The 57,671-nt window shown below is 48.6% G+C and carries 52 protein-coding genes and 1 riboswitch (1 of these 53 running past the window's edge); of the genes, 23 read left to right on the forward strand and 29 right to left on the reverse strand.

Features of this window, described 5'->3' with window-relative positions; genetic code table 11:
• The first annotated feature begins 471 nt into the window (after window positions 1–471).
• The 8 genes from purR (at window position 472) to RN22_RS14500 (ending at window position 10,065) form a co-directional block, all read left to right on the forward strand.
• Window positions 472–1,482, forward strand: a complete 1,011-nt coding sequence (gene purR, locus RN22_RS14465; protein WP_046305410.1) for an HTH-type transcriptional repressor PurR — start codon at window positions 472–474, stop codon at window positions 1,480–1,482.
• Between the two features lie 306 nt (window positions 1,483–1,788).
• Window positions 1,789–1,887, forward strand: a riboswitch (cyclic di-GMP riboswitch).
• 114 nt (window positions 1,888–2,001) lie between these two features.
• On the forward strand, window positions 2,002–2,595 hold the full coding sequence (locus RN22_RS14470; RefSeq protein ID WP_002535127.1) for a TfoX/Sxy family DNA transformation protein: 594 nt from the start codon (window positions 2,002–2,004) through the stop codon (window positions 2,593–2,595).
• Window positions 2,596–2,961: 366 nt separating this feature from the next.
• Window positions 2,962–3,303, forward strand: a complete 342-nt coding sequence (locus RN22_RS14475) for a hypothetical protein (RefSeq protein WP_046305413.1) — start codon at window positions 2,962–2,964, stop codon at window positions 3,301–3,303.
• Between the two features lie 414 nt (window positions 3,304–3,717).
• Window positions 3,718–5,895 carry a dihydrolipoyl dehydrogenase gene (lpdA, locus tag RN22_RS14480; protein WP_046305416.1) on the forward strand — a complete coding sequence of 726 codons (2,178 nt, stop codon included), beginning with the start codon at window positions 3,718–3,720 and terminating at the stop codon, window positions 5,893–5,895.
• Window positions 5,896–5,900: 5 nt separating this feature from the next.
• On the forward strand, window positions 5,901–7,034 hold the full coding sequence (locus RN22_RS14485; protein ID WP_046305418.1) for an ABC transporter substrate-binding protein: 1,134 nt from the start codon (window positions 5,901–5,903) through the stop codon (window positions 7,032–7,034).
• Between the two features lie 50 nt (window positions 7,035–7,084).
• The gene (locus RN22_RS14490; protein WP_046305420.1) at window positions 7,085–8,791 is read left to right on the forward strand and encodes an ABC transporter permease; all 1,707 of its coding nucleotides are present in this window, start codon (window positions 7,085–7,087) and stop codon (window positions 8,789–8,791) included.
• Complete coding sequence (locus tag RN22_RS14495) at window positions 8,754–9,440, forward strand: ATP-binding cassette domain-containing protein (protein WP_046305421.1); 687 nt, start codon at window positions 8,754–8,756, stop codon at window positions 9,438–9,440. Before RN22_RS14490 ends, RN22_RS14495 begins: the two co-directional genes overlap by 38 nt.
• Window positions 9,433–10,065 carry a CDP-alcohol phosphatidyltransferase family protein gene (locus RN22_RS14500; protein ID WP_046305423.1) on the forward strand — a complete coding sequence of 211 codons (633 nt, stop codon included), beginning with the start codon at window positions 9,433–9,435 and terminating at the stop codon, window positions 10,063–10,065. The genes RN22_RS14495 and RN22_RS14500 overlap by 8 nt, the downstream gene beginning before the upstream one ends.
• Here RN22_RS14500 and RN22_RS14505 read toward each other — a convergent pair whose 3' ends face one another.
• The 6 genes from RN22_RS14505 to bfr (RN22_RS14530) form a co-directional block, all read right to left on the reverse strand.
• Entirely contained in the window at window positions 10,066–10,698 is a 633-nt protein-coding gene (locus tag RN22_RS14505) for a DsbA family protein (RefSeq protein ID WP_046305425.1), read from the reverse strand. It abuts the gene before it with no gap.
• Between the two features lie 29 nt (window positions 10,699–10,727).
• Complete coding sequence (locus RN22_RS14510; RefSeq protein ID WP_046305427.1) at window positions 10,728–12,101, reverse strand: tetratricopeptide repeat protein; 1,374 nt, start codon at window positions 12,099–12,101, stop codon at window positions 10,728–10,730.
• A 168-nt stretch (window positions 12,102–12,269) separates the two neighbouring features.
• Complete coding sequence (locus tag RN22_RS14515; RefSeq protein WP_046305429.1) at window positions 12,270–16,832, reverse strand: calcium-binding protein; 4,563 nt, start codon at window positions 16,830–16,832, stop codon at window positions 12,270–12,272.
• 306 nt (window positions 16,833–17,138) lie between these two features.
• Window positions 17,139–17,738, reverse strand: a complete 600-nt coding sequence (locus RN22_RS14520; protein ID WP_052737546.1) for a DJ-1/PfpI family protein — start codon at window positions 17,736–17,738, stop codon at window positions 17,139–17,141.
• A 157-nt stretch (window positions 17,739–17,895) separates the two neighbouring features.
• A complete protein-coding gene (bfr, locus tag RN22_RS14525) occupies window positions 17,896–18,369 on the reverse strand; it encodes a bacterioferritin (RefSeq protein WP_046305431.1) in 474 nt (157 codons plus the stop codon).
• Window positions 18,370–18,371: 2 nt separating this feature from the next.
• Window positions 18,372–18,842 (reverse strand): bacterioferritin, encoded by a 471-nt coding sequence (bfr, locus tag RN22_RS14530; protein ID WP_002535112.1) that lies wholly within the window; start codon window positions 18,840–18,842, stop codon window positions 18,372–18,374.
• 305 nt (window positions 18,843–19,147) lie between these two features.
• Here bfr (RN22_RS14530) and RN22_RS14535 point away from each other — a divergent pair, with 305 nt between their 5' ends.
• Together RN22_RS14535 and RN22_RS14540 are read left to right on the forward strand one after the other, a co-directional pair.
• Window positions 19,148–19,846, forward strand: a complete 699-nt coding sequence (locus RN22_RS14535) for a class I SAM-dependent methyltransferase (RefSeq protein ID WP_231590903.1) — start codon at window positions 19,148–19,150, stop codon at window positions 19,844–19,846.
• 283 nt (window positions 19,847–20,129) lie between these two features.
• Window positions 20,130–20,867 carry a hypothetical protein gene (locus tag RN22_RS14540; protein ID WP_046305433.1) on the forward strand — a complete coding sequence of 246 codons (738 nt, stop codon included), beginning with the start codon at window positions 20,130–20,132 and terminating at the stop codon, window positions 20,865–20,867.
• A 54-nt stretch (window positions 20,868–20,921) separates the two neighbouring features.
• Here RN22_RS14540 and RN22_RS14545 read toward each other — a convergent pair whose 3' ends face one another.
• Window positions 20,922–21,515: a TetR/AcrR family transcriptional regulator gene (locus RN22_RS14545; RefSeq protein ID WP_046305435.1), complete on the reverse strand. Its 594-nt coding sequence runs from the start codon at window positions 21,513–21,515 to the stop codon at window positions 20,922–20,924.
• A gap of 187 nt (window positions 21,516–21,702) precedes the next feature.
• Here RN22_RS14545 and RN22_RS14550 point away from each other — a divergent pair, with 187 nt between their 5' ends.
• The gene (locus RN22_RS14550; protein WP_046305437.1) at window positions 21,703–22,797 is read left to right on the forward strand and encodes an efflux RND transporter periplasmic adaptor subunit; all 1,095 of its coding nucleotides are present in this window, start codon (window positions 21,703–21,705) and stop codon (window positions 22,795–22,797) included.
• Between the two features lie 2 nt (window positions 22,798–22,799).
• Window positions 22,800–25,850: an efflux RND transporter permease subunit gene (locus tag RN22_RS14555; protein ID WP_046305439.1), complete on the forward strand. Its 3,051-nt coding sequence runs from the start codon at window positions 22,800–22,802 to the stop codon at window positions 25,848–25,850.
• A 69-nt stretch (window positions 25,851–25,919) separates the two neighbouring features.
• Here the strand turns inward: RN22_RS14555 and RN22_RS14560 are convergent, their stop codons facing one another.
• The 6 genes from RN22_RS14560 to RN22_RS14585 all read right to left on the reverse strand — a co-directional run bounded on the left by RN22_RS14560 (window position 25,920) and on the right by RN22_RS14585 (window position 28,672).
• Entirely contained in the window at window positions 25,920–26,339 is a 420-nt protein-coding gene (locus RN22_RS14560) for a hypothetical protein (RefSeq protein WP_046305441.1), read from the reverse strand.
• 137 nt (window positions 26,340–26,476) lie between these two features.
• Window positions 26,477–27,097, reverse strand: coding sequence for a hypothetical protein (locus tag RN22_RS14565; RefSeq protein WP_046305444.1), 621 nt, complete (start codon window positions 27,095–27,097; stop codon window positions 26,477–26,479).
• 90 nt (window positions 27,098–27,187) lie between these two features.
• Window positions 27,188–27,463 (reverse strand): hypothetical protein, encoded by a 276-nt coding sequence (locus tag RN22_RS14570; RefSeq protein WP_046305446.1) that lies wholly within the window; start codon window positions 27,461–27,463, stop codon window positions 27,188–27,190.
• Between the two features lie 89 nt (window positions 27,464–27,552).
• Complete coding sequence (locus tag RN22_RS14575; RefSeq protein WP_052737547.1) at window positions 27,553–27,957, reverse strand: hypothetical protein; 405 nt, start codon at window positions 27,955–27,957, stop codon at window positions 27,553–27,555.
• A 158-nt stretch (window positions 27,958–28,115) separates the two neighbouring features.
• Window positions 28,116–28,370 (reverse strand): hypothetical protein, encoded by a 255-nt coding sequence (locus RN22_RS14580; RefSeq protein WP_156168211.1) that lies wholly within the window; start codon window positions 28,368–28,370, stop codon window positions 28,116–28,118.
• Between the two features lie 44 nt (window positions 28,371–28,414).
• Window positions 28,415–28,672, reverse strand: coding sequence for a hypothetical protein (locus RN22_RS14585; RefSeq protein WP_002535099.1), 258 nt, complete (start codon window positions 28,670–28,672; stop codon window positions 28,415–28,417).
• Window positions 28,673–29,059: 387 nt separating this feature from the next.
• On the opposite strand from RN22_RS14585, the gene RN22_RS14590 reads away from it, so the two are divergent.
• On the forward strand, window positions 29,060–29,635 hold the full coding sequence (locus RN22_RS14590; RefSeq protein ID WP_046305450.1) for a hypothetical protein: 576 nt from the start codon (window positions 29,060–29,062) through the stop codon (window positions 29,633–29,635).
• A gap of 127 nt (window positions 29,636–29,762) precedes the next feature.
• On the opposite strand, the gene RN22_RS14595 is transcribed toward RN22_RS14590, so the two are convergent.
• Window positions 29,763–30,137, reverse strand: a complete 375-nt coding sequence (locus tag RN22_RS14595; RefSeq protein WP_046305529.1) for a hypothetical protein — start codon at window positions 30,135–30,137, stop codon at window positions 29,763–29,765.
• A 90-nt stretch (window positions 30,138–30,227) separates the two neighbouring features.
• Here RN22_RS14595 and RN22_RS14600 point away from each other — a divergent pair, with 90 nt between their 5' ends.
• Window positions 30,228–30,614: a hypothetical protein gene (locus tag RN22_RS14600; protein WP_046305452.1), complete on the forward strand. Its 387-nt coding sequence runs from the start codon at window positions 30,228–30,230 to the stop codon at window positions 30,612–30,614.
• Window positions 30,615–30,674: 60 nt separating this feature from the next.
• On the opposite strand, the gene RN22_RS14605 is transcribed toward RN22_RS14600, so the two are convergent.
• The 6 genes from RN22_RS14605 to RN22_RS14630 all read right to left on the reverse strand — a co-directional run bounded on the left by RN22_RS14605 (window position 30,675) and on the right by RN22_RS14630 (window position 39,287).
• On the reverse strand, window positions 30,675–32,552 hold the full coding sequence (locus RN22_RS14605; RefSeq protein WP_046305455.1) for a propionyl-CoA synthetase: 1,878 nt from the start codon (window positions 32,550–32,552) through the stop codon (window positions 30,675–30,677).
• 32 nt (window positions 32,553–32,584) lie between these two features.
• Window positions 32,585–33,781, reverse strand: coding sequence for a 2-methylaconitate cis-trans isomerase PrpF (prpF, locus tag RN22_RS14610; protein ID WP_046305530.1), 1,197 nt, complete (start codon window positions 33,779–33,781; stop codon window positions 32,585–32,587).
• A 9-nt stretch (window positions 33,782–33,790) separates the two neighbouring features.
• Window positions 33,791–36,385 carry a Fe/S-dependent 2-methylisocitrate dehydratase AcnD gene (gene acnD, locus RN22_RS14615; protein ID WP_082111415.1) on the reverse strand — a complete coding sequence of 865 codons (2,595 nt, stop codon included), beginning with the start codon at window positions 36,383–36,385 and terminating at the stop codon, window positions 33,791–33,793.
• A 23-nt stretch (window positions 36,386–36,408) separates the two neighbouring features.
• Window positions 36,409–37,536 (reverse strand): 2-methylcitrate synthase, encoded by a 1,128-nt coding sequence (prpC, locus tag RN22_RS14620; RefSeq protein WP_046305459.1) that lies wholly within the window; start codon window positions 37,534–37,536, stop codon window positions 36,409–36,411.
• Between the two features lie 134 nt (window positions 37,537–37,670).
• Window positions 37,671–38,570 (reverse strand): methylisocitrate lyase, encoded by a 900-nt coding sequence (gene prpB, locus RN22_RS14625; RefSeq protein WP_046305461.1) that lies wholly within the window; start codon window positions 38,568–38,570, stop codon window positions 37,671–37,673.
• 12 nt (window positions 38,571–38,582) lie between these two features.
• On the reverse strand, window positions 38,583–39,287 hold the full coding sequence (locus RN22_RS14630) for a GntR family transcriptional regulator (protein ID WP_046305463.1): 705 nt from the start codon (window positions 39,285–39,287) through the stop codon (window positions 38,583–38,585).
• A gap of 350 nt (window positions 39,288–39,637) precedes the next feature.
• Between RN22_RS14630 and RN22_RS14635 the strand changes: the two genes are divergently transcribed.
• Together RN22_RS14635 and RN22_RS24525 are read left to right on the forward strand one after the other, a co-directional pair.
• The gene (locus RN22_RS14635) at window positions 39,638–40,594 is read left to right on the forward strand and encodes an AEC family transporter (protein ID WP_046305466.1); all 957 of its coding nucleotides are present in this window, start codon (window positions 39,638–39,640) and stop codon (window positions 40,592–40,594) included.
• A gap of 132 nt (window positions 40,595–40,726) precedes the next feature.
• Window positions 40,727–43,093, forward strand: coding sequence for a DUF4157 domain-containing protein (locus RN22_RS24525; RefSeq protein ID WP_082111416.1), 2,367 nt, complete (start codon window positions 40,727–40,729; stop codon window positions 43,091–43,093).
• Window positions 43,094–43,229: 136 nt separating this feature from the next.
• Here the strand turns inward: RN22_RS24525 and RN22_RS14645 are convergent, their stop codons facing one another.
• A complete protein-coding gene (locus RN22_RS14645; protein WP_082111417.1) occupies window positions 43,230–44,513 on the reverse strand; it encodes a ferric reductase-like transmembrane domain-containing protein in 1,284 nt (427 codons plus the stop codon).
• A 220-nt stretch (window positions 44,514–44,733) separates the two neighbouring features.
• On the opposite strand from RN22_RS14645, the gene RN22_RS14650 reads away from it, so the two are divergent.
• Window positions 44,734–45,045, forward strand: coding sequence for a hypothetical protein (locus tag RN22_RS14650; protein WP_046305468.1), 312 nt, complete (start codon window positions 44,734–44,736; stop codon window positions 45,043–45,045).
• 45 nt (window positions 45,046–45,090) lie between these two features.
• Here RN22_RS14650 and RN22_RS14655 read toward each other — a convergent pair whose 3' ends face one another.
• Entirely contained in the window at window positions 45,091–45,996 is a 906-nt protein-coding gene (locus tag RN22_RS14655) for a LysR family transcriptional regulator (RefSeq protein ID WP_046305470.1), read from the reverse strand.
• A gap of 114 nt (window positions 45,997–46,110) precedes the next feature.
• On the opposite strand from RN22_RS14655, the gene RN22_RS14660 reads away from it, so the two are divergent.
• Both RN22_RS14660 and RN22_RS14665 read left to right on the forward strand, forming a co-directional pair.
• On the forward strand, window positions 46,111–47,088 hold the full coding sequence (locus RN22_RS14660) for an MBL fold metallo-hydrolase (protein ID WP_046305471.1): 978 nt from the start codon (window positions 46,111–46,113) through the stop codon (window positions 47,086–47,088).
• 167 nt (window positions 47,089–47,255) lie between these two features.
• Entirely contained in the window at window positions 47,256–47,798 is a 543-nt protein-coding gene (locus tag RN22_RS14665) for a hypothetical protein (RefSeq protein WP_046305473.1), read from the forward strand.
• Window positions 47,799–47,857: 59 nt separating this feature from the next.
• On the opposite strand, the gene RN22_RS14670 is transcribed toward RN22_RS14665, so the two are convergent.
• Window positions 47,858–48,475 (reverse strand): LysE family translocator, encoded by a 618-nt coding sequence (locus RN22_RS14670; RefSeq protein ID WP_046305474.1) that lies wholly within the window; start codon window positions 48,473–48,475, stop codon window positions 47,858–47,860.
• A 36-nt stretch (window positions 48,476–48,511) separates the two neighbouring features.
• Window positions 48,512–49,372 (reverse strand): LysR family transcriptional regulator, encoded by an 861-nt coding sequence (locus RN22_RS14675; RefSeq protein WP_046305477.1) that lies wholly within the window; start codon window positions 49,370–49,372, stop codon window positions 48,512–48,514.
• Between the two features lie 109 nt (window positions 49,373–49,481).
• Here RN22_RS14675 and glyA point away from each other — a divergent pair, with 109 nt between their 5' ends.
• Window positions 49,482–50,816: a serine hydroxymethyltransferase gene (glyA, locus tag RN22_RS14680; RefSeq protein WP_046305479.1), complete on the forward strand. Its 1,335-nt coding sequence runs from the start codon at window positions 49,482–49,484 to the stop codon at window positions 50,814–50,816.
• Window positions 50,817–50,898: 82 nt separating this feature from the next.
• On the opposite strand, the gene RN22_RS14685 is transcribed toward glyA, so the two are convergent.
• Complete coding sequence (locus RN22_RS14685; RefSeq protein WP_046305481.1) at window positions 50,899–51,207, reverse strand: DUF1272 domain-containing protein; 309 nt, start codon at window positions 51,205–51,207, stop codon at window positions 50,899–50,901.
• A gap of 296 nt (window positions 51,208–51,503) precedes the next feature.
• Between RN22_RS14685 and RN22_RS14690 the strand changes: the two genes are divergently transcribed.
• Window positions 51,504–52,721: a DUF418 domain-containing protein gene (locus RN22_RS14690; RefSeq protein WP_046305483.1), complete on the forward strand. Its 1,218-nt coding sequence runs from the start codon at window positions 51,504–51,506 to the stop codon at window positions 52,719–52,721.
• A 66-nt stretch (window positions 52,722–52,787) separates the two neighbouring features.
• Here RN22_RS14690 and punR read toward each other — a convergent pair whose 3' ends face one another.
• The gene (punR, locus tag RN22_RS14695) at window positions 52,788–53,690 is read right to left on the reverse strand and encodes a DNA-binding transcriptional activator PunR (protein WP_046305485.1); all 903 of its coding nucleotides are present in this window, start codon (window positions 53,688–53,690) and stop codon (window positions 52,788–52,790) included.
• Between the two features lie 100 nt (window positions 53,691–53,790).
• Here punR and punC point away from each other — a divergent pair, with 100 nt between their 5' ends.
• Complete coding sequence (gene punC / locus RN22_RS14700) at window positions 53,791–55,002, forward strand: purine nucleoside transporter PunC (protein WP_046305487.1); 1,212 nt, start codon at window positions 53,791–53,793, stop codon at window positions 55,000–55,002.
• Window positions 55,003–55,081: 79 nt separating this feature from the next.
• Here the strand turns inward: punC and RN22_RS14705 are convergent, their stop codons facing one another.
• Window positions 55,082–55,975: a LysR family transcriptional regulator gene (locus tag RN22_RS14705; RefSeq protein WP_046305491.1), complete on the reverse strand. Its 894-nt coding sequence runs from the start codon at window positions 55,973–55,975 to the stop codon at window positions 55,082–55,084.
• A 118-nt stretch (window positions 55,976–56,093) separates the two neighbouring features.
• Here RN22_RS14705 and RN22_RS14710 point away from each other — a divergent pair, with 118 nt between their 5' ends.
• The gene (locus RN22_RS14710) at window positions 56,094–56,765 is read left to right on the forward strand and encodes a type 1 glutamine amidotransferase domain-containing protein (protein WP_046305492.1); all 672 of its coding nucleotides are present in this window, start codon (window positions 56,094–56,096) and stop codon (window positions 56,763–56,765) included.
• A 122-nt stretch (window positions 56,766–56,887) separates the two neighbouring features.
• Here the strand turns inward: RN22_RS14710 and RN22_RS14715 are convergent, their stop codons facing one another.
• Window positions 56,888–57,460: a class I SAM-dependent methyltransferase gene (locus tag RN22_RS14715; protein WP_046305493.1), complete on the reverse strand. Its 573-nt coding sequence runs from the start codon at window positions 57,458–57,460 to the stop codon at window positions 56,888–56,890.
• Between the two features lie 180 nt (window positions 57,461–57,640).
• A protein-coding gene (locus tag RN22_RS14720) for a DUF1501 domain-containing protein (RefSeq protein WP_046305494.1) crosses the window boundary here: on the reverse strand, window positions 57,641–57,671 show its end. Its footprint extends 1,274 nt past the window's final position; only the last 31 of its 1,305 coding nucleotides appear in the window; the start codon falls outside the window, past its right edge; it ends in the stop codon at window positions 57,641–57,643.

A 57,671-nucleotide genomic window follows, 5' to 3' on the forward strand; every position in this document is an offset into this window, starting at 1 on the left:
CTTAACTGATCGGCATTAGGGCTTGTTCCCGGCTTTTTTTGTTTATAGCCATTCAAAATCACCAAGCTAGCGCTCAGTTAGTTGAAACTGAAAGTACGCACTGTGTGGTTAGCATGATGCGCATCAACCTTATGCACGTCTCTAAGACACAATAATTGCGGCGTAGGACCATTGACATTAAACTGTGAACGCAAGCGATTGGCATTGAGAATTTTCTGAAATTTTGCAACAAGCTCATGTAAGTGCCTCGCGCGTTTTTTCTCCTCTGCGTCGATAACAGTCAGACTGTTTGGGCATTGCGTTCGATTACGGACCAACAAGAGAAAAAAAGCACACACATAAATTGAACGAACCTAATACGCCGCTTATACCGTCGGATTGAATCGAAAATATTCTGATAGGTTGAGCGGCGTAAACTTGTGCAGTCCGATATGACAGAGGCTGCCAATAAAACGATAAGAAGATTACTGAATGGCAACAATTAAAGACGTCGCACGACTCGCCGGTGTCTCTACAACAACAGTTTCGCACGTGATCAACAAGACGCGTTTTGTTGCAGAGAACACGACCAAGAAAGTCTGGGCCGCTGTCGACGAACTGAACTATGCACCAAGCGCTGTGGCTAGAAGCTTGAAGTGCAACTCTACCCGCACCATTGGCATGCTGGTGACCAAATCAACCAACCCGTTTTTTGCTGAGGTTGTGCATGGTGTTGAAGAGTATTGCTACAAAGAGGGTTATACCCTGATCCTTTGCAATACAGAGGGTAATCTCTCCAAGCAGCGTGATTACCTGCGCATGCTGGCTGAAAAACGCGTGGATGGCCTGTTGGTGATGTGTTCTGATTTGAACGAAGAACTGCTCTCTCTGCTTGAGAAGAAGCAGGATCTGCCAATGGTGGTGATGGACTGGGGTACACAGCACATCAATACTGACTGTATCCAAGACAATGCAGAACTTGGCGGTTACATTGCGACTAAACACTTCATTGAAAACGGTCACACCAAAATCGGTTGTATCTCAGGTCAGATGGATAAGCTGACTTGTAGAGAGCGTCTGGACGGTTTCCGCAAAGCGCTGGAAGAAGCAGGATTAACTTACAACCCTGATTGGATTGTCGAAGCGGATTTCGAATGTGATTCTGCGGTAGAAGCCGCTAACAAACTCGTTGCGCTTGAAGACCGCCCTACTGCTGTTTTCTGCTTCAACGACATTATGGCATTGGCTGCGATCAGTACCTTCCGTCAGGCAGGTCTGGATGTCCCGAATGACATTTCCATCATTGGCTATGACAACATCGATTTAGCTGGTTTCTTCTCGCCACCGTTAACCACAATTCACCAGCCGAAAAACCGTTTGGGTAAAACGGCGATTAAGCTGCTGATGGAACGTCTGGCAAACAAAGAGAACCAGCAACAGATTTTTGAAATGCAGCCTGAATTGATTGTGCGACGCTCTGTAAAGAATTTAAAACAGTCATAGCCCAGAATCGCCTCAAATGTCACCAAAAAGCCTGAGCCTTACGCTCAGGCTTTTCTTTTACTGACAAGTTTTCCAAATAAATGCATCTTGTTATTGCGACGAACCTCAAAATCAATAAAATGCCCAGATTTCTAGTGCTACCCTTATTGCATACTGTAAAAGGGGTGCGATGGTCGAAATTTCTGCAATAACAAAGAGAACGGAATAATTACAAAGAAATCAATAGAGTTCATTCGGAACTAAGATCACACTTTGTTCGACCAGCAATAACGACAAAAAGACGCGATTCGGTTAAGCTAAATCTCGTCAAGAAAAAGGCAAACCAAGGCGAAAGCCTGGGACGCAAAGCTTCCGGCCTCACACCGTTGAAAATATTCATCAGGTGTTGGTAGCGGAGCTACCGATGACGTTAGCATTTCACATCCGGTTCGCCCGGTGCGTTGACAATTCTCTGAATTAGCATTGCTACGTTACTCCTTGACCATTCATCCAGGAACGTATTGATTGAGAATAAGTCACATGGATAAACCAACCCTAAAAAACACACTGAAGTTCTTCGAATGTCTGGGCAAAATGAAATCGCGCTCTATGTTTGGAGGTTTTGGTGTTTTCTGCGACGAGACAATGTTTGCACTTGTCGTGAATGATCAACTTCATCTTCGCGCTGGCCCAGCCAACGAAACAGAATTCAAAGCACTGAATATGGAACCCTACGTGTATAAGAAGCGTGGATTCCCAGTTGTCACTAAGTACTACGCCGTACCACAAGATTGGTGGGACCAGTCCGGTCTAATGATGGACCACGCCACCAAAGCCCTCGCTATTGCAAGGGAAGACCAGCAAGAAAAGAAGACTGCGGCGCCTTCACGTATCAAAGATCTTCCGAACCTTCGCCTTGCGACGGAACGTATGCTGAAAAAAGCAGGTATCGAATCCGTCGAAGAGCTTCAGCGTGCCGGCGCAGTAGGTGCTTATCAAGCACTACAAAAATCCCACAACGATACGCTAAGCCTCGAGTTACTATGGGCGCTGGAAGGTGCGATTGAAGGCAAGCATTGGTCGGTGATCACGCCCCAACGTAGAAACGAGTTGCTGGAAACCCTTCGACAGTAATTCACGATTACTTCGTTATAGAAACAGCCAGCGTGCCCTTCTCCGCCGCTGGCTGTTTTGCTTTCTGATATTCCGTACTGTAAATCCGAACTAATTTACAAAATTCCTGTCGATTTGATGCTGTTTTGGAGAGAGATAATGGAAAGTCCTGTCATGAACCATTGCTTATTTGATAAGGCTTTGTCAGAGAAAACTGATAAAAACCCGATGATTTTGACCGTCGTTCAATCAACCTTAATAAAGCACTCTTAAAATCCTTTTTGTGACATGTGTCACATATAAGACACACAAGAGCCTTGCCCGCTTACCAGTGCATGCAAATCTGAACTATGCCAAAAGAGAAGACAGACAAATGGCAACAGAAAAATGCACTACACAAAGCCGTTTCCAGACCAAATAGACAGAATTTTCCGCGACCATTTCAGAAAATGGCCGCGCAGATTCAAGTGGACGGTTTTTCTTTGCTTCTTTTTCCCTGCAGCCTCGTATGCGGCAAATACGCACGGCACTTTTGATCCCTCGTTTCTCACCATCATTGTTATCCTTTTTTTCGGTATCAATGCTCTGGTTGTGATTTGGGGCCTACGGTTGAACAGTTTTGCTCAACGCTGCTATTGGCACCGTAACTACCACATTGGCGGCGCAACGACGCTGGCACTCATCCCTCTCGGCATTTTGGTACTTCAATACACTAAATACTGTCTATGAATCCAACTTGTGATTCTTCATTGACACATCCAGACTCTATTCAATCTCGTATACTCCCACTTTTATCAGAAAGTTAACTCTCTCTCGGCAGCCTTTCATAGACATGTTTGAACATATAGCATCGAAAATCTTGAAGAAGTTTGTAATTTTTCCCAGTACCTATCGGTCATATCCCACAAGCAAAGAAAAGGAAAAGCGCGCAAATCCACGTATTGCTTTCGTCAAACTGAACCTCGTTTACTCCCAAGGTCACAGTTTTGGCAATAAACCTGTTTAACTCTTTGGTAATGAAGTGCATTTCGTCCAGACAAAAGGAAACTTTTGCCATAGTTAGAACTGTGCTTTAAGCAACGCTGTTATCCAAATTTCGATTGAACAGACTCGTGGAACAACGTCACTTATAAAGGATCAGAAATGAACACAAAGAAGTTAGCTGTTCTCATTGTCATTGCAGCCATATTTGTCACATGGTTTGCCTTCGACCTTGGCGCACTGTTTACGCTTGAAAACGCCAAAGCACAGCACGAAGCGTTGAAAGGCACCATTGCGAGTAATTTTGTTACCGCAAGCATCATCTATTTTGTTGTCTATATCGCTATGACCGCGCTCTCGCTGCCCGGTGCTGCCATTGCTACCCTGCTTGGCGCAGCGCTATTTGGATTTTGGTGGGCATTGCTTCTGGTTTCATTTGCCAGCTCCATTGGCGCAACGCTTGCCTTTTTAGTCAGCCGCTTCCTGCTCAAAGATTCTGTGCAAAGCAAATTTGGTGATCGCCTTGCCACGATTAACCAAGGTGTAGAGAAAGATGGTCCGTTTTACCTTCTGACACTGCGCCTAATCCCTGTATTTCCGTTCTTCCTGATTAACCTGCTGATGGGCCTAACGCCAATCCGCACCGCGACTTTCTACATTGTTAGCCAAATCGGCATGCTGCCGGGCACTGCGGTATACATCAATGCTGGTACCCAGTTAGCACAAATCGATTCGCTGAGCGGCATCGTTTCTCCAGGTGTATTGTTGTCACTGGTTCTGTTGGGTGTGTTCCCAATCATCGCCAAGATGATCATGAACGTGATTCAAAAGCGCCGTGTGTACGCCAAATGGCAAAAGCCAACCACGTTTGACCGTAACCTGATTGCGATTGGTGCGGGTGCCGGTGGTTTGGTGACTACCTACATTGGTGCAGCGGTAAAAGCCAAAGTAACCCTTATTGAAAAACACAAAATGGGTGGCGACTGTCTGAATACTGGCTGTGTGCCATCAAAAGCCTTGATTCGTGCAGGTCATGCCGTGCATGAAATCAAACGCTCGCAAGAGTTTGGTGTGAACGTTGGCGAACCTACCGTGGATTTCCAACAGGTAATGGGCCGCGTACACAAAGTCATTGCAGACATTGAGCCGCACGATTCTGTCGAGCGTTACACCAAGCTTGGCGTGGAATGTATCGAAGGCGAAGCGAAAATCCTCTCTCCTTGGGAAGTAGAAGTGAATGGTCAACGCCTGACTACTCGCAACATTGTTATCGCAACCGGTGCGCGTCCTTTAGTTCCTGGTATTCCAGGTCTACAGGAAGTCAGTTACCTGACCTCAGACAACGTCTGGGAGCTTCAGGAGCAGCCTAAGAAGCTCTTGGTACTGGGTGGTGGTCCTATCGGTAGCGAATTGGCACAAAGCTTCTCTCGTCTCGGCACAGACGTGACCTTGGTGGAAATGGCAGACCAACTGCTTATCCGTGAAGATGCCGACGCTGCCGAACTGGTCGTAAAAGGCCTGAAAGAAGATGGCGTGAACATTCTGCTTGGCCACAAAGCCACACGCTTTGAGAAAGATGGCGACGTTCAACGTGCTTACTTTGAGCACAATGGCGAAGAAGTTGTCATCGAGTTTGATTATGTGATGCTGGCGCTTGGTCGTGTCGCAAACACTAAAGGCTTTGGCCTTGAAGACATCGGCGTTGAGCTCACTGAGCGCGGCACTGTCAAAGTGAATGAATATCTGCAATCCAACTACCCAAATATCTTCGCAGTTGGTGACGTAGCGGGGCCATTCCAATTAACCCATGCAGCAGGCCATCAGGCTTGGTATGCCGCAGTGAATGCTCTGTTTGGTGACTTTAAAAAATTCAAAGCAGATTACTCTGTGATGCCCGCAGCGACTTATACGGCGCCGGAAGTTGCCCGTGTCGGGATCAACGAGAAAGAAGCGATTGCACAAGGTATCGAGTATGAAGTGGCTCACTATGGTATCGACGATTTAGACCGCGCGATTGCAGACGGTGAAGACCATGGCTTTATCAAAGTCATCACTCCGAAAGGCAAAGACAAAATTCTGGGTGCGACTATTGTGGGTTCACATGCTGGAGACCTACTCGCAGAATTTACCCTAGCGATGCGTCACGGCCTTGGATTAAACAAGATCCTCGGTACAGTGCATCCTTACCCAACCATGAGTGAAGCCACCAAATACACTGCCGGTGTTTGGAAGCAGAACAATGCTCCTCAAGGATTGTTGGCTTGGGTAGAGAAGTTCCACACCTGGATGCGTAACGAATCCAGTGCAAACAAATCTCAAACCATGATTAAGGAAGATTGATCACCATGAATTTGAAATCCATCGTCGCAGCTTGCGCCCTCGCCTTCACTTCAGCCGTGTCAGCGGCTGACCTCTCCAACTGGGAGAAAATTGAAGAAGGTGCTCAAGGCCAAACGGTTTACTTCAACGCCTGGGGCGGAAGTCAGGAAATCAATGCCTACTTACGTTGGGCTGGCGATGAACTAAAGGAACGTTACGGCGTCACGCTTCAACACGTTAAAGTGTCTGACATTGCAGAGACCGTCAACCGTCTGGTTGCTGAAAAAGCCGCAGGTAAGAACAAAGGCGGCAGTGTAGACATGGTTTGGATTAATGGTGAAAATTTCAAATCAATGAAATCAAACGGCCTGTTGTTTGGACCGTTTGTTGAAAGCCTGCCTAGCTGGTCGATTGTTGATAAATCCTTGCCAGTCAAAGAGGACTTTACCGAGCCAACAAATGGTTTGGAAGCACCTTGGGGTGTAGGCCAGTTAGTTTTCATCCACGATGAAAAGACGCTGGCAAACCCACCAGCCTCTTTCAACGAGATGCTGAGTCTGGCCAAAGCGTTTCCGGGAAAAATCACCTACCCGAAACCACCGGCTTTCCACGGTACCAGCTTCCTGAAAGCCGCATTGTTGGAACTGAGCATGGATACTGCCCCGCTCTACAAACCTGCAGATCAAGCTGATTTTAATGAAGTGACAGCGCCGCTTTGGAAGTATCTGGATGAATTACACGCCGTAGCTTGGCGTAAGGGGAAACAATTCCCGGCAGCCAGCGCGGAAACCATGCAGTTGTTGGATGATGGAGAGTTGCTGCTCGCCATCACATTTAACCCTAATGCCGCTGAAACGGCAGTGAAAAACGGTACACTTGCGCCTTCCGCTAAAGCCTTTGCTTTTGACAAGGGTGCGCTGTCCAACATTCACTTTATGGGTATCCCTTGGAACGCCAATGCGAAAGAAGGCGCTCTCGTCGCGGTCAACTTCCTGATGAGCGAAGAAGCGCAGGCTCGTAAAGCAAACAGTGATTACTGGGGTGACCCAGCGGTCGTGAAATTGTCTGACAGCAAGCCTCTTTTCAAGTCACAGCCTGAGCCACATCCAAGCTGGCAAGGTGCGCTCGAGCAAGAATGGCTCAAGCGCTATGGTCAATAATTAGAGTAAATTGTTGAAGCGATAAACGCTTCAAATGAAATGAGGTAAACATGTTACGCCTGCTGTATTTGATAACATTAGTCGTGTGCTGTTTACCTCTCCTTCCCGGACTTGGCGGCGTGTTACTCTCTGCCGTCAGCTATCTTCCCGTTCTTGGACTAAGTGAACCCAGCCTTGAAGGTTGGCGCTCAATGCAAGAGTGGCCCGGCACTCACAAAGCCATTCAGCTCACCCTGTTTACCGGTATTGCCGCCTCTTTCTTTGCCGTACTGTTTACGTTTCTTATCCTTCAATCCTGTTGGGGAACCCGTCTCTGGAAGCACATCGAACAGTGGCTTTCCCCTTTGCTGGCCATGCCTCACGTTGCCTTTGCGATTGGCTTTGCCCTTACCTTTGCCCCATCAGGCTGGTTATTCCGTTTTATCGCGCTGTTTACCGGACAAGAACAGCCCTACCACTGGTCGCTGGTTCAGGACAGTAGCGGTATTGGATTAATTCTGGCACTGGCTGTGAAGGAAACCCCTTTCCTTCTGCTGATGAGCCTTTCTGTACTTAAGCAAATGCAAGTAGACCGTTTGCTCGCGGCCTCACAAAGCCTCGGCTACAACCGCACCGCGGCTTGGTTGAAAGTGGTGTTTCCGCAATGGCTGCCGAAAATGCGCTTCCCGATTTATGCGGTGTTGGCTTACGGGTTATCCGTCGTTGATGTAGCGATGATTCTGGGCCCAACTTCGCCGACCACCTTTGCTGTATTGGTGTGGCAATGGTTTAACGACCCTGACTTGTCGATGTTGCCACGTGCAGCAGCGGGGGCGATTTCGTTATTCGTCCTCTGTTTCGGCACACTGCTTTTATATCGCCTGTTCGAATATGTACTGATTAACGTTTGGCAGAACTGGCAGTTCAGCGGCAGCAAAACCTACTCTCTGCCGGGGCGTCATCTATTTAAGTTCATCGCTCTTTTACCTTTTATGATGATTCCCCTGTTGCTGGTTTGGTCATTCGCCCTTCGCTGGCGCTTTCCAGATATCTGGCCGACACGTACGAGCACTCGGTTTTGGGAACAGGAATCTAGTCATCTGATTGAGCTGGCGACCAACAGCCTGATTCTTGGCCTGATATCCGCGACGGTTGCGTTGATATTTGCCGTTGGCTGTCTGGAGTATCGCGACAAGTACCATAAATCGCTGCCGCAGCTGGTGATTGCTGTGCCAATGCTGATCCCACAGTTATCGATTCTGTTCGGTATTCAGGTCGCGATATACATGTTACCGGGGCAATGGCACGTCCCTGCTACCATCTGGGCGCATATCCTGTTTGCCTTCCCTTATGTTTATCTCGCGTTGGATGGGCCTTGGAAATCGTTCGATCAGCGCCTAACACAAACCGCACGGAGCTTGGGACACAGTCCGTTTAAAGCCTGGTGGCAGGTGAAACTGCCTATTGTCATTCCTGCGATTTTACTGGCTTGGGCTGTTGGTCTCAGTGTCAGTTTCGCTCAGTATCTGCCCACCCAGCTTTTAGGAGCAGGACGTATCACCACATTAACCACCGAAGCGGTCAGTCTTGCCAGCGGTCAGGATAGACGTATCAGCGCCGTGTATGGTTTGATTCAAGCCTTTCTGCCGCTTGTTTTCTTTGCCCTTGCATTGGCTGCCAGCCGATTAGCTGACCCACGCCGCCGTCTGGCCCGACATGATGAATCCAGAGAGTCTGTGAATGAGTTTGTCCGTACAAAACCTGACTATAAAATCTAATCAAGCCACTTTGGTCACTGGCATGTCATTCCTCGTCGAAAATGGGGATGTACTATCTATCATGGGACCCAGTGGCTGTGGTAAATCCACCCTACTCAGCGCAGTTGCCGGACACCTTTCACCAGAGTTTGATTGCGAAGGCGATATTCTGGTCAATGGCCAAAACATCCAATTACTCCCTGCTGAAAAGCGGGCGGTAGGGATTCTGTTTCAAGATGACCTACTTTTCCCGCATCTCAATGTGTGGCAGAACCTTGCGTTTGGCTTGCCTGACACCATGAGCGCTGCCGAAAAAAAAGAACGTGCGCTGGCAACGTTACAAGAAATAGAACTCGCAGATATCGCTTTTAAAGCGCCAGACCAAATCTCCGGCGGTCAGCGTGCGCGCATCAGTTTAATGCGTACCCTGCTCTCTCACCCCAAAGTCATCTTGCTGGATGAGCCTTTTAGCAAGCTGGATAAGCCACTTCGAAAGTCATTCCGTGCATTTGTCTTTAAGCAAATCAAAAACCGCAACATCGCGGCTGTGATGGTGACGCATGATGAGGATGACGTCCCTGTGGAGAGTACCTTGCTGCATTGGCCAAATAAAGAAAGGGAAACGACCTCGAAAGTGGGTTTTATGAATTCGGAGCAGAACAATGCTTGATCGCTATTCCATCGCAGTTATCCGCTGGCCCTTAAAACAGGCCGCTAAGATCCCTGACAAAATCGGCCTCACTGCTAACCAAGTCACGGTGAGTGGCTTTCTGATTGGCTTGCTGGCGCTACCCGCGATCGCTTACGAGCATTATTGGCTTGGGTTACTGTTTATCGCCCTGAACCGCATTTTTGATGGATTGGACGGTGCCTTGGCTCGACGACAAGGGATTACTGATGCAGGTGGGTTTCTGGATATCACGCTGGATTTCCTGTTCTATTCGATGATCCCGTTTGCTTTTGCTTTGGCAAATCCCGAACAAAACGCAGTTGCTGCGACATTTCTGGTGTTTTCCTTTATGGGAACAGGCTCGAGCTTCCTCGCGTTTGCCATCATGGCGAGTAAACGAAATATCGAAAACCCGGTTTATCAAAGTAAATCTCTTTATTACATTGGCGGTTTAACAGAAGGAACTGAAACCATTGCGTGCTTTGTGCTGTTTTGCTTGTTCCCGGGTTACTTTGCAGAAATTGCCTGGACGTTCGGTGCTCTATGCTGGATAACCACAGCCACACGTATTTGGGCGGGATATCAAACACTGAAAGAGAATCCACCTCAGGATAACGCGGGATGATCACTCCCGCGCCAGATTATTAATGGCAAATGCCAGTACATCGATATCAACTTGACCGAAGAATCGATAACGACCAGAGTCAAAAACCCACGCAGGGCTGCCCGGGATTTTTTCTTCCTCGGCATGCTTGATGTCACCGTAGACATCTGCCAAGGCTTTCCCCGTCAAAAAGTGCTCCATGATGTCTGGCGTCGCAAGGTGACACTCCTCAAGCACATCTTTTAACACACCGTAGTGGCTGATATCCCTTGCATCGCGGAAAAACGCCTCACGGAGTGCATGTTCGAGTTCAACCGCAACCTCATTACCGGCAACAAACTGCACCGCTTTCAACGCTTGATGCGGCATCAATGAACTCGATGGACGGACTTTTCTCCATAAGTCAGGGTGAACGTCCAAGCCATCAAATTTCGCCATTAACCTTTCGGTGATTTCGGCATATTTCATGTACCCGCGTTCTCCTACACCAATAGAATTCATCCGTTCGGGGACATTGGCATACAAGGCCAAATAATGATGCTGCCACTGCACATGGGAGTTATCCCAAAGATGCATGATTTTGTCGTTGTAATGCTGGCCAACCCAACCCCAAAAACAAAGCAAATCACTGTAGAAGTTAACCTGTACTGTCATGGAAAACTGATCCTTGTCACTGTGAAATGTTAAAGAACGCGTCTAAGCAATTGATTCAGAGCTTGGTTATCCCCACCTAACGTCAGCCTTTCAATTGCAGCGTATTTTCTCAGGTAGATCTCAGGAGCCAGATCCCACTGGGTTCTGCGGGACACCCTTTCTTTGAGCAAGCCTTTTGTTGTTTCCAAATGGCCTTGCTCAACTTCAGCGTTGATCAGGTATTGATGCAGAATATCTTGTTGGGCATGGCTTCCACCCAGCTTCGCCATATCGTATCGAATTGGCGTTATCAAATTTGCAGCGTGGGCAAAATTGCCATCTTCAAAGGCTTCAATACCCGTAACCAGCTTTTGGGAAAGCTCATTTTCAGTGGGGTAACGCAGAGCATTTGGGTTACCTAGCTTTCCCTTCAATGACGAGATTGCCTCTTTTTCACCCGCGCGATGGAGCACCATGGCGGAGTGAAGTTCAGTAAACAGGTAGATATAGTCTCCATAAGCATCCCGCACACCTTCGTAGAGCCGCTGCCAACGCTCACCAACCTCAATACCCAAAAACTCCAAACGCTTGAGTAATGAAGCGCCGTTTTGAACACTCAAGTAGAAATTGGAAGGTTCAGGGTAAATATGGTGGTCAAGAAGGGAGAACACTTCATCAATATTGCCCTGCTCAAGGTGGAATAGCGCAAGGTGCCACCAGAGATGGCCGACAAACGCGTTATGGGTAGGTAACTGTTCTCTGCGTGACTCTATCCAGTCTATGCCCTCATCAGTGCGTGCATTCATTTCCAGCACATGAGCGAGAGAGTGGACAGCCCATACATCTGCAGGGTTTAGCTCAACTGCTCTACGGGCATAATCTTCAGCCAGTTGGTACTCCCCAACCTCTTCAAGCGCAAAGCTGAAAGCACCGATAAAATAACCGTAGCCTGAAATATCTTCTCCCCAGTGAGGTGCGATTTTCGCGGCAGTATCAACCAATCGTTGTCTTTCACCAAACCAGAAAAGGTTACCTGTAGACTGTCGAAAAGCGACCAGATCCAGCGGCCACTCATTCAAAATACCTGCCCAGACTTCCAGAGCAGCTTTGATATCCCCCCGCTGATAAGCTTCTAGTGCAGAAATATGTTGTTGCTCTCGGCTATTGGTTTGTTTGACGAGGGAACGAATGGAAGTCAACACATCAGAAATACCAGCCAATGATGAATAGCGCCCTTCACTCGCAATGCTATAGCCCTTCAAGACGTGGGCCATCACAAATTCTGGGTGTGCTTCCAGGATGGAATCTATTTTTTCCATGGCATTTGGGCGATAGTCAAAAATCCATTCCAATGCAGCTTCAAACTTTTTAACGCCAGCGTCATCTGTGCCTGTATATACCAATCCTCTGCTGTCTGTGCCCATCGTTTTTGTTCTCCCTAGTCATCGTTTAAGTGAGACTAGCGAGCCCAATGAAGGGTGACAAACTAGGATAATTTGCCTGCAGGGAAACGATTTGTTTGTGTCACTAAGCAAGGATGACAAACAAAAACGCCCGGAATTTCTCCCAGGCGTTTGATTTCAAATCTTGATTTAGAAAGATTGCGTAACGAGTTTGCTCTCTTCAATCATGGCGTTAATGACATCCTGACCGGAAGCATCACTATCCAATCCGAAGGCGTGAACCATGTCTTCAATCGATGTTGATGCAAAGACCACTTGCTGATCCACCGTGTCACCGTCGGAAGCGACTGAAAGCACGGCTTCCCCATCGTCGTTTTCTTCCAGCGCAACGAGGTAGCTGCCTAGGTCTTCATCACTGATATCACCCAGTACATCGGAGAAATCAAGCACATCAAGCTCTGGTTCGTAATCCATGATGGTATCCACGGTTCCGACAGAGGCATCGCTTTGCAGGAACACAAACGTATCGGATCCTTCGCCACCATACATGTCATCCGAGCCTGCTCCGCCTGCGATCAGATCGTTGCCTAAGCCGCCATCAAGAACATCATTACCTGCATACCCATAAATCTCATTGGTTTCATCACCACCATTGAGGTTGTCATTCAGCTCGGAACCTTCGATGACTTCCATCAGATCTCCAAGCGAAATATCAACGTTTTCACCAGCATTGATATCCAAAGACATGTCCGCCGTATCGCCGAAGTCGTTTTCCAGCTTCAGTTCAAAGTGTTCGATCTCTTCGCCCAGTGAAGCATCAGATGCCAGTTGGTAAACGTATTCACCTTCTGCATGGCGGTCATCATCCGAGCCGTAAATGGTGAGCTCGCCGCGTTCAGTTTGAATCACCAATGTGCCATCTGGAATTTCGTAGACTGCCCCATCAATCTCGACCGTCTTCATATTCCAATTGCCGGAAGTGTCGGCTTCTGCCAGCAAGTTGCCAGTCACGAGGAAGTTACCGGCAGACTGCTCCACGATACCTTCCTGACTGAAGGTTGGCGCTCCGTCATTGTTGAGTAGTGCTGAGAAGTCCTCTTCACTGACAAATTCAAAGTTATCTTCGGAGAGATTTTGCAACAGTGTATCTTCGAGTGTCAGGGTTTTGCTGCCCATGGTAATAACCACATCGACGCCGACCTGCGCCATCGCAAGCGCGCCGAATGACAGCACATTGGTTGAACGCGAAATCACCACTTTGTCGTCACGAGCGCTGAAGTCTATAACAGCATCATTACCTTTGCCGTCGTAAGCGACGGTATTGTTGCCGCTTCCAAGCTCCAGGCTATTCTCGCCACCGCCGCCGTAGACGATATCGCTGCCGCTACTACCTGAGAGCGTATCGTTACCCCAACCGCCAAGCATGATGTCATCATCACCGCCGCCGTTCAGGGTATCGTCGCCGCTGCCACCAACCAGCACATCGGCACCGGAGCCACCATAGAGGGTGTCATTACCATTATCACCCCAGACAATGTCGTCACCGTCGCTGCCATAGAGGGTGTCGTTACCTAATCCACCTTTGACGAAGTCATTTCCTTCACCACCGTATGCCAGGTCGTCGCCATCTCCACCTTGGATGTTGTCATTACCATCATCCCCCCAGATGGAGTCGTTGCCGTCACCACCTGAGAGGGAGTCATTACCGATACCACTTTTCAGGATGTCATTGCCGTCGCCGCCGTTGAGGACGTCATTGCCCTCAGCGCCGTAAAGCTCGTCGTTACCATCCCCACCATTGAGGACATCGTCGCCCGTGCCAGCTTGCAGGATATCTGAACCATCGCCGCCGTTTAAGGTGTCATCACCCTCATCGCCATACATGACGTCATTGCCCATGCCACCGTTCAGCGTATCGTTGCCGTCTTCCCCCGTGAGAATGTCAGCACCAAGACCGCCGTTCAGGACATCATTACCAATGCCGCCCCGCAACGTATCTTCACCTTCGCCGCCATTGAGCACATCATCACCGATGTCGCCTTTGACATAGTCGCTTCCATTACCACCATTGACGATATCATTGCCATCACCGCCGTATAGCTTGTCAGCGCCGGAGCCACCGTTTAGAACATCCGCCCCCGCACCACCGTAAAGGGAGTCTTCACCATTACCACCGTTGAGCACATCATCGCCCGACCCGCCGTAGGCAAGGTCGTCGCCATTTCCCGCATGTAACCTATCGTCACCGCTGTCACCGCGAAGCGTGTCAGCGCCTAATCCACCATAGAGCTTGTCGTTGTCAGAACCGCCATAAAGCGTATCTGCGCCCCTGCCACCGTATAAAGTGTCTTCACCAGAGTCGCCTTTCAGTACATCGCTTCCTCTACCGCCTTTGAGCGTATCGTTGTCTTTGCCGCCATTGAGCTCGTCATTGCCTCTGCCGCCGTGCAGTAAATCTGCGCCATCGCCACCATGTAAGACGTCACGACCTCTACCGCCGTTTAGGCTGTCATCACCCAAACCACCATTGAGTACATCGGCACCTCTTCCGCCAAGCAGAGAATCGTCACCAGCCCCGCCATCGAGAGTGTCAGCGCCGATACCGCCATTTAAGGAGTCATTACCTTCACCGCCGTTTAACGTATCATTCCCTCTACCGCCAAATAGGGTATCTTCACCGTCCCCACCATCTAAAACGTCAGCACCTCTGCCACCTTTCAGAACGTCGTTTCCATCTCCACCGCTGAGCGTGTCTTGTCCTCGACCGCCGAACAAGGTGTCTTCACCAACACCTCCCTCTAGAACGTCATCACCTCTGCCGCCTTTAAGCACATCATCTCCGGTGCCACCGTCCAAAATATCAGCACCGTTACCGCCGTGGAGTATGTCGTCACCAGACTCACCATACAGTTCGTCTTTTCCGTTACCGCCATAGAGAGTGTCGGCATTACCTGTAAAGGTGACGGTTTCTCCGTCAACCTCAACCGTTTCATAGACTTGAACCAGAGAGATATTGTCGATCAGCGCGCCAATTCCATCTGATTGGCCTTCGCCTGAGAATGCGATCTTGATATTTTCCGTGCCTTCGGGGACTAAGAAAAAACTGCTGAAGGATTCGTAGGCTTCATTAGACTGGTCATTGTCAAAGTGCTGATGATAGAGAACCTCGCCATCTTGGTCGGTGACTGTCACTGAGAATGGGCTGGTTGTCGTGTTGCCACCTTTGTACCGGTTAGCGTGATCAAAGCTCACTTCAAACGCAGAATCTGACTGTGCTGCCAGCGCCGACACATCCAACTGCTGAAAGACAGTGACGTTAGACCGTGTATCCAACTCCATTACCGTATTAGTCACATCATTTGCAGGGCCGCCACCAAAGCCACCCTGCTGGAGTTCAACTTTTACACCGCCCTCGCTTTCCCAACCTGGAACCTCTTCGTCATCAACCAGATTCCACATTCTTCTGGCATCGTCACCGTACGATTCGAATCCACCATTCAGAATTAGGTTTGGCCCACGTGTTGCTCCATCACCGTCATCGCCATAGAGCACATCAGCGCCTTGATTGCCGCGCAACACATCGTTGCCCATGCCGCCTTTTAATTCATCACTGCCCCTGCCACCTGAGAGCGTGTCGTCCCCAGCGTCACCTTTCACATAGTCATTGCCACGGCCACCATTCACGACGTCGTCACCGTCTCCGCCGAACAGACGGTCTGCGCCGCGGTTCCCGTTTAGTACATCATCTCCGCTGGCACCATACAGCTCATCTGCACCTCTGCCACCGAAAAGTTGATCATCGCCACTGCCGCCTTGCAGCAAGTCTGCGCCTTGGTTACCGTGCAAGACGTCGTTGCCGTCTCCGCCCCAAATGGAATCGTTGCCTCGGCCGCCAGAAAGCTCATCATCTCCAGTACCGCCTTGGATGACATCAGCCCCGCGCCCACCGTCGATAACATCATTGCCGCTGCCGCCGTTTAGAATGTCATCACCATTTCCTCCGAAAATGGTGTCATTGCCTTCTTCACCAAACACCGTATCGTTACCACTGCCTGCATGGATGGTGTCGTTGTCGGTCTGCTCTATCGTTGTTGTTTGCGTAACGCCTATATTGAAAGTGACATCGTCGTAGTCTTTGTCACCAAGACTCCAAATGTCTTCCCAGCCAGACGTTTCCCCGTCAAACGTCTCGTGATCCGCTCCGTCATCGTTCAATGACGCATCAGAAACAAAGACCTCTACAGTGACACCATCTTGCGATACGGTGGGCCTTGAAGACGAAAAGTCCAGTTCAACGCTTCCTACATCAAAACCTCGGCTATAACCGTTGGGGATGAGGAACATACCGATGGTAGCGGCGTTAGAAGGGGTCGCAATGTCTAGAACTGTATCTTCTGCTGCTTTGGCATTATCTATGACGACTTCGGCTGAAAGCACTAAGCCATTTTCGTCCATGATGTAGTAGCCGAGACTGTTTCTAAATCCCGCTGAGGATTGAATATCTGAAAGGGTTATCCGGATGGAGCTATCAGGCTGGACATCGAACAATGTACTGTCCGGCGCGCCGTTTAGCGTGGTCTGATGTGTCGTTGTTTCTCCAGTAGTATCTGAGGTCCCGTTGCCAAAAATGACATCATCACCGCTTCCTGCACTGATATGATCATCGCCTAAACCACCGACTATATTGTCGATGCCAGACGTACCGCTTATCGTATCGTTGTCGACAGTGCCAACAATGTTATTTTCAGCCATAGTTTCGCCTCAGTATGTCTTTACTACCACTGGGTAAAAACTAGAAGCGAAAGTCGGATGACTCAAATATGAAAAATGCCTCTCATTTTAAGAACTCCGCCCTAATGAGAGAGCTATAAGTAACAAGAGGCATATTGCTCTGTTTTTTCTGTGTTTTTTTCAAACAACGAAAGCAGCCTTATTTAACAAAACGTTATGCGCTAAAAACCTTTTTATTTTTGGAATGAAGACGGCGCTTATTTTCTATACAAATTTTCGCAAACACTATACATATTTGGTTAAAAAGCATGAGGTAAGAGTGAACAACTAAATATCGCGAATTTTGTTTAGCGTGTGGTCAATTCTTATCTCCATTTCATCCTTGGGAATAGATGAGGCCAACATCTTCCGAGTGGCATTAATATCTAGTAAATTCAGAGCCATCCAAGACGCAAGATACTCTGCGGCCAGACATCCTCCGGCAGTGGCGATGTTGCTTGTAGAGGAAAATGATGAAGAGGAGAAAGAAAGCCCGGTAGCACTCACCAGAGATTCTGTCTTTAAATCTGTCGAAATAGAAACATCGCTTCCAATTATTCCCTTAGCAATAAGCAGTAAAACACCTGAGCATTGTGCACCTATATATTGGCGATCGGGGTCAAGTTGAAATGATGAAATAAAGGTCGAATTTTCAGCGTATTGATTAGAAAGCTTGCTGCTCCCAAATATCACACCGTCATATTCCTCTAGCCTTTCTAACGTTGGATTAGCCTGAATACGCAAACCATTCATTGAAACGACATTTGAATGCGTTGAAACAATCTCCGCAACCAAACCAAGATTGTTAAGTCGATTCAGCATTGTAAAAGCGATCATCGAATCCATTTCGTTAAAGCCATCCAAAGTGACGATAGCAACTTTTTTCAAAATGGCTTCCTCTTCATTAAAAAGTCCACAATAGATTTAGTACCCCAAAGGCCTAAGATGGAAAGCCAACTAAGCCCATTGTTTACGAATACTATTTAACCTTGGACAACAAAAAGGCCGCTTTTGATGGCGGCCTTTGATTTCAGTCGGAGTCGGCTTATTTGCCCATTTTCGATTGAATGTAGTTTTGCAGACCAATCATATTGATCAAGCGAAGTTGCTTCTCCAGCCAGTACATATGGTCTGACTCAGTATCATCAAGAAGCTTCAACAGGATTTCGCGAGTCTGGTAATCCTGCTTTTCTTCACACAGCGCAATCACGGTACGCAGCTCTGCAGCCACCATGTACTCGTATTTCAGATCGTTTCGCATCATCTCTTCGACGTCAGCACCGATCAGCAATTTTTCACGCGTTTGAACGTCAGGCGTTCCTTCAAGGAAAAGGATGCGGTTGATCAGAATAGATGCGTGTTCACGCTCATCTTCAGATTCATGATTGATGCGCTCATACAGCTCATCCATACCCCAATCTTCGTACATGCGCGCGTGAACGAAGTATTGATCCATCGCAGACAGTTCATTTGTCAGCAAGCGGTTCAGACCATCAATGATTTCTTGATTACCTTTCATGCTTATTTCTCCATTTTCGCTTGCAGGTAGTTTTGCAGACCGGTCAGGCCAATCAGTTCAAGTTGAGATTCAATCCAGTCCAGATGCTCTTCTTCATCTTCAAGGATGTCGTTCAGCAACTCGCGGGTGACGTAGTCCTGCTTCTCTTCACAGATGGCAATTGCTTCTTTCAACTGAATCAACTGCTCTTCCAACATCACTTTGTCGCATTCGATCATTTCCTGAACTTCCTCGCCAATGCGAAGACGTTCCAGATGCTGTAGGTTTGGTAAGCCTTCCAAAAACAGAATACGCTCGATAAGCTTATCGGCGTGTTTCATGTCCTGAATGGACTTTTTGTATTCGGCTTTATTGAGCGCTTCAAAACCCCAATTGCCCAGCATTCTTGCATGGAGGAAGTACTGGTTAATTGCGGTGAGCTCGGAGGTGAGAATCTTATTCAGCTCAACGACAACGTCTTGATGACCTTTCATCGTGATGATCCTTTTATAACGCTGGTAATCCCAAAAGATGTGCCACATCCTAAGTGAAATTGAATTCAACAACAACCAGAAAAAGTCTTAATTTTCATGATATTAGTCAATGATAACCATTCCCATTTTTATTCACCTTTAGGTTACCGATTCGTAATAATCCTTATACATTACATGGCTTTAACTGCAAGTGTTTGGAAAGGCGGGTCTTATTCGGTTTAAGCCTGTAAAGACAGTTTGTCTTTCCTTTGATATCCCTCCAAAATGCCGGGGGTTCCCCTTCCGTTTGTACTTAGAGAAAAATCATGAAATCCGACATGTATTCAAAATTTGCCCCGCAATATGACGAAGCAGTTCAAGGCAATATCTACAACGCGCTGTTTGAACGCCCCAACCTGCAAGCCATGCTTGAGCGCATTGAAGGGAAAACAGTGTTGGATTTAGGCTGTGGATCTGGCGTTTATGCGGATTTCTTCTTGAGTGAAGGTGCTGCATCTGTCACCTGTCTCGACTTCTCTGCTGAAATGATCGACATCGTGAAGAACAAGTTTGGTCAGCGTGTTTCGGCGTATGTTCAGGACCTATCAGAAGGCTTACCCAAAGAAGCTGATGGGCAATATGATGTTATCGTGTGTCCGTTGGTCATTCATTACCTGAAAGACCTCACCGCTCTATTCAGCGACGTTTATCGCGTGCTAAAGCCTAGCGGATACATGGTGTTTTCGACCCATCACCCGTTTGCTGACTTCGAGTGTTCAACAACGGGCAACTACTTTGATACCGAGCTAGTGCAAGAAGAATGGAACACGGTCGGTACACCGGTTCAGGTGACGTTTTACCGCAGACCGCTGGTGGAGATTTCCATTGCAATCACCAGTGCGGGGCTATCTATCACCCAGATTTCGGAAGGACAGGTTTCAGAAGCCATCAAACAAGCCTGTCAGCAAACCTACGAGCGCTTAAGCAAGAACCCTAATTTCATTTTCATCAAGTGTCAGAAATAGGCTTATACCTAACGGCTTTGAACAACCTCCACAGCCGTTTTCCCTCCGGATACTGATTCTCGAAACACCGACAACATTCAGGTGACGATATAGGCTTAATAGGCATCAAAACGGGCCACCTAGAATAGAAAAATGGGCTTTCCGACGACCAAACTACTCTAAGCTTTACTACCGTCTCATGTTCAATCCAAATTCAGCCACTTACCTACTTTAGAGTGGTGGGTAATAACAATCAGACATGGATTAAATGTCGACCAAACGTTGTAACTAAGAAGGAGTTTTTATGGCGTCTTATTTGGCTAGATTCAAAAGCGCTATCACATCTTGGTGGAAACCCTTAACAGGCCTTATCGCTATCTTACTACTTGCCGGTTGTGGTGCCACTTCAGCATCCCGGGGTAATACCGCTGAAGTCGATACTGCCCTTTCAAACATTCCGATTTATGCAGTGATTAAAGAGCAAGATCCCGCGGTATACAACCGTCTGGTCGATGTCGTTGCCAGCTTAAACACTGACAAATCCAACTATGGCGAACTGGTTCAGGCAACAGCGACTGAGCTGTATGCATTCGTCGAACCCCGACTGTCTCACGCATCTGACGACTCAATTATTGAGTACATGACAATTCAGGTAGAAAAAATGGATATATTGAAAGCACTAGGTGGTGGCCAGTGCTATCAGTTTCTTGCTCTCGATCCAAACGGCCCTGTCGTTGACATCAGTGCGTTTCCACGAGACCTGATCGAGCGTGATATGGACACCCTCGAAGAGATCATCGTTACCTCCACCACCAAGCAACCTATCCCTTCCATGGAAAGCGTGGTGCCGAATATTGAACGCGTGTTTTATGTTTTGGGGGCAAAATATGGTGATGGAATAGATATGCTGGATAACATGGCGCTGGCCTCCCAAAACAAGGAAGTTTACTGCGACATCATCATCGATCTTTATGATGAGATTCTGACACTTCCTAAGGACGAAGCCGTCGCGACATTGCGCTGGATGTTGGCAGAAGAATAATCGATGACTTGAGGTATTGGGTTACTGGCTCAATACCTCAACTTTCCCATTTAACTAATCGCCAAAACTCCCCACCACCACGCTGACCACATGCTCAATCTTTTCATCCAGATCTTGCCCTTCTGGAATTGGCTGCATGTCGAATACCTGAGGCCAAACAAACATGCCGTTAAACAGGCTTGAGTATGTCTGAGTCAGCAGTTCCAGTTTGATGGCTTTGATTTTCCCAGCCTTCTGCGCTTCATCAAACCAATGGTTCAGCGATTTATTGTTGTAGATTTTTGAAATGATTTGGCTAGCCATATCTGGCTGACGCAAGAACTCCATCAAGATGGTTCGGGTGAAAGGAATCCCATACGTGCCATAAAGGTTTTCAACCTCATTTCGCGTAACCATAGTGAGTTGCTCACTCAGGCTTTTGTCGGCGTCAAATTCGTATCTTAGGCTTTCATCAATCGAAGACTGAATGATGGTCAGCACAGATTCAAACAGCACTTCCTTGCTTTCAAAATGACGGTAAAGCGTGCGCTTTGATACTTCTGCTGTTGTGCAGACGCGGTCCATATTCGCAGCAGCAAATCCATGCTGGATAAACTCTTCTTTGGCTGCAGTAATGATCGCCAGGCGCTTTTGCTCTGAGCGTGTCATGGGCTCTCTCCTTTTCTCAACGCGACAAATCTACCAAGTTGGAATCAAAAAGTACACTTTTGAGTTTACCTCAATACAAAACACGCTTAAGATAAACTCCAGAGTTTACTTTTGGTTTTAACACCAACCCCAAAATTGTCTGATCAGACCGGCTTTGCAGGCCGGTCTCTTTGTGGAGTGGAACTACATGGTCGTCAACACGTTCGGCAAACCGTCATTCAAGCGCGGCGCGATTGCTACTTTGATCATCTCTTCTTTTCTTCTGTCAGGTTGTGGCGAGAAAGCGGTTGAACAAGTCACTGCGCCAGTCATCCAGCCAGCCCTGACGGAAATCGTCAATACACAACAAGCCGCTGATCTCAGCTTTAACGGAGTGGTGCGCGCCGCTGAACGCGCAGACATGGCCTTCCGCATTGGTGGCCGGCTGACCAACATCTTCGTCAATGAAGGTGATGAAGTGAAAAAAGGCCAATTGCTGGCAACGCTGGATTCTCGCGATGCCAAAACAGCCTTGGAATCGGCAGAGCTTGAATTGAGAAACACCACACTGGAATACGAGCGTGCACAAGCTATTTATAAGAAAAGCCAGGCGATCTCCAAAGCCGATTTAGATGCGATTACCACGCGCTTTGATCTCACAAAGAACCGTGTTTCTGAAGCCAAACGCCAGCTGGAATACACCGAACTTCACGCACCGTTTGATGGCATTGTTGGCCGCAAAATGATGGATAACCACATTCAGGTTCAAGCCAATGAACCTGTGCTGACCGTGCATGACCTCAACGATTTGGAAGTGGTGATTAACATTCCTCATCAAGTCATGTTGTCTGGTAGTAACCGCACTAAAGCCATCGCAGAGATTTCTTCGATTCCGGGACAAGCGTTCCCGCTGACACTGCGCACTTTTGCTACACAGGCAGATTCAGTCTCCCAGACCTATGCCGTCGTACTCGGGCTTGAGCAGGTGAATGGCTTCCGCGTTTTGCCGGGCATGGCCGTGAAAGTCATACCAGACACTAATGCTATTACTGACGAAAACACCCTTATCACCCTGCCGCTGACCGCCGTGGTGCCTGATAACCAAGGCAAGCAGTTCGTCTGGGTAGTCGGTCACGAAAACAAAGCTGAAAAACGTTATGTAGACATAGGCGCGCTGGTCAAAGACCGCATTGTCGTGAAACAGAACTTGGCCCTTGGCGAACGCGTCATCATCGCGGGCGTTTCCAGCGTGAGAGAAGGCATGGAAGTGCGCCCTTACACTGACGAACGTACTGGAGCATAACAATGGATATCGCACGTTATACCATTGCCAAACGCACCAGTGTTTGGGTGCTGATTGCCCTCACCCTGATTGGTGGCTACATCAGCTACCTCAAACTCGGTCGTTTTGAAGATCCGGAATTTGTCATCCGTCAGGCGGTGATTGTCACTCCGTACTCCGGTGCAACAGCACAGGAAGTTTCTGACGAAGTGACCGATGTTATCGAAGGCGCGGTGCAATCGCTCCAGGAACTCAAAGAGGTGAAATCCGTCTCCATGCAAGGCATGTCTGAGGTGACGGTTGAAATCAAACTCGAGTTCGCGAAAAGCAGTGCTGACCTCCAGCAGGTATGGGACAAACTACGCCGCAAGGTATCAGACGCCCAAAGACAGTTGCCTCCAGGCGCTGGCCCATCAATTGTTAACGACGATTTTGCGGATGTGTACGCCCTGTTCTTTGCCGTGACCGGAGAAGGATTCAGCGATAAGCAGCTGCAGGATTATGTCGATACCCTTCGCCGTGAAATCGTGCTGGTACCGGGTGTGGCAAAAACCGCGACCTTGGCGGAGCAGCAGGAAACCATCTTTGTTGAGATCTCCAGCGAACGTCTCGCGGAATTTGGCGTGTCTGCAGAAAAAGTCTTCCAGGTGCTGCAAAAGCAAAATCTGGTGACGGTTGCGGGCAGCATCGAAACCCTAGCGATGCGTATTCCGGTGATCCCAAGTTCCAGCATTGATTCCGTTGCCGACCTGAAAAACCTGCAAGTTGCGGTTGGGGAAAACAACACCGTGCTGCGTCTGGGTGATATCGCCAACATCGTGCGAGGCTACAAAGAGCCTTCCACCATGCTGATGCGATACAACGGCGAGCGTGCGATTGGCTTTGGTATCTCGAATGTCACCGGCGGTAACGTCGTGGATATGGGTGACGCAGTCAAAGCGCGTCTGGCAGAGCTAGAAAGCCAGCGTCCGCTCGGCATGGAGCTGAATGTTATCTCCATGCAGTCTGATTCGGTGCGTGATTCTGTCGCTAACTTTATCGACAACCTGATTGCCGCGGTTGCCATCGTATTTGTGGTGCTGTTGCTGTTTATGGGCGTCCGTTCCGGTGTGATTATCGGCTTTGTCCTACTGCTAACTGTCGCAGGCACGCTCTGCATCATGCTGATTGAAGATATCGCCATGCAGCGTATTTCGCTGGGTGCGCTGATCATCGCGCTTGGCATGTTGGTGGATAACGCCATCGTGGTAACAGACGGTATTTTGGTGCGATTGCAGCAAGAACCGGATGCAGACCGAAAGGCTGTGGTTTCAGACGTGGTGAACGCCACAAAATGGCCTCTGCTTGGCGGTACTGTCGTCGGTATCTGTGCATTCAGTGCGATTGGTTTGTCGCCATCAGACATGGGCGAATACGCGGGCTCCCTGTTTTGGGTGATCCTGTATTCCATGTTCCTGAGCTGGGTGTTTGCCGTTACCGTCACACCAATGCTGTGCCATGACTTCCTCAAAGTGCTGCCAGCAAAAGCCGATCAGAAACCGGGTCGTATGGTGACAGGTTACAAAGCTTTGCTGACCTGGGTGCTGAAACGCCGCATCATCAGTTGTGCCCTGCTGTTCGGTACAATGGCTGCTGCGATTTGGGGCGTGCAATTTGTTCCACCGGGCTTTATGCCGGAATCTCAACGTCCTCAGTTCGTGGTTGATGTTTACTTACCGCAAGGCTCAGACATCAAGCGCACTGAAGCCGTGGTCGCAGACATCGAGAAAGACGTGAAAGCCAAAGAAGGCATTACCAATATCTCCAGCTTCATTGGCGGTGGTGGCCTTCGCTTTATGCTGACCTACGCACCGGAAGCCCGTAACCCAAGCTATGGTCAATTGCTGATTGATATCGACGACTACACCAAAATCGCCCCACTTCTCGGCGAACTGCAAAGCGAACTGGATGCGAAATACCCTGATGCTTCTATCAAGGTGTGGAAGTTTATGCTTGGCCGTGGCGGCGGTAAGAAAATCGAAGCTGGCTTTAAAGGCCCTGACAGCGCGGTGCTGCGTCAACTGGCAGAACAGGCAAAAGCCATCATGTGGGCCGACGATAACCTGATTGCGGTGCAAGACGATTGGCGTCAGCAAGTGCCTGTACTTCGCCCTGTTTATTCTTCCGAAGAAGCGCAGCGTTTCGGCCTGACTACGCAGGAAATTAACCAGGCGATTGCCCAAACCCTGACGGGGCGTAACGTGGGTGTTTATCGCGAAGGCGATGATTTGATCCCGATTGTAGTGCGCGCGCCTGAAAGCGAACGCAACCACCAGCGTGCGATTGAAAACACTGAGGTATTCAGCCCTGCAACAGGCACCTTTATTCCGGTAAGCCAGTTGGTGGATTCAGTCGACGTGGTGTATCAGGATGCGATTCTTCGCCGAATCAACCGCGTACCAACCATTCTGGTTCAGGCTGACCCTGCACCGGGCGTGCTGACTGCCGATGCGTTCAACGATGTCCGTAACAAGATTGAAGCCATTGACCTGCCTGCGGGCTACGAGCTCAAGTGGTACGGGGAATACAAAGCCTCGAAAGACGCCAACGAAGGTCTGGTAATTTCTGCGCCTTACGGTTTTGCGGCGATGATTCTGGCCGTTGTCTTTATGTTCAACGCCCTGCGCCAACCACTGGTGATTTGGCTGACTGCCCCACTGGCAGTGGTAGGTGTGACGGTCGGATTGATTGTGTTCCAAACTCCGTTTGAGTTTATGGCGATCCTCGGCTTCCTGAGCTTGATTGGTATGATGGTGAAAAACGCCATTGTTCTGGTTGATCAGGCAGACGTGGAAATCCGCGATGGTAAAGCGCCCTACTTTGCGATTATCGACGCCGCCCTCAGCCGCGCCCGTCCGGTATTGCTGGGCGCATTCACCACCATTTTGGGTGTTGCTCCGCTCTTGATTGACCCCTTCTTCAAGAGCATGGCAGTGACCATTATGTTTGGTCTACTGTTCGCAACCATCCTGACATTGGTAGTGATACCGCTGTTCTATGCGATTTTCTTTAGGGTGAAGGTGGAAGCTGCTTAAAGCAGGCTGAAAGGAAATGCAAAGGGAGCCGAGTGGCTCCCTTATTGTATTGGTGGCGCGTTATGCAGATCAGTACCCATTCAGAGTTTCCCACTCTGATACAAACAGAACAATTGGTGCGATTAAAACAAACAAAGCTTGAAAGATCATAACATGGACTAATAGTGAGAATAAAATCTCAACGACTATTGATGCCCATATAGACAAGCGGTTAAAGGCGCTGGATGCCGTCACTTTGACTATAGCTGGGTCACTACTAATGAATGGTTTATGGTTACGACGATAGAACTTTGCAGACATCGAACCAGCAAAAGCAACCATACCTGCTGAAACAACAGGAATTACCAAATAGAAAAAATTTGGGAATGCGTTAGAAATAGAAAAGATAATCACGATGAAAAGAATCAGCCAAAACAGTATCAAGCCAAAAGAAACATCAATAAGGTTATGAAACTTTCTCGCTAAAAATCTAGGTAAATAATCCATCATAAACCTACTGCCAAATTAGGTGTGGCGTTACAATTACGGGAGCTCACCAAACAGCCCAAAACTACTTTGATCCTTTTTGTATTCACAGCACTTTGAAAAGCTGCAACAGTGACAAAGCATCCACGCTTTTTGCTTTGTTAGCTGCTGGCTAGCACTTTTCCGTAACTTTCAGAAACCTTGTTTAGATAAATCTCTACTTCCTTGCACATATAACCTTCAAATATTGGCTCTAGATACACAGGAGATAGTTTCACATTTAATATGCTAGAAGAGTAATAAGATAGGGGCCAGATTCTGTACACGCCGTGGCGCCCATAAATATCTCTTTTCGCTTCTTTTGTTCTAGCAACAACCTCTCGCCAATCACTTCTTGCTAGGTCTTTAGTGGTTAGTTCAGCTCTATAGGCTTCAAACAGTAAAACCAATTCAGGAAATATTTTACTGGCAAAGTAGTAAATTTCTTCTTCATTGGCTTGAAAGTCGAGATTTATGGAATCATCAAACGCCGATTCATCTCCTAGATAATCTTCCTTTCTTAATGAATAGCATGCTTCGCCACTAAACTTACCTTTGCGCCCTAGCTTGCAAACAGCCACTAACTCCCCTGTGGCTGTATTGGGCGAACCAGAAAATTCAGCAGCCCAAGGTTCAGGTAGATTTCCAAAGAATTTCTTTATCTTTCCGTGAACCAAAGCAAGATCATCATCTAAGCTAGGAATTCGACGGCAATTGAAACTTAACTTGATACGTTTACTCATCAATTTACCTAAGGCAGCTAACGCCTACAACATAGACAAACCGGAGCGGAGGTTTGTCCTGCTGACTGTACTTGTTAGGCGATGTACTCACTACTGCTTTGAAGCTAACCATATTTCCTCAAACTGCTCTCTAGTAAGTTCAATTCCATCGAGATTCTCTTTTGAATACTCAATATCTTCTTCTCTAACTTCAGGTTGATCGGTGAACATGTAACATTCATCTTTTTCCTCAAGGAGAGTTGACCACTTCAAATCTCCATCAATCTCCACTATCTGACGGGTAATTTCTCCATTGATGACTTCTGAATAGTAGAACCCATCAGATTCTTCTCCTTCCCAGATGCATCTAAAGTATTTCGAACTCATATTCCTTGCAGCCTAACGCCGCCAGCAAGGGCCGAAAAACCAGAGCCAAGCGGCGATTTTTTGGTCCTTCTGGCTGACTTTGTTAACTCTTACTTCCAGAGTTGCCACCATTTTTTAGTTTCCTGACTCTCTGGAAGTTCATTATTACCTATGTAAGCTTTATCTGCTTGAGGGTCAAAAACGATAAGTTCATGTTGTTCGAGCAAGCTCCAGACGAAATTACCTACCTCAGGTGCACGGCTAAAAACCATGCTCACGATTATGTGACCTTCACTTTTATCGAAGCCGCATGACCAAGGACTATCATCCACTTCATCATCGGAGAGAGTATCAATGCATGGATATTCATTTTCTAAGGCCGAGATGAATGACTTAAGCGCCTCTGACTGCGGCCATGAGGGAGCTGCCCCTTTGCAGCTACTTAGATAAGCAGCCCTAACTTCCGCCGTTGTGGCACCTTCTTTTATGGAAAAGAAGCCTAAATCATGGCTCATACTCGAATTCCTTTTCCTTTATGGGAGTTAACGCTGTTATTACGGGCACTTGCCCGCACTAAACCTGACCAACCCTGTGTATTAACGTTCTTCCTGAGCGCTTTGAGATTGGCAAGGTGTCCCGTTCATGACCTTGTTATAGCAAGCGAAGTCAAGGACTATCCATTTCTCCATTCAGATAGCGCTTCAGCAACTTTAAATTTATTCCCAAAATCAGCCACTTTCCGAGGCATAAAATAGTCTGGTTTATAACGGATACTATTAGCAAGTTGGTAGATATATGATCTGCCCATTGATTTGTAGCTTGATATTTCAGAATCAGTTAATTGAATCTCAACAGTAAACACGCCGATAGTTCCACAAACTACCGACAAATACATATCATTTGCGTTCGAGAAAAGAAGCCATGACATGTTCTCTTCATCTAGGACTACCACTAATCCTCCACTGTCAAAAATCACATTGCCAATGAAAGTAACGCAAGGGGAATGACAATCACAGAGAAGTGCAAAATATTGAACCACTTATCACGGTTCTGAACGCGCTTGAACCCAACCACCGCCAGTAATGCATCTACCACAGGCATTTTGTATCGCGTGATCAATAAAACAATCTGCAACACAATGCCTGAGATAAAGATATATTTCGCTGCCACACCATAAGGCGTCGCCCACATCGCATTCAGGCTTTCAACTACACCCTGCTCTACCGCCATATCACTTTCTTCCCTGTTTGTTTGGTCGATTATCATTGGGCATCCTGCCCTGCTGCGCCTGGCACAGCTCACTTTTGATTGTCAAAAAATACTCATCAGACTATAGCGCGGATGTAAAGCGGGATGGGTGTCAGTTTTGTGGAAAAAGCAAAGATAGATAGACGGTTAAAGCGCTCTGCGCTCGAAGCCATCATGACTTTAGGTAGTCGGCTTCTTCTCACTTTTGTTGATAACTCCGTTTCTTCTGAAAGGTCATTGAACAAGCTGGAAAGAAAACCATCTCCGTCACCAATCCCGATAAAAGTAGACTTATCAGTCTGAACACGTATGATCTCGGGTAATGTTTAATAGAAACAAACTAAATGTTTGTTTATAAAAGATTTAATTATGGTCAGAGAAGCAACACTTACTCCATACAGTAGATGGGCCAAGCCTTTGGTGTCAGAAGTGGCCGAAGTGATCAACCTACTAAAAGACAACGGCTATGATTCCAATCAATTGGTTAGCGTAACAGGGATCCAGCAAAAGAATATCAATGCGTGGACGGCGCGTTATAAGAACGAACCTGACAACGTTTCAACAATTCCTTACCCATGCTGGTGCTTCTTATGCGCGCTCGCTGGCAAGCCCAATATCCAAAGCAATGGTGAAGTGGTTGAAGTTAACGTAAGAAGGGTACTTTCTTATTTTAAACCGACGGCTTTCAGGCCTAATGACAAGTTTGTGTGCCCCACCAGTGGGCAGTTCAGCAATTTGATTGATAACGACAATTACGAAGCGCTGACTACCGAAAAGCTGTCAGAGGTGTTTAATTGGAATGCCAATAACTTTGCTCGCGGCATTGCAAACGGTTCATTGCCGTTTCTGAACTGGAGCCTGATCGTGATGAGCTTGGGCATCGATATTCAAAAGATGATCCTAAAAGAGCTGCAAGGTCCAGTGTCCCTCGACGAATGTGATTGAGCCTTGGCCAACGATTCAATCACCGCAAAAACAAAAAGGCGCTATCAAACCCTTGTTTGATAGCGCCTTTTTCTTCAGAACATCATAAGCCACGCAGTCACACTTGGCTTAACGCCAGGTTTCGCGCTTAGTCGATGTCGCAATCCGTACAGTTTTGCAGCGCGACTTCATGTTCAAACGCGGCTTTATCACTGCCGTCAGCAAGAAGCTCTGCGATTTCATCCTCAACTGCTTGCTCATCTTCCGCTTTAACTTGATTCGCGAGTTCTTCTTCCGAGTAGCCAAAGAAGTTCAGCAGCAAGTAATCACGCGCTTCTTCTTTTGTGCAAGTCACGTTCACTGAAAGATCAGGTTCAACCTTGCCTTGCGCAATAATCGCTGCGATTTGGGCGACAACATCGTCTTTCATCGCTGAAGTTAACCAACCAAGATCAGTACTCACTGTGGTGTTTTTGCAGTTAAAACAAGGCAGTTGGTGAAAGTAATATTGAAAATCAGTCATGGTCATTTTTCTTCCCGTGTTTTGTCGCGAGATTATGAGCGTTTTCTGGCAAAATACTAGCTGTATACCCCAATTAATAAGGCCAACCCAATGTCTAATGTCGTTCAGTTCTCTAAGTTTGGTGGTAATAAGAAGGCTAAAAATTCCCCATCAGCCAATTCACCTAGTCCGAAGGAATTGAGGGAACAAGCGGCATTGAAACAAGAGAATCAATGCTACTTCTGCGGCACACGTAAAGAACCCAAAGACTTGCACTGGCTTAATCAGGTTGGCTTTAAGCCGAAGACCCATGTTGTCTGTGGTACCTGCAGCTCTGAGGCAAAATCGCATTCAATGGATGAACTGCGGATCATCCTTGCGCTGAAGGCAATGGACTTCAGAACCATTAAAATGAAGCAGTACCTTGAGTTAAGGGAAAAAGGCGTTCGCATAGACGGTGTCAGTGAATACAAGTTTCACTTTGAAACGCTTGAGTGACAATGACCATAAGCAAAAGGGAGCCAACCGGCTCCCTTCCTATTCCAAGACCAACCGATCCTACCGCTGCAACACCCTTTCTATCTCATTCAGGCTCGACGGATCATCAATCGTTGAAGGCACCACATATTGCTCGCCATCGGCGATTTGGCGCATGGTTCTGCGCAGGATTTTACCGGAACGTGTTTTTGGCAATCTGTCGACAACCAAGGCCAGCTTGAAGCAAGCCACTGCGCCTATTTCTTCCCGTACTTTGGCGACAAGCTCTCCAGCCAATTGGTCTGAAGCTATGTCGACGCCGTCTTTCAGCACCACAAAGCCGACGGGGAGCTGCCCTTTAAGCTCGTCGTGAATACCGATGACCGCGCATTCAGCCACAGCAGGGTGTGCACCGACAATCTCTTCCATTTCTCCGGTTGAGAGGCGGTGCCCGGCGACGTTTATCACATCATCGATGCGGCCCATGATAAAGAGATAGCCCTCTTCATCTAAGTAACCGCCATCACCAGATACATAGTAGCCGGGGAATTGGCTAAGGTAGCCCGTCTCGAAGCGGTCGTGATTGCGCCATACCGTCGGCAAACAGCTCGGCGGCAACGGACGTTTTAGAGCCACATAACCTTGCTGGTTGGCTTTAAGGCTATTACCCAGTGCATCGAGTATTTCGACTTGATAGCCAGGTGTTGGCTTGGTCGATGAACCGGCTTTCACTGGCATCACTTCAATACCCATTGGATCACAAGCAATCGCCCAGCCTGTCTCGGTTTGCCACCAATGGTCAATCACGGGTTTTTCGGTTTTTTCGACGACCCAATCGTAGGTCGGAGGGTCGAGCCTTTCACCTGCCATAAAGATGGATTTCAGCGAACTTAAATCGTACTCATTGACGTAGTTACCTTCCGGGTCTTCTTTCTTGATGGCGCGAAAAGCGGTCGGTGCGGAGAAAAGAACATTCACCGCATAGTCTTGGCATACCCGCCAAAAGGCACCTGGGTCCGGTGTTCGAACCGGCTTGCCTTCGAACAAGATAGTTGTGCAGCCATGGATAAGCGGCGCATAGACAATGTAGGAATGCCCCACTACCCAGCCGACATCAGACGCTGCCCAGAACACGCCTTCTTGCGGCATGTCGTACACAGCTTTCATGGAGTATTTCATGGCGACTGCATGGCCACCGTTGTCACGTACCACCCCTTTGGGTTTGCCCGTGGTACCTGAGGTATAAAGGATATAAAGCGGATCGGTGGCAAGCACAGGAACGCAGTCATGGGGCTGCGCCGCTTCATAGGCGGTTTGCCAATCCACATCGCGTTCTTGGTCTAACGTTGCAGCACTCTCTGGACGTTGTAACACCACCACTTTTTCAGGCTTCCAGCGACTGTCCATGATGGCTTTATCGACCAGTGGTTTATAGGGAATCACTTTGCTGACTTCGTTACCGCAAGAGGCCGTCATCAGCACTTTTGGCTCTGCATCTTCAATGCGAACCGCCAGTTCGTTAGGTGCAAATCCACCAAAGACGACAGAGTGAATCGCGCCCAGTCTTGCACAAGCCAGCATCGCCATGGCGGCTTCCGGCACCATCGGCATGTAAATTACCACGCGGTCGCCTTTCTCAACGCCCATTCCGGCTAGCATACCCGCGATTTTTGCCACTTGGTCGCGCAGTTCAAAGTAGCTGTAAGCTTGTCTTTTCGCTGTGACTGGGGAGTCGTAGATCAGCGCGGTTTTGTCGCCGCGCCCGCTTTCGCAATGGTAATCCAATGCCAGCCAGGCGGTGTTCATCACACCATCCGGGAACCAACGCTCAATGCCATTTTCATCGTTGGCCAGAATGGTTTTCGGCTTCTCAAACCAGTCCAATTGTTCTGCTTGCTCACGCCAGAAGGCCTCTGGTTCGGTTTGCGCTTTCAAGTATTCCTGTTGATAGCCAGACATATTGATTCCTCCAAAATGTCTTTCTGAACGCGTTAGCTTTCGCCGCGCTCGTTCGCTTCTAAAACGCTGGAAGGCACATGAACGCGTCCCTCCATCAAAATGCGGGCACTGCGGCTCATGATTGCCTTTTCAACCCACCAGCCTTCGGTCTTGAGATGTGCCTTCGCGCCGACTTTTAAAGTGCCGGAAGGATGACCAAACACCACGTTTTCCCTTTCTCCACCACCAGCCGCTAAGTTGACGATAGTGCCCGGCACACATGCGGCGGCGGCGATGGCCACGGCTGCTGTTCCCATCATGGCGTGGTGTAATTTGCCCATCGACAAGGCTCGGACGAGCACATCGATTTCGGCTGCTTCCACCTTTTTCCCGCTGGAACTCAGGTAGCTTTTAGGCGGGGAAACGAATGCAATCTTCGGTGTGTGCTGGCGGGTTTGGGCATCTTCCACGGTTTGGTTTAAACCCATTTGAATGGCGCCATAAGCGCGGATTTTTTCAAACCGATCCAGTGCTTCTGCATCATTATTGATGTCGTCTTGAAGCTCTGTGCCTTCATAGCCAAGCTCTGACGCATCAAGGAAGATGGTCGGGATGCCCGCATTGATAAATGAAGCGCGGAACGAGCCGATATCCGGCACTTCCAGCGTATCGATAAGGTTGCCTGTCGGGAGCAGAGAACCCGGCGCACCCGCAGGGTGAAGAAACTCGACCGGCACTTCGGCGGCGGGAAAGGTCACGCCGTCGAGTTCGAAATCGCCAGACTCTTCTACTTCCCCGTCGCGCATTGGCACGTCAACTACCAAGGTTTTACCGATATTGGCTTGCCAGATACGCACAGAGATAACGCCGTTGTCGACCATGCGCTCTTTGGCAATCAATCCCGCGTACACTGCAAAAGGCCCAACCGCTGCTGAAAGGTTGCCGCAGTTGCCGCTCCAATCGACGAAGGGTTTATCAATTGCGACCTGACCAAACAGGTAATCAACATCGTGGTCGTCGCGAGTGCTTTTAGACACAATCACGGTTTTGCTGGTGCTGGACGTCGCGCCGCCCATGCCGTCAATCTGCTTGCTATACGGATCAGGGCTGCCAATCACCCGCATCAGAATGGCATCTCGCACCGCGCCCGGCGATTGCGCTTCAACAGGCAAATCTGTCAGCCTGAAGAAGACGCCTTTACTGGTGCCACCTCGCATGTAGGTGGCAGGAATTTTCAAATTCTTACTCATGCTCACCAACTACTGCGCCAGGAAATCTTGCGCGAAGCGTTGAAGTACGCCACCGGCTTGATAGACCTTTACTTCATCTTCGGTATCAAGACGGCAGGTCACTGCAACATCAAGCTTTTCACCGCTGGCGCGGGTGATGACCAAAGCCAAATCTGCGCCGGGTTTGATCTCCCCCACCACGTCATATAACTCAGTACCATCGATTCCCAATGTGTTACGGTTAACACCCGCTTTAAACTGCAACGGCAGCACGCCCATACCAACCAAATTGGTGCGGTGAATACGCTCGAAGCCTTCTGCGGCAATAGCTTCAACACCCGCCAGACGAACGCCTTTCGCCGCCCAGTCACGTGATGAGCCCTGCCCGTAATCTGCGCCAGCGATGATGATGAGCGGTTGTTTACGTTCCATGTAGGTTTCAATCGCTTCCCACATGCGGGTGACGTTACCTTCCGGCTCGACACGCGCTAGCGAACCTTGTACCACTTCGCCGTTTTCCTTCACCATTTCGTTGAGCAGTTTCGGGTTGGCAAAAGTCGCACGTTGCGCAGTCAGGTGATCGCCTCGGTGCGTCGCGTAGGAGTTAAAGTCGACAGGCTCTAAGCCCATTTTCGCCAGATATTCGCCCGCTGCGCTCGAAGGTAAAATGGCATTGGAAGGCGATAAATGATCTGTCGTAATGTTGTCGCCCAACACCGCCAGTGGACGCATGCCTTTCAACGTGCGCTCACCTGCCAATGCGCCTTCCCAATATGGCGGTCTGCGAATGTAGGTACTCCTTGGACACCAGTCGTAAAGCGGGTCGCTCAGGCTTGCGCTCTCGTCTTGCTGGAACATTTCGACGTAAATACGTTGGAATTGTTCTGGCTTGACGGACTTGCCCACCACCTCGTCGATTTCGGCATCAGTCGGCCACAAATCGTTAAGGTAAATCGACTTGCCGTTAGCATCCGTGCCCAACGCATCACGTTCGATGTCAAAGCGCATGGTGCCGGCAATGGCATAAGCCACAACCAGCGGCGGCGAAGCCAAAAACGCTTGTTTGGCGTGGGGATGGATGCGTCCATCAAAGTTTCGGTTGCCCGAAAGTACCGCTGTTGCGTACAAATCGCGCTCGATAATTTCCTGTTCGATAACCGGATCCAAGGCACCGCTCATGCCGTTACAGGTGGTACAGGCATAAGCCACTATGCCGAAGCCCAACTGTTCCAGTTCAGACAGCAATCCCGCTTCTTCCAGATATAGCTTCGCCACTTTCGAACCTGGCGCAAAGGAGGTTTTCACCCAAGGTTGTCGAACCAAGCCAAGTTCATTCGCTTTTTTCGCGACCAGACCAGCGGCAACCACATTGCGTGGGTTACTGGTATTGGTGCAGGAAGTAATAGCAGCGATGATGACCGCACCATCCGGCATGCTGCCTTTTGAGTCGGCTGGCGCCTGTGCAGACGCAATGCCGCGCTCAGCAAGTTCACTCGTCGGCAAACGGCGATGCGGGTTTGAAGGGCCTGCCATGTTGCGCGTCACATTGGAAAGGTCGAACTCCAACACACGCTCATATTGGGCACTTTCAAGATCGTCCGCCCATAAGCCAACGGTTTTGGCATAGGTTTCCACCAAGGCGACTTGTTCAGGCTCGCGCCCTGTAAGTTTGAGGTAATTGATGGTCTGTTCATCGATATAGAACATTGCAGCGGTTGCACCGTATTCTGGCGTCATGTTAGAGATGGTCGCCCTATCACCAATGGTCAGTGCACGTGCGCCTTCGCCAAAGAATTCCAGATAGCTCGACACCACGCGTTCATTGCGCAGAAACTCAGTGAGTGCCAACACGATGTCTGTGGCAGTAATGCCTTCCTGACGCTGACCTACCAATTTCACACCAACGATGTCCGGCAAGCGCATCATTGAAGGTCGACCAAGCATCACGGTTTCGGCTTCAAGGCCACCGACACCAATCGCTATCACGCCCAATGCATCAACATGTGGAGTGTGACTGTCTGTACCGACACAAGTATCGGGGAAAGCGACACCCTGTTGGCTTTGGATCACCGGCGACATCTTTTCCAAATTGATTTGGTGCATGATGCCGTTGCCCGCTGGGATCACGCTGACGTTTTTAAAGGCGGTTTTACACCACTCAATAAAGTGGAAGCGATCTTCATTGCGACGCTCTTCGATTGCGCGGTTCTTTTCAAACGCATCCGGTTCGAAACCCGCATGTTCGACGGCCAGTGAATGGTCAACAATCAGTTGGGTTTCCACCACGGGATTAACGCGTGAAGGGTCGCCGCCCTGCTCGGCAATGGCATCGCGCAGGCCTGCCAAATCCACTAATGCGGTTTGGCCTAAGATGTCGTGACACACTACGCGGGCGGGATACCAAGGGAAATCAAGTTCCTTTTTTCCTTCAACAATCTGGCTCAAACAGGCTTTTAAATCCGCTAGATTGCAGCGACGCACCAGTTGCTCAGCCAATACACGCGAGGTGTAAGGCAAAGTGTCGTAAGCGTCCGGCTTGATGTCATTAACGGCTGCGCGAACGTCGAAATAATCGAGTCCGGTTTGCGCGAGCGGCATTCGGTATTGGGTATTGTTTTGCGTCATCGTCTGTTCCCTATTTCCGCCCATCAACGCTGCTCAATCGGCAACCAATCACAGGATTCTGGCCCGGTGTAATCGGCGCTCGGACGAATGATGCGGTTGTTTTCGCGCTGCTCAAATACGTGTGCCGCCCAGCCGGTTAAACGGCTCATCACAAAAATCGGTGTAAACAATTTGGTGGGAATATCCATAAAGTGATAGGCAGAAGCGTGGAAGAAATCGGCATTACAGAACAAGCCTTTCTCGCGCTTCATGACGGCTTCAACACGTTCTGATACGGCATAAAGGTGGGTATCGCCGACCGCTTCAGAAAGTTCTTCTGACCAGCGTTTGATCAGCGCATTGCGCGGGTCACTTTCACGGTAAATTGCGTGACCGAAGCCCATGATTTTGTCTTTGTTTTCCAGCATGCGCAGAATGTTTTGTTCAGCTTCATCGGGCGTTTGCCAGTTTTCAATCATCTCCATGGCCGCCTCGTTTGCCCCGCCATGCAGAGGGCCACGCAAGGTACCGATGGCCGCCGTAATACAGGAGTGCAGGTCAGACAGCGTTGACGCACACACGCGCGCCGCAAAGGTGGAGGCATTGAACTCATGCTCAGCATAGAGGATTAGCGAACAATGCATCACTTGCTTGTGGAGATTGCTCGGCGCTTTGTCCGTCAGCATTTTCAGGAAGTAACCGCCAGTGCAATCTTCACTGGTGTCTTCGGTATCAATACGCACACCGTCATGACTGAAGCGATACCAGTAACAAATGATGGCGGGGAAAAGTGCCAGCATGCACTCGGTGGCGTTCAACTGTTCAGAGAAATCCTGCTCTTGCTCTAGATTACCCAGAACCGAACAGCCAGTGCGCATCACATCCATGGGGTGCGCTGAAGCGGGAATGAGTTCCAAGGCCTGTTTCAGCTCTGTCGGCAAACCACGCAGACTCACCAGACGCGTTTTGTAATCGTCGAGTTCTTTTTGATTGGGCAGATGACCACGCAATAACAGATGCGCGACTTCTTCAAACTGCGCGTTGTTCGCCAGATCGGTAATGTCATAGCCACGGTAAGTCAGCCCTGTGCCTGATTTTCCAACAGTACACAGCGCTGTTGTACCTGCACTTTGACCACGTAGCCCTGCTCCACTTAGCTCTTTGTTTGGCATGTTGAACTCCTTTTCAGTTCGCGGTTGCCCTCTGTCGGGGCGTTATTGACGAACGGTTTCACGTATTGGATTTAGTTTTTGTATTCAAGCGTGAGTCTCAGCAAGCGCTTGTTAACGGGTGTTCTTTTCAATCATCACGATTTGTCTTGTGCGAACAGATCGTCCAGTTTGTTTTCGTAGTCGTGATAGTTGAGGTAATCGTAGAGCTCGGCGCGGGTTTGCATTGAATCGACCAATGCCTCTTGGTTGCCCTCTTCGAGCAGGTGGCGATAGACGTTTTCCGCCGCTTTGTTCATTGCCCTGAACGCACTCAGCGGGTAAAGCACCATGTCGACATCAACTGCGGCAAGTTCATCACAGGCATACAATGGGGTTTGTCCGAACTCAGTGATGTTGGCGAGGATAGGCACAGGTTTTCCAATCGCACTGCGCAGCGCACTGGAAAACTGCTGATACTGCTCAAGCTTGTTCATCGCTTCCGGGAAGATCATGTCGGCACCTGCTTCTATGCAGGCAATTGCTCGCTCGATGGCGCTATCCATGCCTTCCACGGCCAGCGCATCGGTGCGCGCCATGATCACAAACTGGTCATCGGTTCGGGCATCGACGGCGGCTTTTACGCGGTCGACCATTTCCTGCTGGCTAACTATCGCTTTGTTCGGACGGTGGCCACAGCGTTTTTGTGCCACCTGATCTTCCATGTGCACCGCCGCTGCGCCTGCTTTCTCCATCGCTTTGATAGTGCGAGCGATATTGAATGCGCCGCCGAATCCAGTATCGATATCTACCAGCAAGGGCAAATCACAGGCGTTAGTGATGCGTTCGACATCGACCATCACATCATTCAGCGTGGTGATGCCTAGATCAGGCAGACCGTAACTTGCGTTGGCGATACCACCACCAGAAAGGTAAATAGCTTGGTGGCCAAGGCGTTGTGCCATCATGGCGCAGTAAGGATTGATGGTGCCGACAATTTGCAGCGGGTTGTTCTGCTCAACGGCTTGTCGGAATTTGGCTCCAGGGGAGAGTGTCATAGTCAGGTCCTTCTAATCTTTTAAGATTTGTTGTTCGATTGCCTTTCGGCTGCCCGCGATATGGCGACGCATTGCCAGCTCAGCTAACTCCTCGTCACGATTACGGATCGCGTGCAAAATAAACTTGTGCTCTTCTAACGCATGGTTGGGTCTGGATTGAGTCTTGGGTGATTGGTAGCGGTACATGCGAAGCAGGTGATACAGCTCGCCACACAGCAAATTGATCAGCTTTTGATTGCGGCTCGCCATGATCACCCGATAGTGGAAATCAAAGTCTCCGTATTGATGGAAGTAAGATGCGCCCTCGACCTCATCGATATGTCTGGAGTGCTTGGTTAGCAAATCTTCAATGCCCTGAAGCTCATCCTGTTTGATGTTTCTGGCTGCCAGTCGCGCCGCCATGCCTTCCAACGCTTCACGCACTGCATACAACTCAACGAGCTTCTCTGGCGTTAAGGTAATGACACGCGCCCCTACATGGGGAATACGCTCAATCAGCCCCAACCCTTCCAGGCGCATAATGGCTTCGCGCAGCGGCCCACGGCTGCATTCATAGCGGCGGGCGAGCTCTGGTTCAGAGATTTTACTGCCCGACGCGATTTCGCCGGAGACGATGGCCTCAACCAACAAGGCTGTAAGGTTTTCCGACTTGGTGTTTTCTTTAGATGTGGGACTCACGCTTTCCAGCGTCGCGTTTAATGCGTTGTTTTCGCTCATTGTGTTCCTTGTCCAATGGCTGTGTTGACGGTGTTTGTCGTGATATCCACCAGCGCTTTCATGAGCATTTATGGAGGAAATTGAGACATCGATACAACCTCAACATTGTCTACAATTTAATCTTATGGACATAATTTAGACACTGAAAAGAGATAAGATCAAGAATATTGTCGACAATTAAGACCAAGGTATAAGGTCATCAATAAGGAAGTTAAAGAAGCGTTAAGAAGTGATAGATTTGTGGGACTGGCAAATGAGAGACACAGTCTTGATAGCATGGCTATTGAGTATTCACGCATAAATAGCGTAGATTTTAAGTAACCCCTTCGCAGTCGAGATGAAGAAGAAAAATGGCTAACATCATGGAGCAATTAGCGTTTTCCCTTTCTCTCGTTGCACCGATCTTTTTCATTATTTCACTTGGCTATATCTTCAAAAGACTAAAGTGGACCAACGCCAACTTTAACGATGTTGCTTCACGGCTGGTGTTCAATGTTGCCCTGCCAGCAATGCTATTTTTAAGTATTGCCACGGCTGACCATAACTTCTCGCAAGCGACAGAATTTCTGGCTTTTTCCGTTGTCATGACGGTGATTTTTTTCCTGTTTTGTATCGCGTCCACCAAACTGGCTTTCAAGGGAAATCCAGATCACGGCGTACTAATACAAGGGAGTTTTCGAGCCAACACGGCCATCATAGGCATCGCTTACGTAGAAAATGCCTATGGCAGTCAAGGACTGGCCCTCGCGGCAATTTATGTGGCGGTGATTACCGTGGTATATAACATTCAAGCGGTGATCTGCTTGTCGCCGCGCTCGGCGGGTTCCAAGCTGCAGTCTACGAAAACCATATTTATCAATCTGGCCAAGAATCCGCTGATCATCGCGATTGCACTTGGCGTTGTTGTTTCACTACTGAATATCACTCTCCCACCCGTGATTGTCGACACGGGCAACTACCTTTCCCGAATCGCACTTCCACTCGCGCTCTTGTGTACGGGGGGCAGCTTGGATTTCCGGATGATGAGAGACGAGAAAAAGTCCACCTGGTTTGCAGCTTCTAACAAGCTCATGGTTGCACCTTTCGCCTTTACCTTGATTGGTTACCTGTATGGATTCAGAGGGCTGGAACTGGGGATTCTGTTCTTCATGAACGCCGCACCAGTGGCAGCCGCAAGCTATGCAATGACACAAGCCGCCGGAGCCAATACCACATTGAGCGCCAATATCATCGGGCTTACAACCCTGTTTTCCAGCGTGACGGTTTGTGTGGGGTCATTGGTGTTGAAGGTGTTGGGGTTGATCTAACTGACAAAGTAGTTAGATACGAAGGGGCGATTTGGTTAACTATTTTATTCATTCCCACTAATGCGGAGAGATATCAATTTCAATACGGTGCAGAGAGTTGAAGCTATCTATTTTTAAGTATTAGAGCTACAAATGATGACAGCTATGTTTTGCAGCAAAGCACTCTCGTCAAGAAACCTAAAGCACAATCAAAGCGTGGGAATTGAAAGTCCTGCTACGCGCCGCTCGCCTCAAAAATTGCTCTCTTCTCTCATAGGTCAATCTTCATTTGGGAACACTCGAACACTAGAAGCTGAAGCAAATACGGCAAGCAACAGCTATGTTAAACAGCCAATAGATACTCACGCCAATAACAGTATTGACACTTTAATGAGTGGAAAACTCTCTACGTATCCCCGTTATTTGTCAGGAAGTTGCTCATCTCTACCAGAATCCCTGCAATCTTCGATGGAACAGCATTTTCAGCATTCTTTTTCACATGTAAAAGTCCACGATGATTCAGCCGCGCATCTCGCCGCACAGACACTTAGTGCAAAAGCATTTACATATGGGAATCACATTGTTTTTGGCAATACTCAATACGCGCCAAACTCTTCGATTGGTCAATCTCTTATCGCACATGAATTGGCCCATGTGGTGCAACAAAATAAAGGTAGAAACATAATCATGCGCCAGGATATCCCTGAGATTCTGCGCTCCCGAACTAACGTTGAAACCATGACCACTGCAGAGTTGGAAACCCAAATTGACCTATTAATGGAGTGGTTGAACAGTCAGGAGAGTAACACTTCGGAACATGATCATCTGAGGGAGTATCTTGAGATGATGGAGTATGAAAGACAAAGCCGTCAGTTGAGTACCGAGCCTCCGGAACTGCCTCGAAATCCCTCATCACGTCCACGGAGACTACCCGCATCTGCCGCCACAACGCAAGTTGTCACACCTCAAATTGCCACTTTGACTCTCATAGGTGCCGGCAATAGTGGAAGTAACAATAATTTGCCAACACGCGCACCACTTACACCTCAAGATATGTTTCGGATTATTACCGAACAACGGGCTTGGCATTTCAGCCAAGGAGGTCGATTAGTTGAAGACCCTGCTGGTGTAGGCAGAGGTATAGGGCCTGCAACAACCGGTCGTCCTAGTCATCTTCCTCGAGATCATCGTCCCGCAGGTTCTACTGTTTTCGCCTCAATGCAATTAATAGATGCTCAAGGAAACCAAGTTGCACTTACTCACGGGGAGCACACACGCTATAGGGCACCACACGCAGAACAAACGGCTACTGCTGCGTTAAGACTTGCCATCCCTAGAGGAGCTGATATACGAGGCGGTCGATTATTAGTCGTACTTGATCAAGTTCCCTGTGGGGCGAATAGCGCTAACTGCATGCAAACACTTCGCACTACCGCTCGAGATTTAGGTGTCGGGTTAGAAGTGCTGTTACCCGAGAGACAAGCCCAAAGAGGCACTCGCAAAGTTCGTCCAAGAACCGCGGCGATGGGTTCCCAACGAACAGATATGCCGAGAGTCAGTCTGGTGAGATATGCACCACTTTATCGCGCCCCACCTCCAAGGCGCCAGCCTGCCCAAGATGGTACAACCGCCGCCATTGGAACACCTAATATGTCCGGCCTTAACGTTGGTGGGTCTTCTGCTCGTGGGGAAGCGATTGGCGCTGGAATTACCGTTGCCTTTATGGGGGTGAATTTCATTCTTAACGAAATCAACGATCACATTCAAAAACAACGCGTTGAAGACGCCTTGGATGGTATCAGGGAGTCACTGGAAAACTACCGACGAGAACACCGACAAATGGGAACACTTCTCGTATTTCGGTACACGCAACAACAGGCACCTCCAGACAGTTTGATTCAGCCAGGTGCCGTATTTAGGAGCCTAACTCCTTACCATGGAGCAACTGCTGATGAAGCAAGGTTAACGTGGCGAAATACACCCGAAATTTACGCCTCGCCTCAAGGAAGCCAGCAGACAACTCAAACGGTTTGGATACCTCCTATCCAACGAGCTTCGACACGAACGATTCGAACGCCTTTTGCAAGAGATGAATTAGCAACGTTTGCTGAAGGTCGTGCAGACATCCAGCATGTGGAATGGGGGGGCATTACTGGATTTGATGATGAATCAACTTACTCCCTAACGCTTGGTAATACCTCTCCTAGGTTTTACATTCTGAGAGTTCCTGACATCCTTCACTTCATGAATGGCTCGGAGCGCGTCGAAGTAGACATCCCAATCGCCTTCCGTTCGGCAGAGCAAGGAGGCGCTATTAGGGTTGTTCAACTCGACCCGTCAATTCCTGGCTATGATGTGACGGCCGCGCTCGTCTTCCCTGCCGATAATGCTACTGAACGTTTATTCTCTCAGGCACCCGCCACCAGAGATAACCTCAGACAGTTAAGAGGTTACACAAATATAAGAAAAGCCAGATGGGTAAGGCCAGAAAATATACGACTCATCAACGAAGACGATTAGAACACTGTCACTACATCATAGAAAGCCAGGGTTCATTTACCCAAGATTGAGAGCCCAATGTATTTAGGTGTAAACAAAAACCACCGCTCCAGATTACCGAAAAGAGTGGCTTTTACTATTTCGATCAATTCAACCTCTAGAGTGCACCCCGAAAATCAAACAACTCATAATGGGTGTTGTTCTTCGGCATGCCGAGTTGCTCTAGCCCTTCCTGCATTGTCTTTCTGACTTCAGGGTTGCCGCAGAAGTAGAGCGAAACATCGCCGATATCGCCATTGATATCTTCGGCAATTTTTTCTGGCGTTAGACGCCCTTGCTCTGAATAGACAATGTTTAGGTTTACCGTCGGCAAGCCTTCGACCAATTCACCAAGCTCTTTTGCAAATATGGCAGCTTCTTCGTTTTTAACCAGATAATAAAGCGTGACTGAAGGATGCTGTTTGCTTTGGCTATTGAGCGATTGTAACCAGGCGATAAACGGGGTGATGCCAATGCCTGAACCAATCCAGATTTGCTCTTTCGCTTTCATATCCAAGCGGAAGCGCCCGTATGGCATATCCAGTCGAATCATCTGGCCGTTTTCCAAATGCTCATAAAGCGTTTTGGTGTAATCACCCAATGGTGCAATCGAGAAACTTGGCTTCCCGCCGTGATCGCTGCTTGCGATAGTGTAAGGGTGCGGTTCGCTTTTGATGTTGTCGTTATGGAGGACTGAGACAAAGGCGAACTGCCCGGCTTCCCACTTCGGCTTGCCCTGCAAAGGCTTGGTATCAAAACTGACGATACCATTTTGCTTTTTCACGTTTTCAACTTTGGCGATGTAGTGCTTACTGGTGTCTTTGCCAAAGGCATAGTAATACCAAGCCCAAACACCAATAACTGCTGTCAGATTCATAGCGATTCCCGCTGGCGAGAACAACTGGAAAGGCCTGACGGCAAAAAGATAGTGGAAGACGGAGATAAAGAAAACCAACCCCATCAAGCGATGGCTCCACTTCCATAAGTGGTAAGGCAGCATGCGCATAAAGCTGATCACTACCAAGACCAGGAGCAGCCAAGTTGCCCATTCTCCGGTGTCGGAGCCAATCTCAATCAAACTGGTTTCTTCACGAGCGACTTCAGACTGCGGCACTAACCACCAATGCATGAAGATAGAAAATACCGACCAAATGCCCGCCCATCGGTGCGCTTTGTAAACCCTGTCCAAACCACCAAAGATAGATTCCAGAATTTCGATGCGCGTCGATAGCAGAAAAGCCAATGCCATTCCCACCAAGGCATTGGCAGCAAAAAAGGCTGCAATCCAGCGTTGAAGCGTTAATTCTTCCGGCAGCAAACTACCTATGCCGATAAAGCTAAGTAATACTGCGCCGGCAACTAAGATGTTTTTCCGGTTATCCAGTGCGAATTTCAATTTCAAAAGACTTGCCTGTCGTGTGTATAAAATTGGTTTGAATTAGAAAGGCTTCCTCTTGTGAAATATAGTGCTTCGAATGTCGAATTGTTGTGAAATCTAACTATCGAAACACTGTTTTAGTCGAATACGTACAGGAAAATATCAGTAAGTTTGGGTAAGAAGTCACAAATATTTTCGTTCAGACTGAGTACACTAAAATAATACATGCATATGAGATACATCTATGTTTGGAAAAATCTTCAAATGGAGCTTTATTCATGCCGCATTTCTCGGAGTAAACCTTATTGCCCTTTTGATCTTCACCTTAGGCTTCGGGTTTTCAGATAGCGTCCCGCACTTTTTAACTATCGTTGCAAAGGTTTGGGGCATGTTTATTGAAGTCTTGATGTTTCCGATGAGCCACTACATTGATTTTCTGGTTGAAAGCGTATGGAATGCCGAGCTGTTTTACATGCTCTCTTACGTTGTAAATAGCCTTTTGTGGGGTACAGCGATTACTCTGCTTGTCAGTGCGCTACGGAAAGCCAGACCATAGCATCAAAGACGCCTTCCCGATCAACGCAAATGTATTTTGGGGCAACTACTTATCCCAATAAGTTGTGCCTTCAAATCGGGCGACCAGGAAATCAATCAAGGTTCTGACTCGGCGTGATAAATGCCGTGTTTGCGGGTAAATCGCATAGGCGTTGAGCTCGCCAAAAGCATAGCCGGGAAGCACCACTTCTAGACGCCCTCCCCTGATGGCTTGATGGACAACAAACGTTGGCAGGTGGGCAATGCCCATCCCTTTTTCTGCCGCGGAAAGCAGAAACTCTCCGCTACTCCCCTTCAATACAGGCTTAATCTTCACTTTTTGCAGCTTACCTTCCGGAGTGTTTAGCCGCCAATGACTGACATCTTTGCTAAGGCTGTATACAAGCGCTTTGTGGTGACTAAGATCGGAAAGGGATTCAGGAGAGCCATGTGTTTGCAGGTATTCTGGGCTGGCACAAAGCACATGTCGAACTGTAGCAATTTTTCTGGCGAGCAACGTCGAGTCTGGCAAATCGGCAATACGAATAGCGAGATCGTAGCCTTCTTGAATCAAATCAACCTGTCGGTCGTTAAAGTCGAGTTCAAACTCAATTTGTGGGTGTTCTTGAAGAAAGTCGTTAATGGCTGGGCCGATATGTAGCACCCCGAATGTTGAGGGAACAGCAACCTTTAACGGCCCTTTCAGCACGCAATGTGCCTGAGAAGTCATTTCCTCCGCTTCACGCAAGTCTTCCAGAATACGAAGGCAATGCTTGTAGTATTCCGTACCTGTTTCGGTGGCATGCATGGTGCGTGTTGTGCGGTGGAAGAGTTGAACATTCAGGTGTTCTTCCAGCTCTTTTAAACGTCGGCTGACTGCAGATTTGGCAATGTTCATGCGGTCTGCTGCACCGCTGATACTGCCAATCTCAACCACCCGCACAAAGGTTTCCATATTGGTGAACTTGTCCATCGCCTCTCCAATTGTTCTCTTTGGGAGAACACTGAGTTACTTAAATTGCTGTTTTTTCTTTATCCAAGAATTTCTAGAGTGAACACAAATGGACGACAAGTAAAGGAAAGCAAGATGAAAATAACCAAAACAACAGTGGCAGTGCTTGCTGCGACTTCACTCTTGAGTCTCTCAACGCAAGCTAACGAGCCAGTATGGGATGCCAACAAGGTTCAGCTCGTCGCTGAAAAACTCGATGATGGGGTTTACGCCTATTACCCAACTGATGCCAAAGAGCTGGAAAAGAAAGGCCTACCTGTTGCCACCAGCGGCGGTTTCATTGTGGGTGAAGAAGGTGTGCTTGTGATTGACACTACCCTCAACGAACGTCTGAACAAACAGCTACAGGGAATGATTGCCGTTGAGACAAAGAAACCCATCATTTATGCGGTTAACACCAGCTTCCATGGGGACCACTCCTACGGAAACATGTACCTACCGGAAGAAACAAAAATCATCCAACATGAGGTGACTCAAAACTATATCGACAATCATTTTGAGGCAGATACACAGTGGATGATGCAAAGCTTCGGTAAAGGACGCGGCATCGAGGAAATCAAACCAACTGACGCCGATATTCTTGTAGGGAAAGATGGGAAAATAACCATCGACCTCGGTGGCAAAAATGTTGAGATCATGGATTTTGGATTCGCACAGACTGGTGGTGATTTGTTTGTTTGGGAACCGGAATCAAAAACCATGTACACGGGTAACCCAATCGTTACTGTGAAACCTTCCCTGCCTTGGCTTTTAGATGGTCACCTGCTGGAAACCCTGAGTTCACTTCAGAAAGTGAAAGACTTTCTCCCTGAAGATGCGACCGTAGTGCCAGGCCATGGTTCACCGATGACACCCGAAGATATTCAGTGGCATATTGATTATCTGGAAGCGATTAAAACCCAAGTACAGCAGGCGATTGATGATGGCTTGTCTCTTGGCGAGACGGTGAAGAAAGTGCAGTTGCCAGAGTTTACCGGTTACGCCCTTCGTGATTGGGTTCACCCAGGTCTGAACGTACCTGCAGCTTATCGCGATTTGTCTAAGCAGCAGTAACCTCCAGTACCCGTTCTAACGACAAACAGCCACCTTTCGGGTGGCTGTTTTGTTAGGCCTTTCCTAAACCATTGCGGCGCGACTCGAAGAATCAGCGCCAGTCTGCTTTGTCTGAATCATCAAGGGGTATCCTTTCGCCAGACGGTATATGGAGAAAGGAAAAGATAATGAGGGGAAAACTCGTCGCGATGGTATTGGGTACCTTGGTAGCCACTGGTTGCGTCAACAGGGATGAAATTTATGCCAACCCGCCTCAGGAGTTGATTGACGGCGTTGAGCAACTGATGCCTGCTGCAGCCAAGTTCACCCACGAAGCCGAGGCAGAAGCACTGGAGAAAGGTATTCCCTTAACACCTCAAGAGGTACTTATCGCGGAAAAGATGGGTGTAAAACATCCTGAAAAGGTCCGTGTTTATTATGTAGATAAACTGCCTGCACCAACCGACCCGGAGTTACTAGAAATCGCCAAACGCGTGGGTTACACCAACCCCAATATGGCAGGGTACACCTTTGGCTACGGCATTTGGATTCAAAACCGCTACAAATCCCAACGTGATCTGCTGCCTCACGAATTAGTGCACGTGATGCAATCAGAGAGAGCAGGACTCACCGCCCAAACCCGCGAGTACCTGATGCAGATGTTTGTTTATGGCTACTACAACGCGCCGATGGAAGTCGAAGCGCGAAAACTCACCTCTCACTATAACTAATCACGACAAAGGGCGCAGTTAAGCGCCCTTTCTTCATAAACACTTCCTCAAAACCAAAATCACCTTCGATCCATCGTCAGCAAGTTTCCACCTGACACGCCAAGTACAACCGCACACCCGCGGTTAAACCAGCGCGCCATTTTAGGCTTACTAAACCATTGGCGAAGATAAATACCGAAGAGCGCATACATAGAAATAGCAACCACTTCCAGCACCAAGAAAGTCAGACCTAGAATAAAGAACTGCTGATTGATGGGGGCGGACGGGTCAACGAACTGTGGCAGAAATGCAGTAAAAATAAGGATGGCCTTTGGATTACCCGCGGCGAGCGCAAACTCTTGTTGAAGCAGTGCTTTCACCTTTTTATCCGCTTCAATGTCATTAACCGGGCTCGACGTTGACCGCCAAAGTTGGAAAGCAATCCAGAACAGATACATGGCACCAACTAGCTTTATCGCCAGAAAGACCTTTTCTGATGCGTAGAGGATCACCGCCAATCCAGAGGCGGTTAGTGCAATCATTACCGCAAAGGCGGCGATTCGGCCAAAGCTGGCAACCAGCGCAGGCTGAAAGCCATAACAACGGGCATTATTCATCGCGAGCAGATTGTTTGGCCCCGGCGTCATGTTTAAAGCAAAGCAGGCGGGGATAAACAACAGAAAGGTGATCAGTTCCATTAGTGTGTCTTTCCGTTTTTTTGGTGTAATTTCACCCTATCTAGAAGCGCACTGAGCCGTCAACCATTCATAGAAATGATTGGCCACAGGGTGATCATCACAGGCGACGCTTCGATAGAGGTAGTATCCGCCACTTTCCGCCTGATTCACTGAATCGTCAGGCCAAGGCACCAGCTCACCACGCTCCAAGTAATCCTGCAGCAGGGAAACCCGCCCAACCATCGCTCCCTGCCCGTCCAAGACTGATTGCAACAGCAAAGCATACAAACTGGAGCGACGCGTTCGCGCTTGTATACCACTGAACTTGTCTTGCCAAAACCGCCAATCATCATGCCAATGCATGTCTTGGTAAAAGACGGGATCATCCTTCCCTACATAATTAGGCGCACTGACTGGCAACAGTGTCTCGCTCCACAGTTTTTGCCAGCGACGGCCAGGGTCATGAAGGAAATAACCCAGCGCAAGATCGGTTTCTTCCGGTTGACCGGAAACGGTCGACACAGCAGTGATTTCTAATTCATGCTCGGGGAAATCATGCTGATAATTTCCCAAACGCTTTTGCAACCAGAACTGAGCAATCGCATGCTGTGTCGCCAAGCGAACCGGCCTTAGCTTTCCATGCCGAATTCGTTCAACATTTTCCTCGAAACCTTTGAGCGCTTGCTTAACCAGCACTAAAAATTCTTTGCCTTTGGGAGTGAGTGAAACACCTTTTCCGTGCCTTGCGAACAAAGAGACAGCTAAATGACTTTCGAGCTTTTTGACCTGATACGCTACTGCAGATGCAGTCAGGAACAGCTCTTCGCCAGCTCTTGCAAAGCTTTCATGTTCAGCCGCAGCTTCAAAAGCCACCAGCGCATCTAAAGGGGGAAGTTGAGGAAAGCGAACAGAACGCATGCGTTAAGCCCAAAATTATTTTTGCCTTATACAAAAAATAATCCATTTGAGCGAAATGGTCTTCCGCGTTGAGATAGATACATCACGAAACAGAGCAAGGACGGCAAAAATGACATTTCATAAGAAGCCTTGGGTAGCAGAAAGCATCAATGATTACGCACAAGACACCGTAGCCAACATCGGCACCTTAAACGAATCAGGCATCATCGCAGCTATTTATGCGCTTTCCGATGAGAACCGGAACATCCACGAAAGAGAGTGCATCAACCTCAACCCGGCCACCAATATCATGAACCCAAAAGCGGAAGCGCTGTTGGCAACAGGTATTGGTACGCGCCCTTCTCTTGGCTATCCCGGCGACAAGTATGAAATGGGACTGGAAGCCATCGAGAAAATCGAGATCATCGCTGCGCAGTTGGCGTGTGATGTTTTCGATGCCAAATTTGCTGAAATCCGCGTCGCCTCTGGCGCAATGGCAAACCTTTACGCCTTTATGGCGACCGCACAACCGGGCGACACCATTCTCGTTCCGCCCGCTTCTATCGGTGGTCATGTTACTCACCACAATGCAGGTGCAGCGGGATTGTATGGGCTCAATATTGTCGAAATGAAAGCGGACGCCGAGCACTACACCGTCGACTTAGATGCGCTGAGAGAGCAAGCACACGCCCTCAAACCCAAATTGATCACCATTGGCGGAAGCCTGAACCTCTTGCCCCACCCTGTTTCAGACATACGAGCCATTGCCGATGAAGTGGGTGCCAAAGTGCTGTTCGATGCAGCGCACCAATGCGGGATCATTGCTGGTAAAAGCTGGCCAACCCCTCTGAATGAAGGCGCTCACCTGATCACTATGAGCACCTACAAAAGCTTGGGTGGGCCTCCAGGTGGGCTGATCGTGTCGAACGATACCGAACTGATGGAGCGCATCGATGCCATTGCCTTCCCGGGTTTAACCGCGAACTTTGATGCTGCTAAATCTGCCGCACTCGCAGTGTCGCTGCTGGACTGGAAGACGTTCGGCGCGGATTATTCGAATACCATGATTGAAGCCAATCAAGCGCTGGCTCGTGCATGCCAGGCTGAAGGACTGCCAGTTTTTCAAGTAACTGGCTCTAAAGGTCATACTCCATCTGAATCTCACCAGTTCGCCATTCAGGCAGCACCTTTCGGTGGCGGGCAAACCATGGCGAAGAAACTTCGCCAAGCCAATATCCTTACATGCGGAATTGGTCTGCCAATTGAAGCGGTAGAAGGCGACATGAACGGCCTTCGCTTTGGCACACCAGAGATTGTCAGAGCTGGTTTCACTGCGGAGCACATGCCTGAAGTGGCTAAGCATATTGCCGATTCATTGTTAGGCAGAAAGCCTGATGAGGAAATTGCTAAAGCGGTCTCCGCATTTCGCCGAGAGTTTACGACGATGCGTTATGTTCACAGTTAATATTTTCCAACGCGTCGGGAGAAGCGATTTCTCCCGACGTATAGTGTCAGCGAGATCGGCGTGTATTTTCTGCTTGCAGGCATTAGCGGTTTTCAGGCGCAATATGTTTAAACTGCTTACCAAATGCTTTGAGTTCATCAATGGTGTAAGGCGTATGCACTCGTTTAGTTGAAGGCAGTTGGTGATGAATACTCAACCCTTCACGCCGCGCTGTTTTCGGGCGAATAGGCCTAGGCATAAATCCGCCTCCGCAATTCGGGCAAACGTTAGAAAGAATGTCTTCAACGCAGGTCGCACAGAAAGTGCATTCGTAAGTGCAAATCATCGCCTCGGTTGAATCAGGCGGTAGGTCTTTATCACAGCATTCGCAGTTAGGTCTGATTTCCAGCATGGGCAAATTCCTTTTCATAGAAGTGATGCATCAAAACAGTCACTTCCATCAAATACTACCGACTGAATTCACCTAAGCCACGGAAAGAAACATCAATTTTTCTGCAGGGTATTGATAAGAAGAATAAAAACCGCAACCCATGACATTCACCCGACGAATTGTAGAGCCATGTATCATTCCTCCAGTTACATTGCTTACCGTATCCGCAAAAACACATTTATCTCATTGAATCAATGAAATGAGTTCCATATAGATGTCACAGCACAGTTTTTAATCATTTGAATGAGAGAAGTGAAATGACAACTGCACCGCCCAACCCAACAGAACGGATACTCAGTCTCGATGTCATCCGCGGCATCGCGATTCTTGGCATTTTGTTTATGAACATTTTCGCCCAGCAAGCTTTGCCGGCTTTAGCGCTACATGCTCCAGATTGGCAAGGAACGGCGACTGATATGGACATGGCAGTGTATACCTTCCAAGCCATATTCCTTGATGGACGCTTTATGAGCCTGTTCAGTCTGCTATTCGGGGTTGGCTTGGTCATTCAAACGGAGAGTTGGCAGCGCAAACAGCAATCTGCGGGCAAGTGGATTTCACGACGACTGTTCTGGCTTGCTGTGATTGGTTTGCTTCATGCAGCTTTCATTTGGCCAGGTGATGTCCTGTTTGTTTATGCCATCACAGGTCTTGTTATCTTCCGCGCGGCTAACTGGCGAGCCCGAACCCAGCTGATTTTAGGTGTTTTCTTTGCTGTTTTAGCCGCACTACTGTTTTTGGCATTATCTGCAGCAGTCGCATTTTCACCACCAGAAGAAGCCTTACCTCCGATAATGGGCACTTCTCTACCTGTTTCTCCGGACAAAGCAGCCGAATTAATTCAAGCCGCCACAGGCAATTACTTTTTCGAACAGATCCCTTTGCGTTTAGAAATGTATTACCGCGTTTATATATCTGGCTTGCCCGTGCTGATGTTCCATGTCGGCGGTCTGATGCTGATTGGTATGGGGCTGTATAAAACTGGTTTCTTCAATTCATCAAAACGTTTAATTATCTGGTGTGTAGTCGGCGTTTTAACCGCTTCTGCATCGGCATCTTTAGTGAACTTCAGAAACGAAATTGGTTTCAATGAAGAGCTAGGCCTGACATTGCAGTTGCTCAACATGTCCATGTCTCCGCTCCTTTCGCTGTGCTATGCAAAACTGCTGATTTGGTTGGTGGAAAAACGGTCGGTCATTGTGCAACCTTTCGCAGCCTGTGGGCGCATGGCATTTACGCTATATCTTTCGCAATCATTCATTGCCGTGGCGATTTTCCAATGGCTGCTTCCAGATCTTTACGGCACGCTAAACCGTGCACCATTGATTAGCATCGTCTTGCTAATGAGTGTGGTCCAAGTGCTGTTTGCAAACTACTGGCTGAAACATCACCGAATGGGGCCACTTGAGAAGGTTTGGAGACGATTGGCGCTGGGTAAGAAAATGACCAATCAGTTAAAACAAGCCAAGGTGTAATTTGGACGACTAATTCGGATACCGCCGTCAAAGAGAGGGCTTTGGTGGCGGTTGTTTATATTTAACTCACTCCAACCATTCTCTATGCGCTTTCTCTGCATCGCCTAAATAGTCCAAAATCCAGTTCACCGCTGGGTTTTCTTTGTCTGAACGCCACGCAATACAACATGGGCTTTTGGCGGGAGGCTCCACCAGTGTTTTCTCAACCAACTCACCACTTGCTAGATACGGTTGAGCCATATGTGATGGCATGGCTCCGATCCCTAATCCTGAGCGAAAACACTGAATGGCGCTATGCCAGTTGGGTACAGTGAGGCGACGCTGGTTGTCGAGCAGCCAGGTGGCGCGTTTGGGAAGAATACGGGAAGTGTCTTCAAGACAAATTGCAGGGTAAGCCAACAGTTGTTCATGTCTCAGAGGCTCAGGCTCTGCCGCCAGAGGATGGTCTTTCGAAACCACAAATCGCCAAGTGAGAATACCCATATCGCGATAACTTAGGTTTCCGCTGACTGGCACCGCCGCTGTCGCACCTATGGCAATATCTGCCCTGTCGTATGCCAATGCATCCCACACGCCATTGAACACTTCCATGGTCAGCAGTAATTCCACGTCAGGGAAAGCATCGTAGAAGTCCCGAACCAATGAATCGACACGGTCTTCACGCACCACGTTATCCAGAGCCAGAGAAACACTTCGTGTCCAACCGTTGGCCACGCGCTGGGTTTGATCGCGTATCTCATCCATCCGCTTCATCAAGTCTCTTGCCTGTTGCACGAAGAACTCGCCAGCGGGCGTGAGTTTGACTGAGCGGTGCAATCGCTCAAATAAATTCACAGCAAGCTTCTCTTCCATCTGCCTGACGGTATAGCTCACCGCACTTGGAACTTTGTGCAATTCTTCGGCTGCAGCGGAAAAGCTACCACGACGCGCAACAGCATCGATAACTTGCAGATCTTGATAGGAAAACATACGAATCAAAATTTTTGAAAGCAATGTGGAAATTTTAGCGTTTCACAGCGCTTTTCGCTAGCAGTAGACTGCGCGCATATTGCAACAACGGATAAGTAAAATGAAAAATACTGTTCCTATGACAACAATGATTTGGTTTGCTGGCCTGAGCATGCTCGGTTTTCTGGCGACTGATATGTACCTGCCCGCTTTTGAAAACATCCGCCTTGAGATGGGTACAACTCAATCCATGATTGGTTTGTCGCTGACCGTGTTCCTGTTGGGCATGGCGCTGGGTCAAATCGTATATGGACCACTGTCTGACCGCATCGGCCGCATCAAAGTGCTGGTCGGTGGTATGGCGCTGTTCAGTGCTGCAACCGCAGCCTGTTTTATGGCTGATAGCATTGAAGTGTTCCTGGCTGCACGTTTTGTACAGGCACTGGGTGCGTGTTCTGCTTCTGTGATTTGGCAAGCGGTAGTTATCGACCGTTATGACAGCAAAACGTCTCAACGTGTTTTCGCTACCATCATGCCGTTGGTCGCTTTGTCTCCTGCCCTAGCGCCACTGGCGGGTGCAGCACTGGAATCTCAGTTTGGCTGGCGAAGCATTTTCATCGCGCTGGTTGCTTTGGGCGCGGTGCTGGTGATCACGACCCTGCGTCAGAAAGAAAGTGCGCCGACAGTCAACAGCGATGAGAAGCTGGGTGCGAAACTGGTTAGCGATTACAAGAACATCATCAGCTCGCGTAAATTCGTTGGCAACATGCTGGTATTCGCAGGCTGTTCTGCAGCGTTCTTTGCTTGGCTGACTGGCTCTCCGTTCGTGATGACAGGAATGGGTTACAGCGGCGCTGACATCGGCATGAGCTATGTACCACAAACTATCGCGTTCATTGTCGGTGGTTACAGCTGTCGTGCACTCTTGAACAAGTTTGATGGTTCTGTGCTTCTGCCGTGGTTCGTGGGCCTGTTCATCGCGAGCGTTTCAATCATTTTCGCGGTGTCTTGGCAGACTGATGTGACCAACATCTGGCCAGTACTGATCCCATTCTGCTTCTTGGCGGCGGCGAACGGTGCAATTTACCCAATCGTAGTAAACAAAGCGCTGGAAGAATTTAAAACCTGTAGCGCAACGGCGGCGGGTCTACTGAACTTCCTGCAGACGATGATCTGTTTCGTAGCAAGTGGCGTGGTATCTGCACTGGCAATCCACGGCCTGTTGACGGTATCAGCAGTGATGATGGGGGCTGGCGCAAGTGTAGCGCTGGGTCTGATGCTGAGCTGGAACGTTAACCGCGTAGCGATTGAAGACGCGCCTCAAGCGGCTTAAGAATTGCTCCAATTTAAAACACCGCCTGCGATTACGCAGGCGGTGTTTTTGTTTCTAGGCTTTAATCCCACTCTCTGCTTTATTCGTTCCACTCTTTGAAATGTTCGAGTAAGTGGTCGATAGCGAGACGGGCCTTGAGGGGTAAGAATCGACGGTTTTGATACACCACCCACGAGGTAATGTTCTGCGTCCAGTAAGGTTCGAGAACAGGCACCAAGCTCCCTTCTTCAACCGCTTTTTGAAAGCTGCTTTTCGGCATATAACCAATGCCCAGTCCCGCCTTACAAGCTTCAACCATGGCATTCGCATTGTTACACCGGAAACGGCCAGATACCTTTATCGGCATCTCTTTACCATTCCTTTCGAAGAGCCAAGTGTCGTTATTGGTAATAAGGCATGAATGCTTTGCCAATGCTTGAGGACTCTCTGGTTCGCCCTTCGCTGACAGGTATTCTGGCGAAGCAACAGCCATCAAGTTTCTGTTTGCCAGCTTTCGTGCCACCAACCCGGAATCCTGCAAACGCCCGTAGCGGATGGCAAAATCAAAACCATCCTCAACAAAGTTCACGTGGCGGCTACTGAAATCCAACTCGACGGCGAGATCGGGGTGAAGCTTGGCAAACTCCACCAAAGCAGGCGCGACAAATTGTTCAGCAAAAGAGCCTGCCATACTGATCCGCAACGTTCCCTGCAAATCAAACTGCGCGCCTGTCACCATTTCATTTGCTTGAGAAAGACCACTCACCAACTCTTGGCATTGAAGATAATACTGCTGCCCATTTTCCGTCAGTTTTACGGACCTTGTGGAGCGGGCAAATAACGCCGTTCCTAAGCGCTCTTCCAAACGGGAAACCTGCCGGGATACATGGCTTACAGAACAGTTCAGTCTCCGTGCCGCCTCACTGAATCCCTTTGCGTCAGCCACGGTGACGAACTCAACAATACCTTCAAAACTGAGTGAGCGTTTCTTCATTGATTATTGCCATATAGCAAAGTCGGTTTTCCATATTAATGGATTATCACCTAATTAGCGAAAGTATAGAGTAAATACCCAAACCATCTGCACCCGCTCAAATTAGAAGGATTACAGCATGAAAAAGATTCTGATCATTGTTACGAATCACGCCACACTGGGAACCACAGACCAGGCCAACGGCACATACGCACCAGAACTGACTCACGCGCTGGACGTATTTCTAAAAGCTGGCTTTGCCTATGACGTTGCTTCTATCAATGGTGGCGAAGTGCCTTTCTATGGCGAAGATATGGAAGGTGACGACGTTAACAGCCGTGTTTTCAACAACGATGAATTCCAGTCTCGTGTAAAGAACACTATTCCGGTGAGCCAGTTGAATGCTGACGACTACGACGCGATTTTCTACCCAGGTGGTTTTGGTCTGCTTTCTGACCTTGCTCAGCATGCACCAACGGCAAGCCTAGCAGCCAAACTTTATGAAAATGGTGGTGTTATTGGTGCAGTTTGTCACGGCCCTGCGGCTTTGTTGCCAATCACGTTGAGCAATGGTCAGCCGTTGATTGCAGACAAAACAGTGACCGCTTTTACCCGTGAGGAAGAAGTGGATTTCGGCACCATCAAGGATATTCCGTTCTTGCTGGAAGAGTCTTTGACGCGCAAGGCTGCAAAATACAGCAAGATCCAACCTTGGGGCGTTCACGTGATTACTGACGGCAAGTTAGTGACAGGCCAAAACCCTGCGAGTGCACATGGTGTAGGTGAAGCCATGGTTGAGCTTCTGAAATAATCATCACCAAAGGTCAACAGCCCCTAGGAAGCGATTAGCAAAAAGTCAAACGTCAGTGAAGTGCAAAACCACTGCCTGCTCGACACTGGCGTTTACTTTTGCATGCGCTTTGGACTAACTGATTAGGCTTCCCGTTGTCCCACTGCCATGATGACCCTCATGTCTCCCATGCAGAATGGATGGGTGATGGAAACCACATTAAGCCCTGCACTTTCGTAAGCTTCTTCAATTTCAGTTGAAGAGAAGCCCACGCTGGAGTCACCTACTTTCTCCCAATCCCACTGAACCAACACACCTTTGTCGGCGAGCAGCATTGTCAGTAATTCAATGGTTTCAGCATAATCAGGGACAAAAGCCAGCGCTGAAGACGCCACCACCACATCAAAGCGTTTACCTGATTGGCGACAGTCACGAACAAAATCTTCGTCTACCTCACCCACCACTGTGGTGACATTGCCAAAACCTTTATCATCCAACACTTGGATCATTTTGGTGGCAGGATCAATTGCCGTCACTGACGTGACACGAGGGGCGAGTTGCTCAGTCAGCAATCCGGTACCACAACCGAAATCCAGTACTTGTGCACCACGGATCTCGATGATTTCACAAAGGGTGCCGAAAGCTTTCTCTGAATAGGCAATGACGGCTTCGTTTTCATCCCATCCCGCCGCCAGATCATCCCAGCTTTCGCTCATTTTAGTACCCTTACTACGTAGTGAATCTATGGAAATGGTATGGCATTTTATAAAATGAATCTATTCAGTTGGGCCAAAACCCTTTCTAATTTCGACATTTTCATCGGTTCTTATGATTTTTCTCTGGCCCCAAAGCGAAAAAGCCCGCTACTGCGGGCTTTGAATAGACTGAGAAGAGGCTTATGCCATTGGGCCGCCAAACCGGTGGAGG

It is taken from the genome of Grimontia sp. AD028, from assembly GCF_000973155.1.
GTDB classification, from domain to species: Bacteria; Pseudomonadota; Gammaproteobacteria; order Enterobacterales; family Vibrionaceae; genus Enterovibrio; species Enterovibrio indicus.

Coding starts and splice junctions, on each gene's coding strand:
- bfr (WP_002535112.1), bottom strand. CDS start 18,842: ATGAAAGGTCATCAAGACGTTGTCGTTGAGCTGAATAAGATTCTCACC.
- RN22_RS14510 (WP_046305427.1), bottom strand. CDS start 12,101: ATGGGCACAGACAGCAGAGGATTGGTATATACAGGCACAGATGACGCT.
- RN22_RS14590 (WP_046305450.1), top strand. CDS start 29,060: ATGGTCAGAGAAGCAACACTTACTCCATACAGTAGATGGGCCAAGCCT.
- RN22_RS14505 (WP_046305425.1), bottom strand. CDS start 10,698: ATGACAGTACAGGTTAACTTCTACAGTGATTTGCTTTGTTTTTGGGGT.
- RN22_RS14555 (WP_046305439.1), top strand. CDS start 22,800: ATGGATATCGCACGTTATACCATTGCCAAACGCACCAGTGTTTGGGTG.
- RN22_RS14475 (WP_046305413.1), top strand. CDS start 2,962: ATGCACTACACAAAGCCGTTTCCAGACCAAATAGACAGAATTTTCCGC.
- RN22_RS14715 (WP_046305493.1), bottom strand. CDS start 57,460: ATGAGCGAAAGCTGGGATGATCTGGCGGCGGGATGGGATGAAAACGAA.
- RN22_RS14675 (WP_046305477.1), bottom strand. CDS start 49,372: ATGCGTTCTGTTCGCTTTCCTCAACTTCCCCCTTTAGATGCGCTGGTG.
- RN22_RS14595 (WP_046305529.1), bottom strand. CDS start 30,137: ATGACTGATTTTCAATATTACTTTCACCAACTGCCTTGTTTTAACTGC.
- RN22_RS14580 (WP_156168211.1), bottom strand. CDS start 28,370: ATGTCATGGCTTCTTTTCTCGAACGCAAATGATATGTATTTGTCGGTA.
- RN22_RS14470 (WP_002535127.1), top strand. CDS start 2,002: ATGGATAAACCAACCCTAAAAAACACACTGAAGTTCTTCGAATGTCTG.
- RN22_RS14600 (WP_046305452.1), top strand. CDS start 30,228: ATGTCTAATGTCGTTCAGTTCTCTAAGTTTGGTGGTAATAAGAAGGCT.
- RN22_RS14655 (WP_046305470.1), bottom strand. CDS start 45,996: ATGGACAAGTTCACCAATATGGAAACCTTTGTGCGGGTGGTTGAGATT.
- RN22_RS14665 (WP_046305473.1), top strand. CDS start 47,256: ATGAGGGGAAAACTCGTCGCGATGGTATTGGGTACCTTGGTAGCCACT.
- punC (WP_046305487.1), top strand. CDS start 53,791: ATGAAAAATACTGTTCCTATGACAACAATGATTTGGTTTGCTGGCCTG.
- RN22_RS14710 (WP_046305492.1), top strand. CDS start 56,094: ATGAAAAAGATTCTGATCATTGTTACGAATCACGCCACACTGGGAACC.
- RN22_RS14570 (WP_046305446.1), bottom strand. CDS start 27,463: ATGAGTTCGAAATACTTTAGATGCATCTGGGAAGGAGAAGAATCTGAT.
- RN22_RS14495 (WP_046305421.1), top strand. CDS start 8,754: ATGAGTTTGTCCGTACAAAACCTGACTATAAAATCTAATCAAGCCACT.
- RN22_RS14545 (WP_046305435.1), bottom strand. CDS start 21,515: ATGACACGCTCAGAGCAAAAGCGCCTGGCGATCATTACTGCAGCCAAA.
- RN22_RS14685 (WP_046305481.1), bottom strand. CDS start 51,207: ATGCTGGAAATCAGACCTAACTGCGAATGCTGTGATAAAGACCTACCG.
- RN22_RS14585 (WP_002535099.1), bottom strand. CDS start 28,672: ATGGCGGTAGAGCAGGGTGTAGTTGAAAGCCTGAATGCGATGTGGGCG.
- bfr (WP_046305431.1), bottom strand. CDS start 18,369: ATGAAAGGTAATCAAGAAATCATTGATGGTCTGAACCGCTTGCTGACA.
- punR (WP_046305485.1), bottom strand. CDS start 53,690: ATGTTTTCCTATCAAGATCTGCAAGTTATCGATGCTGTTGCGCGTCGT.
- prpB (WP_046305461.1), bottom strand. CDS start 38,570: ATGACACTCTCCCCTGGAGCCAAATTCCGACAAGCCGTTGAGCAGAAC.
- RN22_RS14560 (WP_046305441.1), bottom strand. CDS start 26,339: ATGATGGATTATTTACCTAGATTTTTAGCGAGAAAGTTTCATAACCTT.
- RN22_RS14705 (WP_046305491.1), bottom strand. CDS start 55,975: ATGAAGAAACGCTCACTCAGTTTTGAAGGTATTGTTGAGTTCGTCACC.
- RN22_RS14515 (WP_046305429.1), bottom strand. CDS start 16,832: ATGGCTGAAAATAACATTGTTGGCACTGTCGACAACGATACGATAAGC.
- RN22_RS24525 (WP_082111416.1), top strand. CDS start 40,727: ATGATGACAGCTATGTTTTGCAGCAAAGCACTCTCGTCAAGAAACCTA.
- RN22_RS14485 (WP_046305418.1), top strand. CDS start 5,901: ATGAATTTGAAATCCATCGTCGCAGCTTGCGCCCTCGCCTTCACTTCA.
- RN22_RS14630 (WP_046305463.1), bottom strand. CDS start 39,287: ATGAGCGAAAACAACGCATTAAACGCGACGCTGGAAAGCGTGAGTCCC.
- RN22_RS14550 (WP_046305437.1), top strand. CDS start 21,703: ATGGTCGTCAACACGTTCGGCAAACCGTCATTCAAGCGCGGCGCGATT.
- glyA (WP_046305479.1), top strand. CDS start 49,482: ATGACATTTCATAAGAAGCCTTGGGTAGCAGAAAGCATCAATGATTAC.
- purR (WP_046305410.1), top strand. CDS start 472: ATGGCAACAATTAAAGACGTCGCACGACTCGCCGGTGTCTCTACAACA.
- RN22_RS14690 (WP_046305483.1), top strand. CDS start 51,504: ATGACAACTGCACCGCCCAACCCAACAGAACGGATACTCAGTCTCGAT.
- RN22_RS14660 (WP_046305471.1), top strand. CDS start 46,111: ATGAAAATAACCAAAACAACAGTGGCAGTGCTTGCTGCGACTTCACTC.
- prpC (WP_046305459.1), bottom strand. CDS start 37,536: ATGCCAAACAAAGAGCTAAGTGGAGCAGGGCTACGTGGTCAAAGTGCA.
- prpF (WP_046305530.1), bottom strand. CDS start 33,781: ATGAGTAAGAATTTGAAAATTCCTGCCACCTACATGCGAGGTGGCACC.
- lpdA (WP_046305416.1), top strand. CDS start 3,718: ATGAACACAAAGAAGTTAGCTGTTCTCATTGTCATTGCAGCCATATTT.
- RN22_RS14635 (WP_046305466.1), top strand. CDS start 39,638: ATGGCTAACATCATGGAGCAATTAGCGTTTTCCCTTTCTCTCGTTGCA.
- RN22_RS14500 (WP_046305423.1), top strand. CDS start 9,433: ATGCTTGATCGCTATTCCATCGCAGTTATCCGCTGGCCCTTAAAACAG.
- RN22_RS14535 (WP_231590903.1), top strand. CDS start 19,148: ATGAAATCCGACATGTATTCAAAATTTGCCCCGCAATATGACGAAGCA.
- RN22_RS14490 (WP_046305420.1), top strand. CDS start 7,085: ATGTTACGCCTGCTGTATTTGATAACATTAGTCGTGTGCTGTTTACCT.
- RN22_RS14605 (WP_046305455.1), bottom strand. CDS start 32,552: ATGTCTGGCTATCAACAGGAATACTTGAAAGCGCAAACCGAACCAGAG.
- RN22_RS14575 (WP_052737547.1), bottom strand. CDS start 27,957: ATGAGCCATGATTTAGGCTTCTTTTCCATAAAAGAAGGTGCCACAACG.
- RN22_RS14650 (WP_046305468.1), top strand. CDS start 44,734: ATGTTTGGAAAAATCTTCAAATGGAGCTTTATTCATGCCGCATTTCTC.
- acnD (WP_082111415.1), bottom strand. CDS start 36,385: ATGACGCAAAACAATACCCAATACCGAATGCCGCTCGCGCAAACCGGA.
- RN22_RS14670 (WP_046305474.1), bottom strand. CDS start 48,475: ATGGAACTGATCACCTTTCTGTTGTTTATCCCCGCCTGCTTTGCTTTA.
- RN22_RS14565 (WP_046305444.1), bottom strand. CDS start 27,097: ATGAGTAAACGTATCAAGTTAAGTTTCAATTGCCGTCGAATTCCTAGC.
- RN22_RS14540 (WP_046305433.1), top strand. CDS start 20,130: ATGGCGTCTTATTTGGCTAGATTCAAAAGCGCTATCACATCTTGGTGG.